This window comes from Hydrogenophaga sp. GW101-3F08, assembly GCF_059424585.1.
Window position 1 is genome coordinate 1 of sequence record NZ_JBWKZP010000009.1, and the last position, 55,034, is coordinate 55,034.

The window sequence follows — 55,034 nt, forward strand, 5'->3', positions numbered from 1 at the left end:
TCGACCAGATGACGCAGCAGAACGCCGCCTTGGTTGAGCAGAGCGCGGCAGCCGCCGAGAGCCTGAAGGACCAGGCCTCGCGCCTGTCCCAGGTGGTGCAGGTGTTCCGGCTGGCGTAGTGCGGCCCGCAGACGGGGTCCGGTGGCACCTCCGGGTGGCACGGGCCGCCGAACAGTCTCGCCAGGCGGACGACCGGTGACGGTGGTCCGCCTGGGTGTTTGAGGGCTGTGTGCAAGGTGGTCGACGCCGATGGCCGGGCCTGCCTATACTTCCTGAACAGGGTCCCGACCCGCGTCGGCATCCCCCCGCCATTCCTGCTGTGCCGCCGCTGCGCTGGCGGTGGCCAGGCAGCCCGCACCTGGAGACCGATGACATGAACGCCCGTCTGCCCCATCCCCTGCCCTTGCTGGACCCGGCCGCCTTGCAGGCGCATGTGGATGCGGCCTGGTCGCGCAGCATCGTGCCCGAGCTGGTGCGCTACATCGAGGTGCCGGCCAAGTCGCCCGCCTTCGATGCCGACTGGGCCGCGCACGGCCTGCTCGACCGCGTGCTGCAGAACGCCGCCGACTGGGTGCGCGCGCAGCAGGTCGAAGGCCTCACGCTGGAGATCGTGCGGCTGAACGACGCCCACGGCCTGCCGCGCACGCCGGTGCTGTTCTTTGAAGTGCCGGCCAGCGAAGGCGTGGGCACATCCGATTCGCCGCCGGGCCGCCCCAAGGCGAATCAGCCCCCTCAGGGGGCAGCGACCCGCGAAGCGGTGGAGCGTGGGGGCGTCGGTTCTTCGGGCCAGACCGTGCTGATGTACGGCCACCTCGACAAGCAGCCCGAGTTCACCGGCTGGCGCAGCGACCTCGGCCCCTGGACGCCCAAGATCGTGGAGGGCAAGCTGTACGGTCGCGGCGGCGCCGACGACGGCTACGCGGTCTACGCCAGCATCGCCGCCATCCAGGCGCTCAAGGCCCAGGGCGCGGCGCACCCGCGCATCGTGGGCCTGATCGAGACCGGCGAAGAAAGCGGCTCGCCCGACCTGCTGCCCTATGTGGACGCCTTGCGCGCGCGCCTGGGCGACGTGGGCCTGGTGATCTGCCTGGACAGCGGCGCCGGCAACTACGACCAGCTCTGGCTCACCACCAGCCTGCGCGGCATGGCCAGCGGCGTGCTCAAGGTCGAGATCCTCACCGAGGGCATCCATTCGGGCGACGCCTCGGGCCTGGTGCCGTCGAGCTTTCGCATCATGCGCCACGTGCTGGACCGGCTGGAAGACAGCGCCACCGGCCGCCTGCTGCCGGCCAGTTTCCATTGCGAGGTGCCGGCCGAACGCATCGCGCAGGCCCGGGCCACCGCGGCCATCCTGGGCGACGAGATCCACCAGCGCTTCCCCTGGGCCCACCACGACTGCGGCGGCTCCACCGTGTTCGCCCTGCCCACCACCACCGACCCGGTGGAGGCCCTGCTCAACCGCACCTGGCGCCCCACGCTCTCGGTCACCGGCGCCGAAGGCTTCCCCACGCTGCAGAACGCGGGCAACGTGCTGCGGCCCTACACCGCCTTCAAGCTCAGCCTGCGCCTGCCGCCGCTGGTGGACGCCGCCGCGGCGACACAGCAGCTCAAGGCCCTGCTCGAAGACAATGCGCCCTACCAGGCCCGGGTCACGTTCGAGGGCGAAGGCTCGGCCAGCGGCTGGAACGCCCCCAGCACCACGCCGTGGTTCGAGCAGGCGCTGCAGGACGCGTCGCAGGCGCACTTCGGGGCCGGCTGCGGCACCATCGGCCAGGGCGGCACCATTCCGCTCATGAACCTGCTCAGCCAGGGCTTCCCCAGCGCGCAGATGATGGTCTGCGGCGTGCTCGGGCCCAAGAGCAACGCCCACGGCCCCAACGAGTTCCTGCACCTGGACTACGCGCGCCGGCTCACCGCCAGCGTGGCCCAGGTGATCGCGCGCATGCCCTGACCCCCTCTCGACCCCGGCGCCCCGACCATGTCCGACACCACCCAGGCTCCCTTCACCCTGCGCGACGGCCTGAACGTGGCCATCTACGACTGGCCGCTGCCCAGGCGCTCGCGGCCACGCGGCGTGGTGCTCATCGTGCACGGCCTGGGCGAACACGCCTGGCGCCACGACCCGCTGGCCCAGCGCCTGAACGGATGGGGCTTCTGCGTGCGCGCCTACGACCAGCGGGGCCACGGCGAGTCCGGCGGGGCCCGGGGCGTGCTGCCCGATGACGACGCCCTGCTGGAGGACCTGGCCGAGGTGCTGGACGACACGCGGCGCCACATCGCCGAACCCTGGTCCTGCCCGCTGATCCTGCTGGGCCACAGCATGGGTGGGCTGGTGGCCTCGACCTTTGTGCGGCGGACCATGGCGCCGGTTGACGCGCTGGTGCTGTCCTCGCCCGCGCTCGACACCGGCATCGGCGCGCTCATGAGGACGCTCATGGGCCTGCTCTACCGCTTCGCGCCCAACCTGGCCCTGGGCAACCGGCTGGACGCCACCCGGATCTCGCACAGCGCGGCCACGGTGGCGGCCTACCAGAAAGACCGGCTGGTGCACGACCGGATCACCGCCCGGCTCGCGCACTTCATCGACAGCAACGGGCCCCGCGTGGTGTCGGCGGCGCCGCGCTGGACGGTGCCCACGCTGCTGATGTTCGCCGGCGAAGACAAGCTCGTGAGCCCCGCCGGCAGCCGGGCGTTCGCCGCCGCGGCACCGCGCGAGCTGGTGAGCAGCCAGTGTTTCGAGGGCCTGTACCACGAGATCTTCAACGAGGAAGACCCCGCCCCCGTGTACGGCGCGCTCAAGGCCTGGCTGGACCGGCGCTTTCCCGCCGCCGGTTGATCCCCCGGCCCCGGATCAGGCCGGACGGGGGACTTCGCGCCGGGCCCACGCCAGCCAGACCAGTGCCAGCCCCGTGAGCGCCACGGGCACCAGCGAACCCACGTTCAGCCACTGCCAGCCCTGGGTCGTGACCAGGGCGCCGGAGGCGAACGAGGTGAACGCCATGGTGGCGAAAACAAAGAAGTTGATGGCCGCCTGCGCGCGGTCCTTTTCCTCGGGCCTGTAGGCCTGCAGCGACAGCGTGGTGCTGCCGGTGAAGAGGAAGTTCCAGCCCACGCCGAGCAGGAACAGTGCGATCAGGAACTGGTGCAACTCCACGCCCGAGAGCGCCACCAGGATGCAGGCGAAGTTGAGCACCACGCCCACGCCCATGATGGTGAGCGTGCCAAAGCGCTTGATCAGGTGGCCGGTGAAAAACCCGGGCGCGAACATGCCGATCACGTGCCATTCGAGCACCAGGGCGGCGTCGTCGAACGGAAAGCCGCAGACCTGCATGGCCAGCGGCGTGGCCGCCATCAGCAGGTTCATCACGCCATAGCCCAGCGCCGCGCCGGCCGCCGCCACGATGAACACCGGCTGGCGCATGATCACCGACAGCGGGCGGCCCCGATCGGCGTTCGCGGCCCGGGGCGGCACTGGCGGGAAGCGCATGAACGCCATCACCACCATGGAGAGCAGGGCCACCACCGCCAGCGCCAGGTAGGCGCCGGCAAACGGCACGGCCAGCCAGTCCTTGGTGCGCACCGCCAGGTTGGGCCCCAGCACCGCGCCGGCCAGCCCCCCGGCCAGGACCAGCGACACCGCTTTCTCGCGGAACGCCGGCGCGCTGAGCTCGGCCGCGGCAAAACGGTAGAGCTGGCCGTTGGCGCTGTAGTAACCCGCGATCACGGTGGCCGCCACCAGCAGCCAGAAGTTCTGGTCCGCCGCCGCCCAGTAGCACAGCAGGGCCGAGCCCAGCGCCACCAGCAGCCCGATCTGGAACGAGGCCTGGCGGCCGAAGGCGCTTTGCGTGCGCGCCACCAGCGGCGTGGACAGCGCGCCACCCACCACATAGCCCATCACCGGCAGCGTGGCCATCCAACCCAAGGGCGCCAGCGACAGACCGACCAGCCCGTTGATCGCGATGAAAACCACGTTGTTGGTCAGGAACAGGCCTTGCGCGGCGGCCAGCAGCCAGAGGTTTTTATTCATAAGGCGTCGTTTATACAGTGGCGCCATGGCCCTTGCCGCCTGGGGTTTCTGCTGCGCACGGCGCTGGCCGCCGGGCGATTCCTGCGGCAAGATCGCGCCACCACCGTTCGTCGGGAGCGCGCATGACATCCACAAAAACCTGGGCACTGGCCCTTTCGCTGCTGATCCTGGGGGCCGGGCTGGTGCCACCGCCGGCCAGCGCGCAGGAGCGCCCCGAGCGAACGACGCCCCTGCGCGACTGGCTGCAGCAGCGCCAGGACCGGGCGCCGCAGCCGGCCGCGCCGGTGCCGATCACCCGGCCCGGTGAACACCGCTTCAGCCTGCGCCACGGTGGCCTGACGCGCGAGTACCGCGTGCACGTGCCGGTGCGCTACGACCCGGCCACGCCGATACCGATGGTGCTGTCCTTCCATGGGGGCGGCGGCAATATGGACATCCAGGCCGACGACCGCTACTACGGGCTGGTCTCGCACGCCGAGCAGGCCGGTTACGTGGTGGTGTTTCCCAACGGCACCAGCCGCCTGCGCTCGGGCAAGCTCGCCACCTGGAACGCCGGCCTGTGCTGCGGCCAGGCGCGCGACCGGCAGATCGATGACGTGGGTTTCGTGCGCGCCGTGGTGGCCGATCTGCGCCAGCGCCTGAACATCGACCCGGGGCGCATCTTTGCCCAGGGCATGTCCAACGGCGGCATGCTCTCGTACCGGCTGGCCTGCGAGATGGCCGGCACCTTCAAGGCCATCGCCTCCGTGGCCGGCACCGATGGCACGCCGGCCTGTGCGCCCTCGGTGCCCGTGTCGGTGTTGCACATCCACGCGCTGGACGACGACCGCGTGCTCTTCAACGGCGGTTCGGGCAGCGCCTCGGACACCCACGCGGACTTCGTGTCGGTGCCCGACACGGTGGCGAAATGGGCCCGGCTCAACGGCTGCGAGGCCGCGCCACGGCGTGTGCTGGAGGTGCCGGGCGCGTGGTGCGAAACCCGCTCGCCCTGCCGGGGCGGCGCCGAGGTGAAGCTGTGCGTGACCGAGACCGGCGGCCATGCCTGGCCCGGCGGGCGCAAGGTGCGCGGCGAGCAGCCGGGCACCAGCGCGATTTCGGCCAATGCGCTGATCTGGGACTTCTTCAGCCGGCGTTGAGCGCCAGCACCAGCGCCGCCAGCGCCGCGGTTTCGGCGCGCAGCACACGCGGCCCGAGGGTGACCGGCACGAAACCGGCCGCGCGCGCCTGCGCGTCTTCGCTGGCCGACAGGCCGCCTTCGGGGCCGCTGAGGAACAACACCCCGGCGCCGGCGGGGGCATCGCCCAGCACCTCGGTCAAGGGGCGGGTGCCGGGCGCGAGCGAGAGCACGCAGCGCAGCGCGGCCCCGCCGGCCGAGGCCGGCAGCCAGGTCGACAGATCGGCCACCGGCAGCACGGCGGGCACGCGGTTGCCGCCGCACTGCTCGCAGGCCGCGACCGCCACCGACTGCCAGTGCGCCTGTTTTTTGGTGGCGCGCTCGCCGGCCAGGCGTAGCACGCTGTGCGCGGTGTGCAGGGGCTGCACGCTGTGCACGCCCAGCTCGGCGGCTTTTTCCACCAGCCAGTCCATGCGGTCGTTGGCGGGCATGCCCAGTGCCAGCCGCACCGGCCGCGCGGGCTCGCGTTCGGTGGCCTGCTGGCTGTCGATGCGCACGGCCACGTCACTGCGGCCCATGCGGGTGATGGTCGCGGTGTACTCACCGCCCTCGCCGTTGAACAGGGTGATCTCGCCGCCCGGCTGCAGGCGCAGCACCTGCACATGGCGCGCGGCGGTGGCGGGCAGCTCCAGCTCGGCGCCGGGGCGCAGCGGCAGGGGGCAGTGAAAGCGCGGCATCGGGGCGGTGCTCAGACCCGCCCGAAAGCGTAGCCCGAGGCGGCTTGCAGGCCTTCGACCTCGTCGATCAGTCTCAGGAACGGCCCCAGCTCGCGGTAGCGGTGTGCGGTGGCACGGATGTAGCCGATGAAGCGCGGCGCGTCGGCCAGGTATTTGGGCTTGCCGTCGCGCAGCGTGAGGCGCGCGAAGATGCCGGCGACTTTCAGGTGGCGCTGCAGGCCCATCCACTCCACCGCCCGGTAGAAGGCGCCGAAGTCGCTGTGCCAGTCTTCGAAGTCGAGCAGGCCGGCCTTGCGCGCTTTTTCCCAGTAACGCACGGTGATGTCGATCACGAAGTCTTCCTCCCAGCTCAGGAAGGCGTCGCGCATCAGGCTGGCGATGTCGTAGGTGACGGGACCGTACACCGCGTCCTGGAAGTCGAGCACGCCCAGTTGCTGCGCGGCAGACCGGTTCGCCGCCGGGCCGCCCACCCCGGGGATCATCAGGTTGCGCGGCATGAAGTCGCGGTGCACATAGACCTGGGGGGCGGCCAGGTTGTGCGCCACGATGCTGTCGAAGGTCTTCTGCAGCGTTTGCGCCATCGCGCCTTCGGGCGTGATGCCTTTGTGCTGCTGGAGGTACCAGTCGGGGAACAGCTGCAGTTCGCGCCTGAGCAGGGCTTCGTCGTAGGGGGGCAGCACGCCGGGGCGCGAGGCGAGCTGCCAGGCCAGCAAGGTGTCGAGCGCCTGCAGGTAGCGCGCGTGGTTGGCGGCGGGGTTCTGCGGCTCGATCTGCTCCATCATGGTCTGTTGCCCCAGATCGGACAGCAGCATGAAGCCCTGGGGCTCGTCCCAGGCCAGGATGTCGGGCACCAGCAGGCCGGCCTCGTGCATGAGCTGGGCCACCTGCACGAAGGGGCGGCAGTTCTCGCGCTCGGGCGGCGCGTCCATGACGATGCGGCTGTCGCCGGCCACGGTGTCGATGCGCAGGTAGCGGCGAAAGCTCGCATCGGCCGAGGCCGGGCGCAGGGTGTCGGGCCGAAGCCCTTGTGCGGTCACCAGGGTTTGCAGCCAGTGGCTGAAAGCGGTCTCGCGCTGGGGATCGGCCCACAGGACGGCGTCGGGTTTCGGGGGCATGGAGATGGGCCGGTTCGGGGCGCTGGCGCCGGGTTTACCCAGGGGGTGGGCATAGGATAATCGCCGTTGATTCTACAAATCCACCGCCGGTGGGCACCAGCGCTGCGTGCAGCCGGTGTCGCCTGATACCATGCGCAGGGCCATGCGCACGCATGGTCTTCAGAGTCGGCCGCCTTTGCCTGAAACCGCCTTGAAACCAGACACTCCACACCCTCAGTCTCGCCCCCGGACGATTCGACCTTCGATCGGTGCGGGCCCTGTTCCCACTCCGCTGGCGCAGGCCGTGCACGGGGTGCTGGCCGTGCTGGCGCTGGGTGCCGGGTATCTGCCTGCGCAGGCGCTGGCGCAGGTCGACGCCGGAACTCCCACGGAAAACACCGAGTTGCGTCTGAAACAGGGCACCCGGCTGCGCGAAGTCCTGCCCGAGGACGCGCGCCGCCAGCTGCCCACTTTCGTCTCGGGCGACCAGATCGAGAGCCAGACCGACGCCGTGACCGTGATCGAAGGCTCGGCCGTGCTGCGGCGGCACGACACGGTGATCAAGGCCGACCGGCTGGAGTACGACCAGCGCAGCGGCGACGCGCGCGGGACCGGCAATGTGCTCATCAACCGGCACGGCGACCGTTTCGTCGGGCCCGACGTGCAGCTCAACGTGAACACCGACAAGGGCTATTTCACCGAGCCCGAGTTCACCCTGTTGCGCAACGAGGGGCTGGGCGACGCGAACCGGATCGACTTCGTGTCCAAGGACACCACGGTGGCGCACAACGCGCGCTATTCCACCTGCCCGCGGACGCCGGGCGAGCGCTGGATGCCCGACTGGCTGGTCCGCGCCACGCGCATCGAACTCGACAACGTGGAAGAGGTGGGCTATGCCAGCGGTGGCGTGCTCGAATTCAAGGGCGTGCCCATCATGGCCGCGCCCTACTTCAGTTTTCCGCTGTCGGACAAGCGCAAGACCGGCGTGTTGCCACCGTCGATCAATTTCGACAGCCAGAGCGGCATCGAGCTCATGGTGCCGTACTACCTGAACCTGGCACCGAACTACGACGTCACGCTGTACCCCTCGGTCATGAGCAAGCGGGGCGTCGATCTGGCGGGCGAGGCCCGCTATCTCGCCCCGACCTTCAACAGCCGGCTGCGCGCTGCCTACATGCCCTCGGACAAGCTGCGCGACCAGGACCGGTGGGCCTACTCGCTGGCGCACTCCCAGCGCCTGGGCGATTCCCTGGGCGCCTGGGGTCCGATCGGCCTGCGCCTGAACCTCAACCGGGTCAGCGACGACAACTACTGGAGCGATTTCCCGCGTTCGAGCACGATCCGGTTGACCACCAGCCGTTTGCTGCACAGCGACGCCGTGCTGGGATGGGGACACGGTCCGTGGTCGGCGAGTGTGGGCGCCTACAAATGGCAGACCCTGCAGAATGCCGGTTCGCCCATCACACCGCCTTACGACCGCTTGCCGGCGGTGGGGGTGAATTACAGCAAGATCAACCAGAGCCTGCTCGGTTCCGATGGCTGGGATTTCACCGTGCAAACCAACTTCACCCGCTTCCAGCGCTCGGTGGCCGTGGCCAGTGGCACGGTGAAGGCGGGTGGCGATCGTGCGCTGGCCATCACCGAACTCACGCACCGTTGGGAAGCACCCGGCTGGTTCGTGCAGCCGCGGGCCCGCCTGAACACGGCCCAGTACCAGTTTGACGGCTCGAACGGCGTCAGCAACACCCTGTCGCGGGCTGTGCCCACGGCCAGCCTGGACAGCGGCCTGGTGTTCGAGAAGCCCTCCAGTTTCTGGGGGCGGGAGTACGTCCAGACCCTGGAGCCCCGCGCGTTCTTCACCTGGACACCCTTTCGCGACCAGAGCGGTCTGCCCAACTTCGATTCGGCCAGCCGCGACTTCAGTCTGGCGTCCATGTACACCGAGAACGTGTTCAGCGGCAACGACCGCATCAGCGACACCCGTGCGGTCACGCTGGGGGTCAGCTCGCGCCTGATCAACCCCGACAACGGTGCCGAGGTGGTGCGCCTGGGCGTGGCCCAGCGTTATCTGCTGGAAGACCAGAACGTGACCCTGCCGGGCGGGAAACCCGTCACCGAGCGCCTGAGCAACATCCTGCTGTCGGGCCGGGTGCAGTGGGACCCCCTGTGGTCCTTCGACTCGACCCTGCAGTACAACCCCAAGAGCCGGGAGTCGGTTCGCACCACCGTGGGCGGGCGCTACACGCCGGGCCCCTACCGGGTGCTGAGCGCGGCCTACCGCATCCAGCGCGGCGTCAGCGAGCAGATCGACCTCGGATGGCAATGGCCGCTTTCCGCGCTCTGGGGTGACGCGCCCGCGCGGGTGCCCGGCCATGCCCTTGGGCCGGGTCAGTGGTACAGCGTGGGCCGCATGAACTACAGCATGCCCGACCGCAAGATCGTCGATCTGATCGCGGGGTTCGAATACGACGCGGGCTGCTGGCTGGGGCGCATCGTGCTCACGCGCCTGCAGCAGACCACGACCAAGGCCAACCAGAGTATCCTGTTCCAGCTGGAGTTCTCCGGCTTCTCGAAGGTTGGGGCCAGTTCCCTGCAGACCCTGCAGGCGAACGTGCCGAAGTACCAATACCTGCGCGAAGAGATCAGTCCTCCCAGCCGTTTCCAGAACTATGACTGATCTATGACCGATCGCGACACCTTGTATCCGGCTCCCGTGGTGGCTTTGCGCGCGCTGGCGGGGGTTTCTCTGGGCCTGGCGCTGCTGTTGCCGCCGTCGCTCCAGGCCCAGTCGCTGCGCCTGTCCAACCAGGTCAAACCATCGCTGGGGGTTGTTCAGTCGGGTGTGACCTTGACGGCCGACTTCATCGTCGCCCTGGTCAATTCCGAGCCGGTGACCAACAACGAGGTGCGCCAGCGTCTGCTGCGTGTGGAGCAGCAGTACGCCCAGCGGGGGGGTGCCTTGCCGCCGCGCGAAACGCTCGCACGCCAGGTGCTGGAGCAGCTCGTGACCGAGCGCGCTCAGCTGCAGCGGGCCGCCGAACTCGGCATCCGTGTGGACGAGGCCGCCCTGGCGCAGGCCGAGATGACCATCGCGGCGCAGAACCAGCTGGAGCTGGAGGAGTTCCGCCGCCGCGTTGCTGCCGATGGCATGGACATCAACCGCTTTCGCAACGAGCTGCGCAGCCAGCTTCTGCTGCAGCGGCTGCAGGAGCGCGAAGTCGAAGCCCGCGTGACGGTGACCGAGGCCGACATCGACGACTTCCTGCGCGAACAGAACAGCGGCGACCTCGGCAAGCTGGAGTTGAACCTCGCCCATGTGTTGATCCTGGTCCCTGAGGGCACCAGCCCCGCCCGGGTGAACGAGCTGCAGGCGCGCGCACAGATGGTGGCCGACCGCGCCCGCGCCGGCGGCGATTTCGCGGCCCTGGCGCGGGAGTTTTCCGGCGCGGCCGAACGCGTCAACGGTGGGGAATTCGGTTGGCGCACGGCCGATCGCCTGCCCTCGCTGTTTGTCGATGCCACGCGGGCCCTGCCCGCGGGCGGTATCGCGGGCCCCTTGCGCAGTGCCGCCGGTTTCCACGTGCTCAAGGTGCTTGAAAAGCGCCAGGCCGGACCGTCCGATGTGAGCCTGATCCAGACCCGCTCGCGCCACATTCTGCTGCGCCCCAGCGCCCAGCTCAGCCAGGCCGATGCCGTGGCGCGGCTCAACCAGTACCGCGAGCAGATTGCCAGCGGCAAGGCCACGTTCGAGGACCTGGCGAAGGAGCACAGCCAGGATGGCTCGGCGCGGTCGGGGGGTGACCTGGGCTGGGTGAGCCCGGGCCAGTTCGTGCCGGAATTCGAACAGGCCATGAACGGCCTGCGCCCGGGAGAGATGTCGCAGCCGCTGGTGTCGCGGTTCGGCGTGCACCTGATCCGTGTGGAAGAACGCCGCGAAGCCGCCTTGAGCCAACGCGACCAGCGCGAGATGGCGCGCGGCCTCGTGCGCGAGAAAAAGGCCCGCGAGGCCTTGCAAAGCTGGATCCAGGACGTGCGCGGACAGGCCTTCGTCGAATACCGCGAAGCGCCCCGGCTTTGAGCCGGTCTGCCGCGACGGCTGGGCCAAGGGCATGAAACACATCGCTCGCAAGCGGTTCGGTCAGCATTTCCTGACCGACCGCGCCATCATCGAAGCCATCGTCGAGGCGATCGCGCCCCAGCGGGGCGATGCCATGGTCGAGATCGGACCGGGGCTGGCGGCGTTGACGCAACCGCTGGTGGAGCGCCTGGGCCACCTGACTGTGATCGAACTCGACCGTGATCTGGCCGCGCGCCTGCGTGGCCACGGCCAACTCGAGGTGATCGAGTCGGACGTGTTGAAGGTGGATTTCACGGCGCTGGCGCATGCACCCGCCGAGGCCCCGGGCATGGCGCGTCGGCTCCGGGTGGTCGGCAACCTGCCCTACAACATCTCCACGCCCATCCTGTTCCACCTGCTGGACCATGTCGGTGTGGTGCAGGACCAGCATTTCATGTTGCAGAAGGAAGTCATCGACCGCATGGTGGCGCGACCGGCCACGTCCGACTACAGCCGCCTGTCGGTCATGCTGCAGTGGCGGTACACCATGGACAACGTGCTGTTCGTGCCCCCCGAGAGCTTCGATCCGCCCCCGCGCGTGGACAGCGCCATCGTGCGCATGGTTCCGCTGGCCGAGCCGCCCGCCATCGACCTCAAGCTCTACGGCGACCTGGTGCAGACGGCGTTCAGCCAGCGCCGCAAGATCCTGCGCAACACGCTCGGCAAGTGGCTGGAAGCCCGCAACTTCGCCGGCCAATTCGACTTGCAGCGCCGCGCCGAAGAAGTGCCGGTGGCCGAATACGTCGCACTGGCCCAAGCCGTGCAGTAGAAAACACACACGCATGAAAAAGCCGCTGCGGATGCAGCGGCTTTTTTCATTCAAGGGCACCGCGGAACCGGCTTTGCCGGGCCGCAGGTGCCGCCCCCTTAGGCGCGGCGCGGGGGGCGTCCAGTCAAGCTGCGGCCAACCAGTACCCGGCGTTGAACGGGCTGCTCATGCGCAGCGCCATCGGGCTCACGTCCAGCAGCTTGTCGGTGGGCATGGGCTCATCGGTCTCCACTTCGATCGGCTCTTCACCTTTGGGGGTGCGGGCCACCGAGAAGGAGTAGAAGCAGCGGAACGGGATCTTGCGATCGCTCCAGTAGTCGGCCGCGTCACGGAAGATGTCGAGCAGTTGCTCGCGCGCTTCCTTGTCGAACTTCGCGTGCGCCGGGATGTGTTCCAGCACCACGATGAAACCCGTCTGCGGTCCGGACTTGTGGACCATGTCGGTCATGCAGTCGTAGAGCGCGTCGAAGTTCTTGCCGAAATGCGAGGGCAAGGTGTATTGCGCCGCGATCAATTCCAGCACATCCTGCTTGCTCTGGGCTTTGGCCAGGTTGGCGTACAGGAAGTGGTGCCCCAAATGCTCGGCCGCGGCCTGCAGATCTTTCACGCCGTAGGCGCGAATCGACTGAACGATATTGGGTCGTACGTTACGAAGTGGCGTGTCCATCTCCGCGTCTCTTTCTATGGTCAAAGTTGATAATCCAAACTCTTCATCGCCGGGTCACTGCACGATCAGCCTGAAGCTGCTGTAGTGATCCTCGGTGTAATAACACGCATCGGGCGCCCTGGGCCGCTGTCCACCACACACGATTCGCCGGGCGCCTCTGTGGCTCAGACCGGGGGTGGGCACGGTGTACTCTCGGTAATAGCCACGCTGCTGCGCTGGTAACAACCGTTCGCGGTTGCCAAACACGGTGCCGTCTTTCTCGTAACGGAAAGGGCCGCCCCGTTGAATCTGCGCCATCAGCTCCCGGCCTTGTACCGGCAGGCCGCTGTAGGCCACAGAAGCGACCACCGAACCCGGCAGGTCCTGGGGTGTTCGCGCTTGCACCACAAAGGTGCTTGCCGCTGCCACCAAAACCCCTGCCAGCACCACCGAACCCAGGCGGCCGGCGCCCCATCGACCCGTCCGGATCTGTTTCAGATCCATGAATTTCCCTGCTCCTGATGCAATCAACCCGCCTCCGGCACCGGGCAAACAGGCTGCTTTGCCAAGTGCTGTGGGGCGGGTTAACCCTGTGAATCAAGGACGTTAGTGTGCCTCAGGCGGCCTGGAAATGCAAGCGATTGCTGAATAAACAGGCAAGGGCTCGGGTCAAAAATGTGTTGAAAAGTTAGTGCTTGCTTTTCTCTGAAGCATCAGTGCGAAACGTTGGCCTCGGCAACGGTGAGTGCCGTCATGTTCACGATGCGGCGCACCGTGGCGCTGGCCGTGAGCACGTGCACGGGTTTGGCCGCGCCCAGCAGCACCGGGCCGATGGCGATGTTGCCGCCGGCCGCGGTCTTCAGCAGGTTGTAGGCGATGTTGGCGGCGTCGATGTTGGGCAGCACCAACAGGTTGGCGTCGCCCCTCAGGGTGGAGTCCGGCATCATGGTCAGCCGGGCGGTGGCGTCCAGTGCCACATCACCGTGCATTTCGCCGTCCGCCTCCAGCCAGGGTGCCTGCTCGCGCAGCAGCTCCAGGGTGCGGCGCATCTTGATCGCGGTGGGCCGGTTGCTGGAGCCGAAGTTGGAGTGCGACAGCAGGGCGGCCTTGGGTTGCAGGCCGAAGCGCAGCATTTCCTCGGCCGCCATCACGGTGATTTCGCACAGCTCTTCGGGGGTCGGGTCGTAGTTGACGTGGGTGTCCACCAGGAACACCTGGCGGCCGGGCAGCATCAGGCCGTTCATGCAGGCGTAGATGCGCACGTCCTGGGCGGTACTGGGGCTGCCGCCCGCGCGCTTGCCGATCACCTGGTCGATGTATTCCAGGTGGTTGTGGGTGGAGCCCCAGGTGCCGCAGATCATGCCGTCGACCTCGCCCTTGTGCAGCAGCATGGAGCCGATCAGCGTGAGGCGGCGGCGCATCTCGATCTTGGCGAGCTGGGCGGTGACGCCCTTGCGCTCGGTCATGCGGTGGTAGGTTTGCCAGAAGTCGCGGTAGCGGCTGTCCTGTTCGACGTTGACGACGTCGTAGTCCAGGTCTTCCTTCAGGCGCAGGCCGAACTTCTCGATGCGCTGCGCGATGATGGCCGGGCGGCCGATCAGCGTGGGCCGGGCCAGGCCTTCGTCCACCACGATCTGGCAGGCGCGCAGCACGCGCTCTTCTTCGCCCTCGGCGTAGGCCACGCGCTTTTTCAGCGCCGTCTTGGCCGCGGCATAGATCGGTTTCATGATCGTGCCCGAGGCCAGCACGAAGCTCTGCAGGCGCTGGCGGTAGGCGTCCATGTCGGTGACCGGGCGCAGGGCCACGCCGCTGTCGGCGGCGGCCTGGGCCACGGCCGGCGCGATCTTCATCATCAGGCGCGGGTCGAACGGCTTGGGGATCAGGTACTCGGGGCCGAACGCCAGCTTTTCGCCCGCGTAGGCGGCGGCCACCACCTCGCTCTGCTCGGCCTGGGCCAGCTCGGCGATCGCGTGCACCGCGGCGATCTCCATCTCATCGGTGATGGTGGAGGCGCCGGCGTCGAGGGCGCCGCGGAAGATGTAGGGGAAACACAGGACGTTGTTGACCTGGTTCGGATAGTCGGAACGACCGGTGGCCATGATGGCGTCGTCGCGCACCGCTTTCACGTCTTCGGGCTGGATCTCGGGGTTGGGGTTGGCCAGGGCGAAGATCAGCGGGTTGGCCGCCATCTTGGCGACCATGTCTTTCTTCAGCACACCGCCGGCCGACAGGCCGAGGAACACGTCGGCGCCTTCGATGGCTTCGGAGAGCGTGCGCTGGCTGGTCTTCTGCGCGAACTGGATCTTGTCCGCGTCCATCAGCTCGGTGCGGCCTTCGTAGACCACGCCGGCCAGGTCGGTGACCCAGATGTTTTCACGCGGAATGCCCAGCTTGACCAGCAGGCCCAGGCAGGCCAGGGCCGCGGCACCCGCGCCGGAGGTCACGAGCTTGATCTTTTTCGGGTCCTTGCCGACGACCTTCAGGCCGTTCAACATGGCCGCGCCGACCACGATGGCGGTGCCGTGCTGGTCGTCGTGGAAAACCGGGATCTTCATGCGCTCGCGCAGCTTGCGCTCCACATAGAAGCAGTCCGGCGCCTTGATGTCTTCCAGGTTGATGCCGCCAAACGTCGGTTCCAGCGAGGCGATGATCTCGACCAGCTTGTCCGGGTCTTTCTCGTTGATCTCGATGTCGAACACGTCGATGCCCGAGAACTTCTTGAACAACACGCCCTTGCCTTCCATCACCGGCTTGGCCGCCAGCGGGCCGATGTCGCCCAGGCCCAGCACCGCCGTGCCGTTGGTGATGACGGCCACCAGGTTGCCGCGGCTGGTGTACTTGAAGGCGTTGACCGGGTCGGCCACGATTTCTTCGCAGGGCGCGGCCACGCCAGGGGAGTAGGCCAGGGCCAGGTCGCGCTGGTTGGTGAGCTGCTTGGTGGCGGCGATCGCGATCTTGCCGGGTGTCGGGAACTCGTGGTACTCGAGAGCGGCGCGGCGCAGCTCGGCGCGTTTGTTGTCCTGGGAGTTGTCGGTGCTCATGGATTTGTCTCCTGGCGGGTTGTTATCTTGCAATGTGGAAGCGAATTGCGCATTCTAAATCCGAGTGCGGGAAAACCCCAGTCCGTAATTGTGCGTAAGGGTCGCGGCTGCCGTGACATTTTCGGCCGGAATCGGCGGCACGGCGGGATTTGTTGCGCGCGCGAGCGCCGTTGGCCGGGGTCTTGCCCGGCGGGGGGTGTGTCTGGGAGAGGAGGGGGGGCGACGGTGTTGGAACCGCGCTGATCAGCACCTGGGCGCTGGTGAGCCCGCCGAGCGGGCCTGCGCGAACGGTGCTCAGGCCGGCAAGAGCTGCACCGCCACGGCGCTGGCCTGTTGGCGGGACTCGTTCATTTGCAGGTGGGCCGCCGGGTGGCCCGGGCGGCACTGAGACCAGACCGAGCGCGCGCAGCTTTCACATTTGCCGCACTGCGTGGCCACACCCAGTTCGAGCTGGATGTCGTCAAAGGCCATGCCGGACCGCGCCGCGTGGGCGATGGTCTGGTCACTGACGCGGTGGCAAACGCAAACGATCATGGCAGGTGGTTTCCAGGTTGAAACTTGCCTGCAAATGATAATTGATCGTATTCATTAAAACAAGTACCACTGATCGGCGCAGGGGTATGGTCCGCAGAGGGCCGGGACGGGCCCACCCCGGCGCCGCCGGGGTTCCAGCAAGCCGACTCAGTCGGCCTCGCCCATCTGGCTCTGCAGGTAGTTGGGCAGCCCCACCTTGTCGATGAGGTCGAGCTGGGTTTCGAGGAAGTCGATGTGCTCCTCGGTGTCGTCCAGGATCTTCTGCAACAGGTCGCGCGAGACGTAGTCGCGCACGCTTTCGCAGTAAGCCATGCCGTCCTTGATGGTGGTCTGGGCGCCGCGCTCCAGCGCCAAGTCGCTCGCCAGCATCTCGGGCACGTTCTCCGCGATGTTGAGCTTGCCCAGGTCCTGCAGGTTGGGCAGGCCGTCGAGCATGAAGATGCGGTCCATCAGCCAGTCGGCGTGCTTCATCTCGCCGATGGACTCCGAATACTCCTTCTTCGCCAGTTTGTCGAAGCCCCAGTGCTTGAGCATGCGGTAGTGCACGAAGTACTGGTTGATGGCGGTCAGCTCGTTCTTGAGCTGGGCCTGCAGATGGCCAATGGCCTGGGGATCACCTTTCATGGCGGGGTCCTTTCTTGTGGTTGGTGGGGTGATGGACAGACGATTGTCTGCGTTCCAGCGCGCATGTGTGGGGGTGTTGAACGTCGCTTGTCAAATGCGAATCATTCTCATATAATGGCCTGAACTTCCCGCCCATCCGCCAACGATTCCGTACCCACTGTCCCGCGACGCAAGAAGCGGTGCAGACCCAGAGACACCCAGGAACCGGCTTCGCAGGGCCCAGGTGTCGCCTCCCTTCAGGGGGTGGCGCCGAAGGCGACGCGGGGGGTGTTTCGTTTCCTCAGCCAGCCAGCATCCGGCGCCACAGCGCCCCGGTCCATGCCCCGCCAGCGTTGTCCTCAACCCATTGGCCCAGGCATTTTCGTGACCGAACCCTCCCGCTTCCCCGCCGCCCGCTGGCGGCTCTCTTCCCCGCTTCACCCTGGCTCGGGGCGTGCGTCCCCAGGCCCCGCGTCGGTGCGCTCGGCCCGGGCGTTCACGCCGGTGTTCCTGGCCTGCTGCGCATTGCTGGCGGGGCCGACGGCCTGGGCCCAGGGCGCGGCCGCGGCCAGCGCCGATGCCCCGCCGCAGGCGCAGCCCGCGGCGCTGTTGCCCGAGGTGGTGGTCAGCGGTTCGCGCAGCGAGCGGGCGATCGAAGAAGTGCCCGCCACCATCGATGTGCTCAGTGGCGGGGCGCTGGACCCGGCCCGGGTGCAGGACATCCGCGACCTGGCGCGCGAGCTGCCCAACGTCAGCGTCCAGCGCTCGGCGCAGCGTTTTGGCGCGGTGGCGCCGGGCGGCACCGGGCGCGAGGGCAACGCGGGCTTCAACATCCGCGGGCTCGAGGGCAACCGCGTGCTGCTCACGGTCGATGGCATCCGGGTGCCGCGCGAGCTCAACAGCGGCGTGTTCGGCTCGGCCGCGTTCGGCCGCGATCATTACGACCTGGGCTTGATCTCGCGCGTGGAGATCCTGCGCGGTGCGAGCTCGGCGCTGTACGGCTCGGACGGCCTGGCCGGCATGGTGGCCATGTTCACCACCGAGCCGAAGGACCTGCTCAAGGACGGCCAGAAGCTCGCCGGTCGCGCCGGTGTCCAGCTCGACAGCGCCGACCACCGCCGGGGCCTGGGGCTGACGCTGGCGGGCCGGGCCAGCGAGACCGTGCAGTGGCTCGGCAGTGTGCAGGCCGGGCGCAGCGGGGCGCTGGACAACCAGGGCGAGAACCAGGCCCTCAACAGCAGCCGCACCGCGCCCAACCCGCAGGACGACCGGAACCACGCCTTGCTCGGCAAGCTGGTGGTCACGCCGGGCGGTGGGCAGCGGCACACCCTGGCGCTGGAGCAGGTGGACAAATCCAGCGCGCTGGAGGGCTACAGCGCGCGCACCACCAGCGACACCGGCACGCTGGACCTGGACGCGCGCACCGACATGCGGCGCACCCGCCTGAGCTGGGACGGGCGTTATCGCGTCGACGGCGCCTGGGCCGACGAACTGCGCGCCACCGTGGGCCACCAGCGGTCCGAGTCGCAGGAGGTCGCGACCGAGCTCAGAACCGCGACCCCCAACACCCGCTCGCGCGACGTCAGCTACACCGAGCGGCTCTGGCAAGGCGTGCTGCAGGCGGAAAAGACGCACCCGCTGGGCCCCGACTGGAGCCACAAGCTGGTCTACGGCGCCGACGTGTCGGTGGCCACGCTCGGCAACCTCGTCACCGGCACCGCGCCCCCGGTCTATGAAAGCTACCCGCTGCAGCGCTTCCCCATCACACGCGAAACCACCGCCGCGCTGTTCGTGCAGGACGAGTTCGCCAGCGAGCGCTGGAGCCTGATCCCCGCGCTGCGCTACGACCACTTCGCGCTCGACCCCCAGAGCAGCCCACTCTACCCCCTGCCCGCGGCCTCGCTGTCCGGTTCGGCGCTGTCGCCCAAGCTGGGCGCGATCCTGCGCCCGGCCCCGGGCTGGAGCGTGTTCGCCAACCTGGCCGCCGGCTTCAAGGCGCCCAGCCCGCTGCAGCTCAACAACTATTTCGAGAACCCGCTGGGCAACTACAAGACCCTGCCCAACCCCGAGCTGAAGCCCGAAACCAGCCGCACCCTGGAGCTGGGCACCCGCGCCACCACCGGCGCGCTGGACTGGGAGGCCGCCGTCTTCACCGGGCGCTACAAGGACTTCATCGAAGACCTGGTGCTGGTGGCGGGCAGCGGCGCGCCGGGCGACCCGCTGCAGTTCCAGGCGGTCAACCGCGGCCAGGTCCGCCTGAGCGGCTTCGAGCTCAAGGGCACGCTGGCGCTGGGCCCCGCCACCGATCTGCGGCTCGCCTACGGCCAGACCCGCGGCAAAGACACCGCGCTGGACCGGCCGCTGAACTCGGTCAACCCGGCCAAGCTGGTGCTCGGCCTGCAGCAGCGCCTGGGCGACTGGAAGCTCGGCGCCACGCTGATCCACGTGGCGAAGAAATCGGCCGGCGACATCGCCCAGACGCTCAGCGGCGGGCAGCAGCAATTCGCCACGCCGTCCTACACCACGCTGGACCTGAGCGCGAGCTGGCAGCTGCGCCCGGGCACCCGGCTGAGTGCCGCCCTGCACAACCTGACCAACCGCAAGTACTGGGAGTGGACGAACGTGCGCGGCATCGCCGCCAACTCCCCCGTGCTCGACGCCTACACCGCGCCGGGCCGCGCCCTCTCCGTGGCGATGGTGACGGACTTCTGAAACCAACCGCGGCCCGGCACGGCGCACCGGCGGGGCCCCTACCTACCAACGATGGGAATGAGTGATGGATACCTGCACCTGTGAATCCTGCGACGAGGAATACACCCTGCCTTCGGTCGAAGCCCTGATGGCCGGCACGCTGGCGCTGCTCACCGGCTACGCGCAGAGCGCGCCGGACTGCCCGCACCGCTCGCTGATGGCGCGCAAGCTGGTGTCCAACCTGTTCTTCCTCTCGGAACACCCCCAGCTCTCGCCCGCCATGCGCACCATGCTGGCCAACCTGCGCACCCGCTGGCAGCTCGACATCGAACAGGTGCCCACACCCCAGCCCGGCGCCCTGTGGCACCCGGCCGCGGCGAACGTGCAGTGATGCCGCGGCCCGCCCTCGCCACCCCCGTCCAGGAGCCGCACATGAACGCCGAAGACATCCGCACCCGCTTCGAGCAGGCGCGTGCGCGCGGGCTGCGCGCCCGCGAGGCCGCCGAGTCGCTGGGCCTGAGCGAAGGCGCGGCGCTGGCCGCCCACGTGGGCGGCCGCCACCCGCTGCAGGTGGTGCCCCTGCGCCCCGACTGGTTGGCCCTGCTGCAGTCGCTGGAGCCCTGCGGGCCGCTCATGGCGCTGACCCGCAACGAGAGCGTGGTGCACGAAAAAACCGGTGTCTACCAGAAGCTCTCGGCCTCCGGCCCGGTGGGCCTGGCGCTGGGCGAACAGATCGACCTGCGGCTCTTCTTCCACCAGTGGCACGCCGGCTTCGTGGTCACCGAAGCGGCCACCGGCAGCGGGCCCGACAGCAGCAGCCTGCAGTTCTACGACCGCCACGGCACGGCGGTGCACAAGATCTTCGTGCGCGAACAGACCGACCGCGAGGCCTGGGCGCAGGCCATCCACCGCGCCATCGAGCCCGGCCAGAGCCCCCGCTTCGAAGCCCCGGCGCCGCTGCGCGCCCGGCCCATGCAGCCGGCCGTGGACGCGCAGGCCTTCGCCAGCGCCTGGGGCGCCATGACCGACACCCACCAGTTCTTCCCCCTGCTGCGCCAGTTCGGCCTGGAGCGCCTGCACGGCCTGCGGCTGGTGGAGGGGCGCTACACGCACCGGGTGGAAACACCGGCCGTGCGCGAGATGCTGATGGAGGCCGCGTTCGAGGCCACGCCCATCATGGTGTTCGTCTCCAGCCCGGGCTGCATCCAGATCCACACCGGGCCGGTGCGCCGCGTCGAGCCCCTGGAGGTGCACGGCAAGACCTGGCTCAACGTGCTCGACCCCGGCTTCAACCTGCACCTGCGCGAAGACCTGATCGACAGCGCCTGGGTGGTGGAGAAGCCCACCGACGATGGCGCAGTGACCTCGCTCGAAGTGTTCGACGCGCAGGGCGAGCTGATGGCCATGTTCTTTGGCGCGCGCAAGCCCGGCCAGCCCGAGCTGGCGGCCTGGCGCCAGATCCTCTCGCACCTGCAGTGGGTCGAGCCGCCGCACGAGACCGTTACCGCATGAACCCCACCACACCCCATGAAATCCCCGCTGTCCACACCGCCCTTCGGCAACACCTCGCGCAGAAGCGCGCTGCAAAAGCTCTCGGGCGCCGCACTGGCTGGCTCGGCAGTGGCAACCGCTGGGTGGCCCTGGCCGCTGAGGGCTGCGCCTGCGGCTGCACCCCAGCCGCAGACCCCCGGCCCGGGCAGCGCCAGCCCCGGCGCTGAGCCGGCGCGCGCGCCGGGCGTGCGGCTCGTCACCGTGGGTGGCGGCATCACCGAGGTGGTGTACGCGCTGGGCGCGCAGGACCTGCTGGTGGGCACCGACTCGACCAGCCTGTACCCGCCCGCAGCGCAGACCACGCCCAAGGTGGGCTACATGCGCCAGCTCTCGGCCGAAGGCCTGCTCGCGCTGCGGCCCGACGCCCTGATCGCCGGCACCGACGCTGGCCCGCCGGTGGTGCTGGAGCAACTGCGCGGCGCCGGCGTGACGGTGGAACTGATCGCCGCCGACCACAGCTGGGGCGAGGTCGGCCGCAAGGTCGCCGCCGTGGGCCGCGCCACCGGGCGCGAAGCCGATGCGCGCGCGCTGCAGCAGCGGCTCGACGCGCGCTGGGCCGCCGCCACCGCCCGCGTGCGCCAGACCGCCCGCACCCCGCAACCCAAAGTGCTGTTCGTGCTCTCGCACACCGGCAGCCCCATGGTCTCGGGCGAACAGACTGCCGCCGACGCGCTGATCCGCTTCATGGGCGCGCGCAACGCGCTCGGCGGCTTCAAGGGCTACCGGCCCATGACGGCCGAGGCCATGGCCCAGGCCGCGCCCGACGTGATCCTGATGACCACGCAGGGCATCGAAGCCATCGGCGGCGAGGCCGCGTTCTGGCAGCGGCCCGAGCTGGCGCTCACCCCCGCCCACCGGCGCCGCGCGCTGCTCCACCTGGACGCGCTGGAACTGCTCGGCTTCGGTCCGCGCCTGCCCGATGTGGTGGAGCGCCTGCACCAGCAGGTGGTGCTTGCATGAACGCCCCACCCCACGCCCCACCCACCCGCGTGCGCACGCCCGACCTGGCGCGCGCCGTGGCCGACTACACGCAGGTGCTGGGCTTTGCCTGCCCGCAGCAGATCCCGGGCGTGTGGGCCCTGCTGGAGCTGGGGCCGCTGCGGTTGCAGCTGTGGGCCTGTGGCGCGCGGCCCGGCCGCTGGGAGCGGGCCACGCCCGGCGAGCGCGGTTTCCTGCCCGCGCGCCACCGGATCACGGTGGAGCACATCCACGCCCTGCACGCCCACCTGCGCCGCGCGGTGCAGCGACCCTGCCGCAGCGGCATCGCCGGCTGTGAAGCGCCGCACGCGGGGCGGCTCCCCGCCGCCGGACCGCAGCTGCAGCCCTGGGGCGCCTGGGAATTCGAGCTGACCGACGTCGACGGCAACGTGCTGCACCTGATCGACTGGTCGGTCTGGCGGCCGGGCGCCGCGGCCCCGGCTGCGACCACGACCCCCAAAGCCGCGGAGGGCGGCACGTGAACCCGGCCGTGGCGCAGCGGCCCGGCGCGCCGCCAGCGCCGGCCTGGCGGGCCTGGCGAGCGCCCGCGCGCCTGCCCGGCCCGGTGCTGCTGGCCGCGCTGGCCCTGTTGCTGCTGGCCACCCTGCTGTTCGCCGCTGGCCAGGGCGCCTACAGCCTGCCGCTGCAAGAGCTGCCGGCGCTGCTGGCCGGCGCGTGGTCGGCCCCGGCCGACGGGCCCAGCGGCGCCCAGATGGTGTTCTTCCACATCCGCCTGCCGCGCCTGGTGCTGGGGCTTGCCGCCGGCGCCGGGCTGGGCCTGGCCGGCGCCCTCATGCAGGGCCTGTTTCGCAACCCCCTGGCCGACCCCGGCCTGATCGGCGTGAGCAGCGGCGCCGCGCTGGCCGCGGGCGTCAGCATCGTGCTCGGCAGCGTGTGGTTGCCCGAGTTGCCGCGTGCGCTGGGCAGCTGGACGCTGGTGCTCATGGCCTTCGGCGGCGGCCTGGGCGTCACGGGGCTGATCTACCTGCTCGCGCGCGGCGAGGGCGGCACGCGTGTGGGCCTGATGCTGCTGGCCGGCATCGCCGTCAACGCGCTGGCCGGCGCCGGCCTGGGCCTGCTGAGCTTCCTGGCCACCGACGAGCAACTGCGCAGCCTGCAGTTCTGGCTGCTGGGCAGCCTGGGCGGCGCGCGCTGGAGCGCGGTGGCGCTGGTGGCGGGGCTCACGCTGGTGGCCGGCGCGGTGGGCCTGCGGCTGGCGCGCCCGCTCAACGCGCTGGCGCTGGGCGAGGCGCAGGCGGTGCTGCTGGGCGTGTCGGTGCAGCGGGTCCAGCGGACCGCGATCGCCGTGGCCGCGCTGGCGGTGGGCGCCGTCACGGCCACCACCGGCATCATCGGATTCATCGGCCTGGTGGCGCCCCACATGGTGCGCCTGCTGGCCGGGCCCGACCACCGCTGGGTGCTGCCCGGCTCGGCCCTGCTGGGCGCCGTGCTGGTGCTGCTGGCCGACGCCGTGGCGCGCACCGTGGTCGCGCCGGCCGAGCTGCCGCTGGGCGTGCTCACGGCGCTGGTGGGGGTGCCGTTTTTCCTGCTGTTGCTGCGCGGCGCCGCCGGGAGGCGCCTGTGAACGCCCGGCTGTGCGACCCCGAATGGCGTGGCGCCTGGGGCGGCCTGCCCGGCGGCGAACAGCCCCACTGGCTGGACGACGACGAACTGGAGACCACCACCACCGCCCGCCGCCCCGAGGCGCGGGCGCCGCACGGGCCGGGCCTGAACGCGCGCGGCCTGAGCGTGCGCGCGGGCGCCAGCCTGCTGCTCGACGGGGTGGACCTGCACCTCGCGGCCGGCGAAGTGGGCGCCATCCTCGGGCCCAACGGGGCCGGCAAATCGACCCTGCTGTCGGTGCTGGCCGGGCTGCGCGCGCCCGACGCGGGCGAGGTCTGGCTCAACGGCAGCGCGCTCACGCCCGCCCGGGTGGCCGGCCTGGCCCGGCAGCGCGCGGTGCTGCCGCAGGAGACCGCGGTGGCCTTCGACTTTCGCGTGCGCGAGGTGGTGGCGCTCGGGCGCTACCCGCACCGCTTCGCGCCCTCGCGCCACGAAGCCGACATCGTGCAGGCGGCCCTGCGCAGCACCGGCGTGGAGGCCCTGGCCGAGCGCTGCATCGGCAGCCTGAGCGGCGGCGAGCGCGCCCGCGTGCAGCTCGCGCGCGTGATGGCGCAGATCTGGGAACCCAGCCCCGACGGTCTCGCGCGCTGGCTTCTGCTCGACGAACCCACCGCCGCGCTGGACCTGCGCCACCAGCACGACACCCTGGGCACCGTGCGGCGCTGGGCGCGGGAGCAAGGCGTGGGCGTGCTCGCCGTGCTGCACGACCTGAACCTCGCCTTGCGCTACGCCGACCAGGCCTGGGTGCTGGACGCGGGCCGCCTGCGCGCGGCCGGCCCACCGGCCCGGGTGCTCTCGCCCGAACGGGTGCAGCGCGTCTGGCGGGTGCGGGCGGACACCGTGCAGGGCCGCGACGGCGTGGACCAACTGCTCATCGCCGCGGCCAGCGGCCCGCCACCAGAAGAACATGCCCGCCAACCCAGGAAGGAGCCTCCATGACCCATTTCACCCCCGTGGCCGAGCACCCGGCCCGGCTCGACAGCGCCGCCGCGCGCGAGCTGGTGAGCGAACACGGCGCCCTCACCCGGCTGCTCGGCGGCCTGCAGCGCCGCATGGGCGATCTGCTGCGCTCACACGCCTTGCAGGTGCGCGCGCTCGAAGGCGAGATCCTGCGGCTGCGTGGGCAACTGGTGGTGGCGCGCACCGGCCTGCTGTGGGGGCTGCCGCGTGGGCGGCGCCTGGCCGGCACGCTCACCCTGCGGCCCGCCGCCACCACGCGGCCGCCCGCCGGCGCCGCCGCGCCCGCGCTGGCGCCAGACCCCGCGCTGCGCGAAGCCAGCGCCGTGATCTGCCAGACCGGCTGCGTGGGCCACGCCCACCCCTGGCTGGAGCTGGACGGCCAGTGCCGCCGCACCGGCCAGGCCTGCGAACTGCGCAGCGAATCGCCCGAAGAACCAGGCGGCTGAGGGCATCTGCGCGGGCGGGCCAGCGCGGTCGACAACAGCAACGGCGACCTACAGGCCCCAGGCGAAACGACCGGCGATGGACTTCCCGTCGATGTGCAGAACCCCGGCATCGTTTCTGACGGCGAGAGAGAAGTCCTTGGGCAGCTTTGGATCCCCAGGATTCGTGAAGCGGAGCAACAGGACCTTTTGCCCGGTGTCGAAGGTCTCGATCCGGAGATGGCGCATGGGGATCTCCACGGCCCGAACACCGCCGGGCGCGGCAAAGCTCAGACCGGCCACGGTTGGCTGGCTGTCGTCCCCAACGGTGAAATCCAGCAGGTAGCCTTGCGCTTCGAACGAAACGGCGCTGGTGGCGAACGCGCTGCCGAACGCCCCCACGACAAAAGCGGCTGCAATGAGGCTGGATCGCATGGCGCTGGGCACCTTGATCACAGATGCCGCGTTTCCGCCGGCGCGTTCCACCAACTGTTGTTGCGCCCGTCGGCGTATTTCACCGGGGCCGCGCCACAGTGGCAGCTGCCTGTGTAGGTCTTGAGCATGGGTGGGGACTCCTGGGTGAACAACGGCACGCCATCTTGCCGTGGAGTTGCTGACAATGCGGCGTCAGCAACGAGGTGTTACTTGAGAAACCTCGTGCGACCCCTGCGCGCCCACCGGTTTGTGCATGTAGCGCACCCACCCGATGCGGCCCTGCTCCCGTTGGCCCGCGTCGGCAAACCCCGCTCGGGTGTACGCCTTGATGCCACGCGCGTTTTCTTCGTCAACCGCCAGCGCAAGCGTGTGGCACGCGGGCCAGTGCTGCCACAACCATGGCGACAAGGCAACGAGCGCCTGGCTCCCCACGCCGCCGCCTTGCTGGCGCCGGTCCACCCGCATGGCGCTCACCACGGCCCACCCGGGCGCCGCCCACGCGGGCGCCTTGTCCCCGCGCTTGAGAACGACGAAGCCGACCCCTTCGCCGGACCGCAATATCGCCAGACCGGCCATGTTTTCGTCCTCGGTCTCGCCGAGGCTCGAAATGGCCCGCTCAATGGTGCCCGCGTACTCGATCTGGACGGGATCGATCTGCAGGCCAAGCACCTGACGCCGCAGCGCGTCGCTCAGTGACCACCAGGAGTGCAGTTGGACGTTTGATGACATGTGAGGAGCTTGTTTTCGGGTCAGATCCACGAGGCCTCGCGCATCGTTTGCGAGGCGGTGATCGAATGTAATTCCACTGTCGTGATCCCTCTCATAGAAGGCGAACCCCGCGAATACCAGGGGCGGTTCTTCTGCCCCCGCTGCGGCTCGTACTCGAACGTCATCGTGAAATTTTCGCCTTCCCGGAATAGATGCCCGAGAACGTTGTCAGTGGCTGGCCCCCGGTTCGGAAACGCAAAATCCGCCCAACCCTCTCCAGAGACGGCAAGCCTTCTGTGCGTTTCGTCCAAGGCCATCCCCGTGAATGGCGTTGAAAGGTTCGGTTCTGACAGGAGCCGGTTGAGCGTGCGCCGCGCATCGGCTCGGAATTGCGGAGCGAACGCAATATTGTCGTCACAGGTCAGCCACCGATCTCCGGCCCAAAGGTCAACTCGCCTAAGCTGCGGGCAACCAACGGCCGGCGGCGAACAAAACAGGAATGAGTGCCACCATGAGCAGCGCGGTCACAGGCGCCACCCACACCATGGTGCCCCAGGTGACGAAGTCTTGAGCCAGGGCTTGCTGAAGAAACAGGCCACCGAGCGGAAGATTGAAAAGAAGTGCGGTTCCGGTCCCGGGTACATAGCGCCTCAGCGCGACGGTGCCAAGCGCATGGGGAACAAAGACGTTTGCGACCATGGCGAAGACATAACCCGTGAATAGATAGGCCCAGATGCTTTGTGACCCAGCCGATAGCGCCGCGGCTGCGAGTGCGACCAGCACCAGAGACAGCACGGTAACGGCGAAGACGAACTCGCGGGTGCTGACGGGTGCGTGCCAGCGGCCTGCCGATGCTGACCAAGCCGGCAGGTACAAGGCTTCCTCGGTGTTGTGTGCAATGACACCCAGGGTGAAGAGCCAAGCCAGTACGTCGAGCGACATGTCATCGGGCCACTTACGAGCGGGCCCGCATGACGAGCGCGACGACCAGCCACCACAGCAGCGACCATAGGGCCACGAAGCAGAGCCAGCCCAGCAGGCTTGGACTGGCCCAGCCGCCCGACTCAGCGGGGGAGAAAACGGGGATGCCCAGAGCGGAGAGCGGCCAGAGCGGCAGGTAGAGCGTGCCGGCGATGGCCGGAGCCAGCGCCGCGGGCAGTGCGTCGCCGGCCGCAATCAGTGCCACATGGACCAGGACGAGAACGAAAACCGCGATCCACCGCATGGGTTGTGCTTGGTCTAATGAGCCGGTGAAAAACGTGTTTGTTTAGCGGCGGCTGAAGTTGATCTGGCTCGGCCTTGATGAGCTTGGCAGCACAATTTTCATGACACGATATCCATTGCCAAGCGCACCATCCCATAGAGCGCCAGAAACAGCGCCGCGATGATGATTCCTGCAAGCCAGATGATTGGTCTCCAACTCCATTTCTTTTCTTTATTCTGGGGTGGCGTGTCGGTGACTTCCACATGGCTGAAAGGCAAATAATAATCTCTGTCCATGTCTTCTATTTTCAATTCGTGCCGCCCGGGTCCTGCATTGGAGACTCTTTGCAGTTCTGCAAGCAAAGAGGATAAGCCATGTCTTGATGTGTACAAGACCGTGGGTCCAGAACAAGTTTCGTTCTCTCCGTTTGCTTCGTATTCCAACTCGTACCAATTATCTTTCATCGAGTATTGTGCGTGATATTTGAGTTAATGGAAACAGCCCAGTTTACCGGAGCATGTACGGCAATGGGTCGTTAGGTGGACTCACCCCAGATATGAAGCGCATTGAGTAGCTCGTCGTCATATCCGTACTGAGAAACTGCTTCGGAACGAGTCTCCAGAATATGACGAAGCAATTTCGTTACAGCCTCTCTCTGGGCTGGCGAGCACCAGATCAAAAACTTGTTCTCGGCTCCATGGTACGAAAGATGGGAAAGCAGTTGAGCTCCATACCAACCGTAGTCTCGCCATACACTAGGAAGCAATGAAAACCGCGCCAGAGCGGGAAAGAAATAACCAATTCCTTCGTCGCTGCAAAAGCTTATGGGGTCCCATCCTGCGTTTCCAATGTCTTGGCGTTGTAGCGTCTCGCGCGTCCTTGCTCTTAGCGTGTCGTCATGTTCCTTGCATTCATCACAATGAGTGAAGTTGGTGAAGTGCTCCGGCTTCTTGACTTCAGAGAATGCTTCAGAAATCTTGAACAGGACTTCTTCATCCTCTTCGTTTGTTGGCCATGCGGCAGCACATGACAAAAGATGAGAGACCCATGAGCTGGCTTCCTCCTCCGAACAAGAGGCCGAATGTTTGAGTTCCAAGGTAGCTATCCCTGGCGAGCCGCCCGAAAGCGCATTAACGATGACATCAAATGCCTCGGTGCTGACGGAGAGTTGAGGGATGAGAGTCTTGCAAATCGAGCAAGGGCGGACAGCAGACGTCATAGGCTACCTAACCGGACGTAGGCCGACCGCAAAGCGTGGCCTTTGTGGATTGCAACCACCGAAAGGAATAGAGGGCAAATGCAAGGTCTCCGAGGGTGATGAGAAATGTCCTGAGCTGGATGTCTCCACCTACCAGGCATGCGAGGGCAACAAGGAATACACCGCTTTTGCCGATGGCCGCCAGCGCAACGACGGGCCGGGAGATGATGGGTTGCAGGGCCAGCCACACATACGTGCCGCTAAATAGAACAACGAAGAATATGAGCATCCAGAGATAGAAGACCGAGCCCACAGGGGGCAGCGCCGCAAATGCGCCCAGCGTCGATGGGAACAACAGCATCAGGGCTATGAGCAGGTTGAATGCGGCTCCCATCCACAAGACCTTGCGTATCGTTTGTGAGTCGGTCATCGAATGCAACTCCCCCGGTTGTGGTCTCTTGCATGAGGTCTAACATCCGGCCTTCCCGGCCCCGGGGAGGCCGACTGCGCAAGCCCGGTTGCCATGATGCACCACGCGTTCGACGCCATTCCTCCACAGCGCATCTTCAAGGAGACCAGCATGGACCGATTCACCGGTGGTTGCCTCTGTGGCGACGTGAGGTTTGTGGCGTCGGGGCGCCCGTACCGCGTTGGCCTGTGCCACTGCCTCGACTGCCGCAAGCACCACGGGGCCCTGTTCCACGGCTCTGCGGTATTCCCTCAGGAGGCGGTGACGATGGAAGGCGAACCCCGCGAATACCAGGGGCGGTTCTTCTGCCCCCGCTGCGGCTCGTCCGTCTTCGGGCGCAGCGCGGACGAAGTCGAAGTGAACCTGGGCTCCCTGGACGCCCCGGACCAGTTCACGCCGACCTACGAACTCTGGACCGTCCGCCGCGAATCCTGGCTGCCGCCTTTTCCGCTTGCGAAGCGGTACGAACACGATCGGGAAAACGCGGGTCGCTCGGAGGAGTAGGCCGCGCGGTTGGCCGCATTCCTCTTCTCAGCGAAGCTCTTTGCGAACCACGAGCTTGAGCCCCGACCAGACTTCCGTGACGGCGCAGACCTTGATGTCCACAAACCCCAAGGGAAGCGCCAACTCGCGAATGGTGTCTTCCGTGATGGTGGTGGGGACCTTCGCGGCCTTCTTGGGCCAAGAAACCCATAGTGCTGCTTCGGGTTTCAGCTTCTTGCGCAGGGCGCTCAGGATCTTTGCCAGGTCTTCTCTCTGAGTGACAAAGACGTGAGCGATATCTACCGTCGAATCGGGTTGGCTCACGAACTGCACGGCGGGCGGAAGTGAAACCAACAGACTCTCGTAGTTCTTCGGCGCTTCAATCAGCAGCACGCGATGAGCTTCTTTGATGCCGAGCTTCTTGGAGAGCGGCGTTCCAGAGTAACCAACGGGGTCTGGGGCTTTCATGCGGCTTCACGTTTGACATGAGCGGCGGCTGGAAGACGTCCGCTCGATGGAAGGGTTGGCCGTCCGGTGGAAGACGCTCATGTTCCCCCACTGACGAACTGCAGCGCCTCGCGGGCCAGAGATAGGCACTCACCCGATGTAGTGCGACGAAGCGCCAGCCACTCTTTCATGAGGCGACCGTGCCCGGGATCGAACCGCTCGCCAACGCCGCGAGTTTCGAGCTCTTCGACACGTTGCCGCGGCAACTTCAACACGAGCGCACCCCCGGAGGAAACCATGGCGAAGATCTTGCCGTTCACCTGCAAGGCGGACGAGCCGAAGCCCTTCCTTCCGCGCTGCCCGACTGAGACCCCTGGTTCTCCTGATAGCGCGGCAACGATGGCAGCGAAGTGCTGTTCTACTTCGGACTTGGTGATGGACATGATCGCTCCTGCGGCTCAAGACGCCCAACTGTGAGGTCCAACGTTTGAGATGAGAGGACTTGACCCGGCTTGCCGGGGCAAGTCCTCTCGATTGAAGAGTCAGGCATCGATACCGAGGATGGCACGGAATTCGGCCTCTAACTTTGCCTTGACCTCGGCGAATTGCTGCTGATGCGCCAATCTGGCTTTCTCCCAGAACTCGTGCCGCTCGCGCAGGACGTCGCGATTGAATTTGTACTCTTCGTGAGTTGGTTCGACTTCGTACGTAGTGATGTCAAAGAAAATGTCTTTGGCAATCTCAAGAGTCGAATCAATGAGTTTACACAGGTTCTCATCAAAGAAGATCCGTCGCGGCAGGAAGTAGGCGCGCAGCTCATTAAACTGCTCGCCTAGCTTCGCCACCTTTTCCTTGAGTGGTAACTCGGCTACATGTTGGAACGAGCGAAGTGTGGAGTAAAGACTGTCATCTAGCTGGGCGAACTTGGCATAGAAATCTTTGATGACCTCCGCGCGTTCTGAATGCAGTCGCTGAAAGCGTACTGAGTGTTCTGTCGTGATCCGCTGCAGCTCTGACTTGTAGGCCTCAACGCGACCGGATACGAACGCTTCAATTCCGATCTTTCCTAGGAAGGCAATGACCGCTCCAAAAACGGCTGTTCCGCCAAGAACTTCGATGATTTCTTGCGACTGCATGATGTTCGATGCCTAACGTTTGAACTGGCCATGCCGGTGGAGGTCCGATCGAGCGAAGGGTTGGCGAAATAATCAGCCCGCCTGCGCCGCAAATTGTTCCGAAGTTTCTTGAGAAATTCGTACAAATCAATCACCTAAGATGAGTGACTTGAGAGGTCTCAGTGTGCTATCGCTGTACTCGTTGCCTTGCGTTGAATGGAGTAGGTGACCTCACAGGATAGTTGCTCTCGCATCCGGTGCATTTGTATGTACCAGTCATGACTTTGTTGTCTTGAAGGATGTGAATTTCGTGCTTGTTGAAGCAACTTGGACAAGCGAAATGCACGGGCTCACTTTTGAACTTGTAGACGACGGCACTTCCCGGTGTTGTGCTCAACTCGTATTGGCTCGACTGCGCTTTCCATGCCTGAGCACTTGCAAGCTCATTCTTCAGCTCATCACGCTCCTGTTGGAGCTCGGATAAGCGTTCTCTCAACACGAAGAGCGCGTCTTGAACATCACCAATCTTTGCTTGTGCCTCAAGTATTTTTGGTCTTGCGTCGGCATCGACTTTGGCATCAAAGACCGTGGTGAGAATGTCTTTGGCTGCCTTCAAACCTTGATACACGCCAGCAAGGGAAATTGCGTCCATGAGTTCCTTTCTGAGGCCTAATGTTTGAGATGATAGGCGTGCCCCGATTTTCCGGGTCACGTCCTCTCATTTGAAGGATTAGCTTTCAAACTTGTGCGCATCGCGGAGGTCATGCAAGATATCTTCAGGCTTGATGCTTCCCAGAAGGTCAACAAACCCCTTCATCAACGAGCGTATAGGAAACTTCTTGTCGCCCACTTGGAACAAGAAATCTTTTGCTTCCATATCTACGCTGTAGATCGACGCCTCATCGTTGATCGGTTTGTCGCTCCCCTTGAATTGAAGCTTTGCGAATGGCATGCGAAGGACAGATATCTGTGCCTTGAACTCTGCTACTTTGCCGTTCAAATTGCTTGAGAAGCAAACTTTGTATTCGCTCATTGTTCTGGTTACTTCGTAGGCGCCGAGAACCCACATCCAGAAGCGGCCGTAGATCAGCTGAAGCTTGCTTCCATCGACGACCTGACGATCCTTGATTGAGGCTTCTATGAGCTCGGTGATCTCGTTAGATAGATCTCGGAGAGTTTGAGCTTGGATCTGTGAGTACACAGAGAAGCGGACGAGTGGGTCTCGTGCCAAGAACGCAGCGAGAGTGTCTTCGGTCGTCATTTTGAAAGCTTGTTGGACCAAGTACGAGAACGTATCCGCGATTTGCACTATATAGCTTGCGGACGGAAAGGCCTACATCTACTCGGTGCACGTCTTTCTGATTTGGTCGGGCAGTCAAGGCGGTATGCGGCATCCGCGCGACTTGGGCCGAGCGGCGTTTACCTGCTGAATGCGCGGAAGCGCAAATACTTTTGGGCGGGCCCTGCCGCGCGGCTCAACCCGGCCAGTCCTGCCAATGGTTGTCAAACCGCACCGGTTCGCGCACCGATGCCGCCGCGCTGGCCACCACCGGGCCGGGCGGGTCGCCCATCTGCAGCACGCCTTCGCTCCCGCTGGCCCACCAGTGGCCGGCGCGTTCGGCCAGGGCGTAGGCTTCCTGGTGGGGCTGGTCGTGGTGCCAGCGGGCGTCTGCGTCGAACAGGGCCAGGCGGTGGGCGCGGGGGCAGCTCACCACGAAACCGCCGCCGGGGCGGGCGCAGATGGAGCCGCCGTAGCCCATGAGCGTGGGTTGCTCCGCCGCGGCGCGCAGGCCGCTGCCGTCGCACACCGCGAGCACGGGCGCGCGCTGGCGCGCGGGCAGGTCGGGGTGTTCGGCCTGCAGCGCCACGCCCACGCGGCGCGAGACCGGGTCCCAGGCCAGGTGGCGGATGCTGAGCATGGGGTCGGCCAGGCGCCACTGGGCCAGCAGCGCGCCGCTGCGCGGGTCCAGCGCCACGAGCGAGGCGTCCATGCGGTCCAGCGCGCGTTTGGCGCGGCCGGTTTCGGGCAGGGTGGGGATGCCGCCGTTGGCCACGATCAGGCTGCCGGCGGGCAGTTCGCCCAGGCGTTCGGGCAGGGCCAGCAGTTCGTGCGGGTCCATGCCGTGGGTGGGCCATTCGGCCTGTTTGTCCAGGCTCTTCGCGTGGCGCACGCCGAGCCGCCCTTGCGCGGTGTCCAGGTCGGTTTCGGTGGTCCAGAGCGTGGCGCCGTCGGCGCTGGCGATGACGTGGCCGTTGAAGCGGCGGTCGTCCCCGATCCAGTGCCATTGCGTCTGGCCGCTCTCGGGTCGCCAGCGCAGCAGCCAGTCGCCGGGGCGGCGCGCCACGGCCAGCACGCTGCCGCCCGCCTCGGCCCACAGGCCGTGCGCCCGCGTCGGCACCACGAACGAGCGCTGCACAGACCAGGACGTGTCACCGACCGACAGCAGGCCGATGTGCTGCTCCGCGTTGCTCTGCCAGGTGGCCAGAAGGGTGGCGCGATCCGCACGCGCGGCCCACGCAGACGGCAGACAGCACGCACCAGCGCCCGCCAGCAACAGGCTTCGGCGCGAAATGCGGCCCTCCAGCGGCCACGCCACTGGCGGCGCAGGGGGGCGTCCTCTAGTCACCGTCGGCATCGGAAAACCCGAGCGGAATGTCGAGCGCGGCGGCCACTTCGTTCTGGAACAGCACCGTCACCGCCTGCAGCGTCGCCGTGAACGCCTGCAGCTCGCGCGGCCCGCTCTGGGGCTGCAGCTGGGCCAGGCCCGCGTCCGCCCGGTCCAGCGCCTGGGCCCAGCGCTGCGCCAGCGCCAGCTGCCCTTTGCCGATGAGCAGGGCCTCCAGCGGCACCAGGGCCTGCCCGGGCTCGGGCGGGGTCTGGCGCTGCGCCGGGCTGAGCCGGGCCTGGGCGCGCAGGCTCTGCCACTGCGCGCGCCAGTCGGCCAGGTTGTGTTCGGGCGTCTGGCGCGGGAATCCGATGGTGCCCCCCTTGCCCGAGGTCTGGTGGGACTGGATGGGTTTGCCGATGTGCGCCCAGCGCAGCCGCTCCAGGCCGGCGAGCCACTGGTTGACCCACTCGGCCATGGCGGTTCCGGTGGCCTCGGGCGATGCGGTCCAGTCCTGCGCGGCCAGGGTGTCGAGCGCGGTTTTGAGCGCCTGCGCCTCGACCGCGATGGCCTGGGCCGACAGGCGCACGTAGCTGCAGGTCGCGGCGTCGAGGCGGGTCGTCGCAGGGGCCGCAGAGCTTGTAAAAAGCAGCCGCTCCAGGGCCGGGAAGCCCTTGGCGGGCGTGCCCACGCGGTCCATGTCGGCCAGGGTCTGTGGCGCTTTCTCCAGCGCCTTGCGCAGCAGCTCGGGGCGGGTGGGCCAGAAGTCGATCTGGCGCTGCGAGCGGCGCTCCACCACCGGGCCCACGGCGGGCGTGGACAAGCTCTGCCAGGCCAGCAGGGTCTGGCGCCATTGCGCGCGCAGCTCGGCCAGCGGGGCCTGGCCCTGGCAATGGCGCGCGGCGCTGCTCGCCAGGGCCTGGGCCTGGGCCTCGAAGGCCGCCGCCAGCGGCGGCAGGTGGTGGCCGTACAGGCCTTGCATGGCCTGCTCCGCCGAGTAGTAGGGGAAGGCGTTCGCGGGCGCGTTGACCGGGGCCGCCGTGCCGGGCGCGGCTTCGGCGGCGGGGGCCGACTGCGCCAGCGCCATGGCCGGGGCCACGCCCAGCACGCACAACAGCAGCGCCAGCGTGCTCAGCGGTGGCCGGCGCTTCACAGCGACTCCACGAACTTCACCAGCGCTTCGCGGTCGCGGCGGTTCATCTTCAGCACCTGTTCCTTGGCGGCCTGGGCTTCGCCACCGTGCCAGAGCACGGCTTCGAGCACGCCGTTGGCGCGCCCGTCGTGCAGCAGGCGCTGGTGGCCGTTGACGTCCTGGATCAGGCCCACGCCCCAGAGCGGCGGCGTTTTCCACTGCGTGCCGCTGGCCTGGAAGTCGGGCCGGCCATCGGCCAGCGCGGCGCCCATGTCGTGCAGCAGCAGGTCGGTGTAGGGCCAGATGCGCTGGCCCGCCACGCGCGCGCTGGTGAGCGCGGGGAACGGGCCTTCGGCGGTGACGTAGCTGGGCCGGTGGCAGGCCGCGCACTGCGCCTGGGCAAACAGCGCCTGGCCGCGCAGCACCTGCGGGTCGTCGGCCTTGCGGCGCGCGGCCGGCGCCAGCGTGGCCTGGTAGAAGATCACGTGGCCCAGGGTCTCGTCGTCGATCTCGGGCACCGCCGCGCTGGCCTGGGCCGCGGGCATCAGGCCGTCGCGGCCGCTGCGTTTGCCGCCGCCGTGCGGCGCGCCCAGGCAGTCTTTCTGCGCCGGAGTGCAACCTTCCTGCGCGAAGACGCTGCTGGTGATGCCGATGTCGCCGTTGAAGGCGCCGGCCGTCTGGTGCGCGATGGTCGCCACGTTGGCCTTCCAGCCGAAGCGGCCGACGCGCTCGGCGCGGGCGAAGGCGTCCCAGACGCGGTTGGGCTGGCCCTTGATGGGGCCGGCCGCGGCCGCCTGATCGCGCGCGTTGCGCAGGATTTCGGCCTCGGGAATGGCTTCGAGCAGGCCGATGCCGGCGATCTGCGGCGCGATGCGCGGGCTCACCAGCACGTCTTTGGCCATCGGGCCGTAGCCCAGGCCGGCCAGGGTGTAGAGCGGCTGGCGCAGCGTGTAGCGCGTGCCGTCGGCAAAGCGGCCGTGGACGGGCCGGCTGCGGATCTCCACCCGGCCTTCGGGCCGCACGCCCTGGATGGCGGCGTTGTTGAACTGATCGCCGTAGGTCGGATCGGGCACCACGCCGGCGTGCGGCGCGGGCGTGCCCGGCACCGACAGGCGCATGAGCAGCGCCACGGTGTTGTCGGGCGCCGGACCGAGGGTCTTTTTCCAGTCGGGCGGCGCGCCGCGGCCGTCCATCACGTGGCAGCCGGCGCAGGAGCGCGCGATGAAATGCGGCCCCAGGCCGTCGCGCGCCGTGGTGGAGGCGGGGGCCTCGACCCAGTTGCGCTTGAAGAAGGAGTTGCCGATGGCGAAACGCGTCTGTTCGGCGTCGCCGAGGTTGGCAAAGGGAAACGAAAACGCCTGGCGGCCGGTGGCGTGCACCGTGGCCGCGCCACCGGTCAACACGCCCAGCGGATCGGGGTCGGTGTCAGCGGTGGCCCGCCCATGCAGGGCCAGCATCGCCAACCCGGCGGCGACGGCCCCCATGGCTAGCGCGATCCGCGTGGCTTTGGGAAAAGAAAACATGATGAATCAAGGCGCGGGAAATGCAGCAACGCTGCGAAAGAGGGGAAGCTTGACCAGAGCGCGGTGGAACCGGCTTTGCCGGGCCACTCGCGCTGCCCCCTTGAGGGGGTGCCGCGCCCTTAGGCGCGGCGCGGGGGTGGGCCTATCTCACGGCTCCACGAGCGTGAGCTTGGCAATGCCCACCGCCGATGCCGACTCCACCAGCAGCTTGGACTGCGCGACCAGGCTCTCGATGGTCTTCTCGATGGCGGGCCGGCCGGCCGCGCCCTTGGCGATGGCGCGGTCGAACGGCGCCGGGATGGCTTCGGCCGAACTCACGGACAAGGCCAGCTGCGCGCTGGTCTTCTCGGCCAGGGCCGGGTTCTTGGCGGCCACCAGATCGCGCACGCCCGGGCCTTCCAGTTTGGAGCCGTCGCGCCGGGTGTACTGGCCCAGCCACACGTTCTGGATGCCCTTGGCGTTGTTCACCACGTCGCGGTGCGTGTTGTCGGAGAAGCAGGAGTGTTCGTCTTCCTGGTCCTGCGAGTTCAGCGCCACTTCCATGCGCTCGCCCGCGAGTTCACCGCGCGAGAGCGAGCCCAGGCCGACGATGATCTTGCGCACCGACTCCTTGCCGCCTTTTTCAAACTTGGCGCGGTAGTTCTTCGCGCCGGGGGCCCAGGCCGCGGCCATGGCCGAGAGGTCGTCCACCAGCAGCTCGGTGGCCACGGTCAGGTACTGCGCGCGGCGCTCGGCGTTTTCAGCCTTGCCCTTCACAAAGTCTTCAAACGAGCGGTTGCCCGGGCCGGTTTCGCTCTGGTCCTGGCCCCAGAGCAGGAACTCGACGGCGTGCCAGCCAGCGCTGATGTTCTCTTCGCCGCCGCGTTCGTTGGCCTTGGCCAGCGCGGCCTTGGTGATCTTGAACTTCGGCGTGTTCACCAGGCCGGCCTTGGGCTTGCCGCTCACGTAGTCCACATAGGCCTCGTCCAGTGGCCAGGCGTTGATCTGGCCCTCGGGGCCCTTGTCGTCGTCGATCGGGCCGCTGTAGAAGCGGAAGGCTTCGGTCTGGCCGTAGAACTCGCGGCCCGCCAGCCAGGCCTTGCGCGCCTTGTCCAGGCCTTCGGCCGAGGGGGCGGCGACGAAGGCGGCGATGGCGGCCTGCATGTCCTTGGCGGCGGCCAGGGTGTCGCTGTAGCTGGCGTGCACCAGGGTGGCGTAGTGCGCGGCCACGGCCTTGGCGTCCACCGCGCTCGCGGTGGCGGCAGCGGCGGCGGGCGTGGCGGCGTGGGCCGGCAGGCCAGTGAGGGTGGCGCTGGCGGCGAGGGTGGCGATGGCCAGGGTCAAAGCGCGCAGTTGCATGAAGGCTCCTTGGTTAAAGTAAATGAGAACGATTCTATTTTAGATTGTTTTGGGCGCTCTGTTCCAGCCAGGCGTCCAGGATCGCGGCGCTGGGCCGGTAGGCCGGGTGGCGCCCGTGCCGCCCGGCGGGGTGCAGCAGGCCCGTGTAACACAGGGTCTGCACCATGCGGTACACCGTGCTGTAGGCCATGGAGACGCCGCGCCGGGTCAGCGCGGCGTACACCTCGACACCGGAGCGGGGCGCGCCCGCGGCCAGGCAGAACTCGGTCAACACCTCCAGCCGGCTGAAGGTCAGGCGCAGGCCCGCGGCCCGAAGGGGCGCGGCCAGGGGGTGGTGCATGGGTGGGGTCCGTGACGCGGTTTCAATAGCCCACCACGCCAGACAGGGCGCGCAACCAGTGGGGCCGCCAGCTCAGCGTGAAGGCGACGCTCGCGGCCGAGGCCGACAACAACAGCACCCAGACCAGCGCCGCCATGGAGGGGTGGTCGGCCAGCAGGCACAGGCCGAGCGACGCCGCCAGGCCCAGCGCGCCGGCGGTGCGCAAGGCGCGGCGGCGCGCGGGCGGCAGCGGGTGCGCACGGCCCAGGGCCTGGTGCCAGTGCGCGTCCATGGCCAGCGCCAGCCAGGCCATGGCCAGGGTGCAGACGGCCCAGGCCGCCATCAGCAGCAGGGCTTCACGCATGGGCGGCGTCTCCGGCGCCGGGCGCGGCGCGGTGGGCCGGCGCGGGCGTGGCTTCCAGGCGTTCGCGCGCGCGCAGGCGGCGCGCCGCGAAGCTCGCCACCGCCGCGCTCAGGAGCAGGCTCAGGTCCAGCCCGGCCACCGGCCAGTAGCCTTCGCCGAGCGTCTTGATCAGGTGGTCGCCGGTGGTGATGCCGTTGAGCAGCACGGCGGCCAGCGCCAGCGCCGCCAGCGCCCGGCACTGCTCGCGCCAGGCCGGGTTGGTGCGGGCCTGGGCCACCGCGGCGCTGCGCCAGAAGGCGTGCGCCATGGCCAGCAGCCAGCTGCCCCAGAAGGCCAGTTGCTCCCAGTCCCCCTTGCCGGCCAGATCGGCGGGCAGCAGCCGGTTGGCCACCAGCATCGACAGGGTGGCGATGAGCATGCCGGTGACGGTGGTCACGGCCAGCGCGTCCACCACGCGGCTGCCCGCGCTGCCGGCCCGGGCGTGCTGCTTCTTGCGCTTTTCCACGAAGAAGACGAAGCCGGTGGCGATGCACACGCAGCCCATGAGGCCGCCCAGCACGTAGAGCCAGCGCAGCAGCCAGTGTTCAAAGTGCTGCAGGTGCAGGCCGGTCAGGAACTCGTTGACGCTGCCCACGACCGAGCGTGGGGGGTCTTCGCGCAGCAGCTCGCCGGTGCTGGCCTTGAAGTGCACGCCCTGCCCCACCAGGGCCACCTGGTCGCTGCCGGCGCGGTAGACGCTGACGTAGCTGTTGGCGTCGCCCACGTGGCTCACCACCAGGAAGCCCACCTCGCCGGCCATGTCGCGCGCGGCCCAGCGGCGCTTGGCCTCTTGCACCATGGCGTCCACCGAGGCCAGGCCCGCGGGCACGCCCGCGGCCTCGTGCGGCAGGCCGGTGGCGGCGGCCTCCATCACCTCGTGGCGGTCGTGCAGTGGCTTGAGCTGGGTGTGGGCCACGGGCAGGAAATAGAACGAGACGAAGATCGCCAGCCCGGTGAAGGCGAAGAAGAAGTGGAACGGCAGGGCCAGCACGCCGGTGAGGTTGTGCAGGTCCAGCGCGCTGCGCTGCGTGTGCTTCTTCGGCCGGAAGGTGAAGAACTCGCGGAAGAACTTGCGGTGCATCACCACGCCGCTGACCAGCGCGGCGAGCATCACCAGCGCGGCGAAGCCGACGATGTAGATGCCGATGCTGTTCCAGTTCAGGTGCAGGCTGTAGTGCAGCGGGTAGAAGAACTCGCTGCCGATCTTGAGCTGGTCGGCGCGCAGGGGCGTGCCGCTGCGCGGGTCGATGGTGACCTCGCCGTGGATGTGGTTGTGCGCGCTCGGGTCCTTGGGGTTGGGCACCTTGAAGCCCACGCCCATGCGCAGCACCGGGTCGCGGTGGGTGGTGTAGGCCCAGTATTCGTCGGCCTCCAGGCTTTCGCGCGCGGGCAGCGGCGCTTGGCGGGTGTCGATCAGGCGCGGCGCTTCGCGCGCGAACTCGTCGGGGTCGGGTTGCACCTGGCGCAGGCCGGGCAGCAGCAGGGTGTCGAACGAGGGCATGGGCTGCGGCTCGAAGCGGGTCTGCGGGACGGCCCAGCGGTCGATCTCGCGGTCGAACACCGAGAGCGAGCCGAAGAAGAAGACGACCATCAGCACGAAGCCCAGCACGAGGCCGAACCAGGTGTGCAGCCAGGTCATGGAGAGTCGGAAGTTCTGGAGCATGGGGTTTCTCCGGTCAGACGATGAGGCGCTGCAGCGCCCAGGCCGCGGCGGTCATGAGCGCGCCGCCGCCGGCCAGCACGAGCCAGACGAGCGCGATCCGGCGCGCGGCGAAGGCCCAGAGGAACACGCCCAGGAACACCAGCAGCGCCAGCAGCAGCGTGCCGGCCTCGGCGTCCTCGAAGTCCGCTCCGAGGGCGATCAGGGCGGCGATGCCCAGGGCGCTGAAGCCCCAGGTGAAGGCGTAGCCGCCCAGCACGGCGGCGGCCATGCGCAGAGGAACCTGGGTGGGGTGGTGGCGGTGCATGCGGGTCTTTCCTGCGGCGGCTTCAGTAGCGGTAGGTGGCCGAGAGCACCACGCGGCGGCCCTGGCCGAACCAGCAGTCGCCGCGCTCGAGGCAGGACGCGACGTAGCGCTTGTCGGCCAGGTTGTTGATGTTGAGGGCGTAGCGCCAGTCCTGCGTGTCGTAGGACAGCATGGCGTCGACCACGTTCACGGCGGGCACGTTGAGATGGCCCACGCCGTCGGACGAGCGGCCGACGTGGCGCAGCCCCGCGCCGATGCGCAGACCGCTCAGGCCGGTCAGACCGGCAAAGCGGTAGACCGCCCAGACGCCCGCGCTGTGCTTGGGGATGGCTTCGAGCTGCTGGCCGAGGTAGCGCACTTCGTCGGCGGTGGTGCTGGTGACCTGCGCGTCCGTGTAGGTGTATTGCCCGGTCAGGTCCCAGTTGGCGATCTGGCCGGTCAGCTCGAACTCCAGCCCCTTGACCGTGACCTCGCCGCGCTGCACCGAGAAACCGGGGTTCAGCGGGTCGGAGGCGGTGCGGTTCTTTTCCCGCAGCTGGTAGACCGATGCCGTGGCGTTCAGGCGCGACCCCGGCGGCTGCCATTTCACGCCGGCCTCCACCTGTTGGCCGCGTTTGGGCTTGAACAGCTGGCCGGCGGCGTCGGTGCCGGCGATCGGCTCGAACGATTCCGAATAGCTGGTGTAGGGCGACCAGCCACCGTCGGCGAGCCACACCGCACCGAGGTTCTTGCTGGTGGCCTCGTCGGTCTGCGTGGCGCCGCCATCCACCGAGCTGCGCGAGCGGTCGCGGCGCAGGCCGGCCACCAGCACCCAGCGGTCGTTGAACTTGATCTGGTCCTGCAGCAGCAGGCCGAGCATGCGGGTGCGGGTGACCGTCTCGGGCACATCGGGCAGCGCCGGCAGGCTGTAGCCGCCGTAGACCGGGTGGTACACGTCCAGCGGCGTGGCCAGGATGTCGCCGTAGTTGCGCTGCGAGGCGCGGGACTGGAAGCCGTCGACGCCGGCGAGCACGGTGTGCGCGACCGAACCGCTCTTCAACTTGCCTTCGAACAGCAGGTCGGCGTTGGTGGTGCGGTCCTGGTCGTCGGCGGCGTAGAAATAGCGGTTCAGGTAGGTGCCGTTGGCGTCCGGGCTGCCGTTGGCATCCACGAAGCCGTCCCACCAGGCGGCGTACATGCTGCGCATGGTGCCGTCGGTGGTGTCGTGGCGCAGGTTCTGGCGCAGCGTCCATTGTTCGTTCAGGCGCTGTTCGAAGGCCCAGCCCACGCGCGAGCGTGTGCCGCCGTAGGTGTCGAACGCGGGTTCGCTGATGAAGGTGTCGGTGGGAATCGGGCCGTGGGGCGCGGGCAGCAGCGTGCCGTCGGCCGGGAAGAAGGCGTTGAGGTTGCCGCTTTCGTCGCGCTGGTGCTGGGCGTAGAGATGGAGCGAGGTGGCCGCGCTGGGGCGCCAGGTGATCGAAGGCGCCAGCAGTTCGCGGTCGTCGAAGGCGTGCTCCACCTGGGTGTCGCTGCGCTTGCCCAGGCCGACCAGCCGGTACAGCAGCGTGCCGTCGGCATTGAGCGGGCCGGTCAGGTCGAACTGCACCTGCTGGTGGCCATGGTTGCCGAGCTGCACGCCGATCTCGCCGCTGCGCTCGGCCTGCGGGCGCTTGGACACCAGGTTGACCACGCCGCCGGGGCCGTTCTGGCCCGCCATCACCGACGACGGGCCGCGCAGCACCTCGATGCGCTCGAAGGCGTAGGGGTCGTTGCGGATGATGCCCCACCAGCCCGTGAGCGGGCGGCGCAGGCCGTCGATCACGGTGCCGCCGCTGCCGCCGCGCAGCGCCAGCCAGTCGCCGCGGTTGTCCACCCCGTACTGCTCGGTGCGCATGCCGGCGGTGTAGCGCAGCGCCTCCTGCAGGTTGGGCGAGCCCTGGTCGCGCACCTGGTCGGCGGTGATCACCGAGATCGACTGCGGCACCTCGTTGAACGGCGTGTCGGTCTTGGTGGCGGTGGCGCTGCGTTGGGCGGCGTAACCGCGCACCGGGCCGTCGGCGCGCTCGGCCTCGGCCTCGGCGTTGACGGTCACCGTGGGCAGCGTGGTCGCGGCGCCGTCCGGGCTGGACTGGGCCTGGGCCGTGGGCAGGCAGGCGGCCGCGGCCCAGCCCGCCAGCACGGCGGCGCGGATCCGTGTCGGACGCGGCAGGGACAGCCGGCGGGCCGGGCCGTGGTCGGGGGTGGGCGCGAGGTGGCGGTGTGTCATGGCGGTTGGCGGTGAGAGGGGTGTGGCGGGCGGGACGGGCGGTGTGTGGCGCAGGCTCAGAGCTTCCAGTTCAGGCTCACGCTCACGCCGCGGGGCGCGGCGTAGTAGCCCTGCGACCACTGCAGGCTGCCGAGGTACTTCTCGTCGGTCAGGTTGTTCACGTTGGCGCTCAGCGACAGCTGCCGGGACAGCGCGTAGCGCGCCATCAGGTCCACCAGGGCGTAGGCGTCCTGGCGGGTCACGCCGCTGGCGCCTTCGTCGCGCGAGATCGCGCTTTGCCACTTCAGGCTCGCGCCCAGTTCCAGGCCGGGCACGGCCGCCACCTCGACCGTGCTGGACAGGCGCAGCGTCTGGCGCGGCACATAGGTGCGCACGTCCTGCCCGTCGGGGTTCTGGATGCGCAGCCGGGTGTAGCCCGCGCTCACCTGCCAGCCGGGCCGCAGGCGGCCGCTCACGTCGAGCTCGAAGCCGGTGGAGGTGGCGTCGATGCCGCGGTAGTAGGAGTGGCCGTTGGCGAAGCCGGCGTATTCGGCGGTGTTCTTCTGCTGGGTGCGAAACAGCGCGAAGGCGCCGTTGAGGCGGCGATCGGCCGACTCGCCCTTGATGCCCAGTTCGGTGTTGAGCCCTTCGATCGGCGCGAGCACGGCGTTGTTCACGTCGAGCTGGTGCTGCGGGTTGAAGATGCTGGCCGCGCTGGCGTAGGCCGAGAAGCGCGGGTGGAAGTCGACGATGGCGCCGACGAAGGGCTTGGTCTTGGTGGTCGCGTAGTTGTGGTCCAGCCCGTACTGCACGCCGGTGCTGGTGGCGCGCGTCACGTTGAGCCCGGTGATCAGCCGCAGCGAGTCGCTCAGGCTCAGGCGCGTGGCGCCGTAGAGGCTGTGGCGGCGGTCGGCGAGGTCGGCGTAGCCCGTGAGGCCGTTGTTGAAGTCCGGGCGCGCAAAGTTGCCGGCCAGCACGTCGGCTTCGGAGATCGGCAGGTACAGGTCGTCGTCGCTGGAGTGCAGGACGCTGTCGCTGCGCGAGCTGTTCAGGCCCAGCACTGCCTCGTGGCGCCGGCCACCGAGCTCGAACGGACCGCTGGCGTGCAGGTCGCCGATCCACTGTTCTTCGGTGTGGTCGTACTTGGAGGGCCAGCCGAACAGGCCGGCGCCGGTTGCGCGGTCGGGCGCGCCGTACACGTAGAGCAGCTCGGCGTCGGAGCTCAGTTCGCGGCGCGTGAGCACGCCCTTGACGGCCCAGCCGCTGTCGAGCTGGTGGCTCAGTTCGGCAAAGGTCTGCGCGTCCTGGGTGTTCCAGTGGCTCCAGCGGGCCGAGGTGCTGGCCGACACCGGGTAGTCGGTCTGCGTGCCGTCGGCGTAGCGCATGGGCAGGGCGCCCCAGAGCACGCCCTTGGGGCGGTTGTTCTGCTGCGAGTGGCCCACGCTCAGCAGGGTGGAGGGTGTGAGGTCGGCTTCGACGATGCCGGAGAACACGCGCTTGTCCAGCGAGTAACGGTCCAGGTAGGAGTCCTTGTTTTCCGCGGCCACGATCAGCCGGCCGCGCACGCTGCCGCTGGCGTTCATGGCGCCGGCCAGGTCGGCGTCCACGCGGCGCTGGTTCCAGGAGCCCAGCGTCAGCCCGCCCGAGGCCTGCAGCTGGGCGGTGGGGCGCTTGCGCACGAAGTTGATCGTGGCCGAGGGGTTGCCGGTGGACGACATCAGGCCGTTGGCGCCGCGCAGCACCTCCACCCGGTCGTAGATCGCGGTGTCGATGTCGCCCTGCTGGTCGCCGGTGGCGAAGGGCAGGCCGATGCCGTCGATCTGGAAGTTGGAGACCTCGAAGCCGCGCACCGAGTAGTAGGAGCGGTCGGTCTCGACCAGCTCCACGTTCACGCCCGTGACGCTGGAGAGCAGGGTGCGCGCGTCGCGCAGACCGAAGGCCTGCATCTGCGCGTTCGTCACCACGCTCAGCGACTGCGGTGTCTCACGCGGCGTCAGGTCGAGCCGGGTCGCGGTGCTGGCGCTGCGCGCCGCGAAATCGGGGTTGCCCTCGGTGGGCGCGGCCGACGGGCCGGCTTTCACGGTGACGGTGCCCAGGGTGACTTCCTGCGCGGTGGCGCTCGCGGGGGCGTCGGTGGACGGGGCAGCGGTGGCCTGGGCCTGGGCCCCGGACCAGGGAGCCAGCAGCAAGGTGGTGGACAGGCCCAGGGAGATGGCCCGGGCCAGTGGCGACAGAGACAGGGCGGCGGGGCGGCGGTGAACGAGGGTGCGCATGACAAAAGGACAGCAACGTGTCTTCAAGACGGGTGAAGGAGTTGGCTGGCTTTTGACGGCGGACAAACAGCAGCGCGCCCCGGCAAGGCGGGGCGCGCGGGTTGCGGTCAATGGCGGGCTGCTGATGAATGATAACCATTATCAACAAATTTGGGGAACTTTTTTCCCGGCCGCATCCCGGTCCAGCGGCCGCGCCGGGGCGGGTTGGTATTCGCCGGGATGTGGGGTGACGCTTGACCTGGGTCAACGGATCGGGCCGTGATCGCCGCCCATGGCTTGAGTTTTAAATAAGAATCGTTATCATTAACGCATTGGCGATCCGCCAGTGTGCGATCCACAGGGAGCTGTTCTCATGTCACTGTCAAACGTCGATACCGGCCAGGGCGGCCATTTCATTCCGCTGAGCGCATGGCCCAGTTGGACCGACGCCATGCACCAGGCTTCGCGGGCACACCGCATGGGCCAGGTGCTGCAGGCGCTGGCGTTCTACCGCCTGGCGCTGGGCATGGCGCGCGAGGGCCTGGCCGCGGGTGGGGCGTTGGACGCGGACGCCTGCGTGTCGGCGCTGGTGCGCAGCAGCCGCTGCCTGTCGGCGCTGCAGGCCGACGAGGGCAGCAGCGCGCTGGCGGCCTGGGTGCTGGCCGATGCGCACCTGGCCTTGCTGGGGCTGATCCACCGCGAACCGGGCGGCAGCGCCTGGCGCAAGGCGGCGGTCTGGCACAGCCACGAGACCCACGCGGCCCTGCTCGAACACTGGCAGGAGCACGGCGCGGACCCGGCCATCGAGCACGCGCTGCGTGCCGGTTGCCTGGTGATGAGCGCCCCCAGCGGCGCGGTGCACTGAGCATGTGTGTGTTCAAGAAACCCGGCCAGGCCGATGCCCTGGGTGATCTGGCCGCGCGCTATGCGGCGGCGCCCGTCGACGGCCCAGCCGCCACCGAGCCGGGGGCGGATCGTGTGCGCGGTTCGGCGCGCCGCAAGCTCTGGTCGCTGGGCAACCACGCGGCCTGCCCGGTCACCGGCGTCTGCCTGCGCCTGCCCGAGCTGCAGAAGCTGGCCCGCAAGGCCGAGCTGGCGCTGGACGGCTGCTCGGAATACGAGATGCACATCGCCCTGGTGAGCGAATGCCGCCGGCGCAGCCCGCTGGCCGAGATGGTGCAGCGCGAGCTGGACAGCCGCTACGAGCTGTTCATCAGCCAGTCGCTGAAACTGAAGACCACCGAAGCGCTGGCCAAGTGGTGGGACCGGTCCTGCATGGGCATGGACTGGGCGGGGGTGTTCTGGGCCGTGCTGACGCATTCCCGTTGCACGCCCGAACTCGAGTTCGCGGTGCTGGGCCAGGTGCACATGCTGCAGCACCAGGTGGGCATGGCCGCCCGGGTGGACCAGACCCGCCTGCAGACGCTCGTGCAGGAGAACCACAAGCTGGGCGACGAGCTGATCCACGCGCAGCAACGGCTGCAAACGGTGGCGCAGGAACAGGTGCAGCGCCATGAGCTGCACCAGGCCGAGCTGATGCGCCTGCGCGCCGATCTGATCCGCGCACAGACCGACCGGGCGCAGGCGTTGGCCGAGCTGGAGGCGCTCAAGCGCCAGACCCCCGAGCTGCCCCAGCGCCAGCGCCTGCTGGACGACAACCGCCAGCTCGCCGAGCACAACCAGCAATTGCGCCGCGCCCTGAACCTCGCCACCCAGGCCACCCTGCAGGCTTGGCCCGCACCGGGTGCCACCGGCCCGGTGGAGGCCCTCGACACCCGGCCGGTGCCGCGCGACGAGGGCCTGCACATCCACGACCGCGCCGTGCTGTGCGTGGGCGGACGCACCCGCGTGATCCCGATCTACCGCGAACTGATCGAGGACAAGGGCGCCCGCTTTCTACACCACGACGGCGGCGAGGAAGACAACGCCGGGCAACTGGGGCCGCTGCTGCAGTCGGCCGACGTGGTGATCTGCCAGGTGGGGTGCATCAGCCACAACGCCTACTGGCGCGTGAAGGAACACTGCAAACGCCACGGCAAGCCCTGCCTGTTCGTGGAAACGCCCAGCCGCTCCGCGCTGGAGCGCATTCTCGGCAGCGGTCGCGAGCCGGCGCCGGCCGCCTTACACGACGCGGGGGACGACGCGCGGGCGGAGAAGGCGCACTGAAAGCGCCGTCAGTTCACCGGGTGGATCCGCACCTGCGGCAGCAGGCGCTGCACGTCCTCGAGGCGGCACAGGCCGGTGCCGATCGACAGCAGCGTGGCCGAGCCGGCGGCCACGCCAAGCGCAAACGCCTCCCGCAGCGGCTGGCGCTGTTGCAGGGCGGCCACCATGCCGCCCACGAAACTGTCGCCCGCGCCCACCGCGCTGGACACGGGGATGTCCAGCGGATCGGCCCGCCAGCTCGATTCGCGGGTCACCAGCAGGGCGCCCAGGTGGCCCAGCGTCAGCGCCACCACCTCGGTCTGGCCACGCTCGATCAGCTGGCGGGCCGCCGCCAGCCACTGTTCGGGCGTGTCCAGTGCCTGCCCGCTGAGTGCCGCGAGTTCGCGCAGATTGGGCTTGAACAGGTACACCCCTTCGGCCAGGGCCGCTTCCAGCGCCGGCCCGGAGGTGTCCAGCACCATGCGCGCGCCGCGCGCGCGGCACAGACGCGCGAGCCGGGCGTAGAAGTCCGCCGGCACGCCCGGCGGCAGGCTGCCGCTGGCCACCAGCAGATCGGGGAATGGCGCGAGCGCCTGCAGATGGTCCAGGCAGGCCTGCCACTCGCCGCCGCTCAGGTGCGGGCCGGGCATGACGAAACGGAACTCGGCGCCGGTGCTGTGTTCGTGCACCGTGAAGCTCACGCGCGTCTCGTCGGCGATGGGCAGGAACACGCTGGAGATGCCCTCTTCGCGCATGCGCTTTTGCAGCCACTGGCCGGCCGAGCCGCCGGTGGGGCACAGCGCGGTGCATTCGCCCCCCAGGCGGGTCAGCACCCGCGCCACGTTGACGCCGCCGCCGCCGGCGTCGTGCAGGGTTTCGCTGCAGCGCAGCTTGTGCGTGGGCACCACGGATTCGGTTTCGGTCGCGAGATCGACCGAGGGGTTCATCGTGAGGCAGAGGACGCTGGGCAGAGGAGCGGACGTGTTCATGCGCCGGTTGTACCTCAAAGGGCGCGGGGCAACGCCACCGTTCTCGTCACCCGCCAAAGACCGGCACCGCCCAGCAGACCACAGACGGCCAGCGCCCCCCAGACCCCGGGCGCAGGCCCCATGCCGGACGCGCCCAGGCCGGCACCCACCGAGGCCTGCCCCACGAGCGCGGCGCACCCGCCGACGCTGGCCATGAAGCCATAGGCCGTGCCCAGCGGGCAGTCCCGCGCATAACGCGGCAGCACGGTGGGGAACAGCGGAAGACACAGCACCGAGCCCAGCGCCAACAGGGCCCCCAGGGCCAGCACCGCCGCCAGCGGCCAGGCTGCCAGCACCAGCGGCGAAAGGAACGCCACCCCCATCAGCGCCAGCCCGAGGCCCATCGCGGCGGCGTCGCCCAGGCGCGGCACGAGCCAGCGGCTGACGGGCCATTGCAGCGCGATGCCCACCACGGCGCTGAGCGTGAACACCGCACTGAGCGTGCCGTCCCCCAGGCGGTGCTGCTGGACGAAGGCGGGCACGGCCAGGTACAGCTGGTGAAACATCACCTGGTAGGTGGCGCACAAGCCGACGAAGCGCAGCAGGCCAGGCTGGCCCAACAGCGCGAGCCAGGGCCTGCCCGAGGCACGGGCTGTGCCGGCCGCCAACGGCTGCGGGGTCGCCCGCACCCCATGATCGGGGGGCAACAGCGACCATTGCAGACCCGCAAACACCACGAACAAGGCGCCGGCCACGCAGCCGGTGAGCGCGAAATCCACGCGCATCAGCGCCATCCCGAGCAGGGGGCCGGCCAGCATGCCGGCTTCGCTGGCCAGGTTGTGCAAGGCGAAGGCCTGGCGCCGCTGGGCCCCGTCGGGGCATTGGGCGGCCAGGCTCGCCTGGGCGCAGGGCGTGAACAGAGCGCCGGCGAAACCGGTGAGGACGGCGGCCAGCAGGAGCAGCGGCAGCGCCCCGGCCCAGCCGAGCAGGGCAAAGCCGACGCCGCGCAACAGGCAGCCCCAGACGATGGCCCTGCGGTAGCCCAGGCGGTCCCCCAGCCAGCCGCCGAGCAGGAACAACCCTTGCTGGCTGAACACGCGCAGTCCCATGACCAGCCCCGTGACCCAACCCGCCAGCCCCAGGCCGGCGCCCAGGTGCTGCGCCAGATAGGGCATGAGCATGTAAAACCCCAGGTTGAACGCCAGGCCGTTCGCCACCAGGACGCGGGCGGCGGGACTGAGCGAGCGCCAGCCGCTGGCCGCCGGGTTCAAGGCGATCTCAGCCACTCAGGGGCAGCCACCGGGCCGCCCCAAGGCTGGCCCAGCCCCTTCGGGGGGGCAGCGACCCGCGCAGCGGCGGAGCGTGGGGGCAACGATCCGGCGCCGGGCCGCCCCAAGCCGGATCAGCCCCCTCGGGGGGCAGCGACCCGCGCAGCGGCGGAGCGTGGGGGCTCGGTGGCGGTGAGGCCGCGATGCAGCGCAGGGCGATCATCGAATCCCTTCCAGCAAGGCGTCGACCCGCGCGCCGTGGCTGTAGATCCGCCCCTGCGTGGATTTCATGACCGCGGTGGCGGAAGACCGGTTGACCGCTGCGCCGACCTGGACCAGTCCGACCATGCCCATCATGAGGTGCGGTGGACAGTTGTAGAAATACAGGCCTTCACGCTCCAGCGCCACCACCCACGGCTGATCGAGCTCGCTCAGCCAGGGCGTGGCGCCCTCGGGAACGGCCAGGCTGCGCACGAAATGGCCCGTGTTCGTGGGCTCGAAGCGCAGCGTGTCGCCGACCCGGGCCTGCACGACCGCCGGCTCGAACACCATCGGTCCGTCCGTACCGGCGTTCCGCATGCGAACCACGTGCTCGGCGCTCCAGGCGGAGGGCGCCACGAGGCCGCAGAGCGCGGCCAGGCCAGCCGCCAGGAGCCGGTGCCGCCAGGAGGGATGAACGGTGTGTGCATGCATGTCGGTGGCCTCGGTCTTTCCGGCGGTCAGGCGGGGGTGAGGATGGGGCGCGCTGCGCGCAAGGTGCGCACATAGGGCAGGCCGTCCAGGTCCTGGTGAACGTCCACCGGGACGTGGTACAGGCGGTGGATGAGCTCGCGGGTCAGCACCTGGGTCGGCGGGCCAAAGGCCTGCAGGCGGCCTTCCCCGAGCACGATCAACTGGTCGGCGAACTGGGCCGCCAGGTTCAGGTCGTGCAGCACGGCCACACTGATCCAGCCCTGTCCGGTGGTCTGCGCCTTCAGGTGCTCCATGAGCTGCATCTGGTGTTTCAGATCGAGCGCACTGACGGGTTCGTCCAGCAGCATCAGCCGCGGCTGGCGCAGCAGCACCTGCGCGAACAGCACCATCTGGCGCTGCCCGCCGCTGAGGGTGTGCACCGGGCGGTCGGCCAGGTGGGCAATGTCGAGTGCCTGCAAGGCTTGCAGCGCGGCGCCCAGATCGTCGTCCGACAGCCGCATCGACAGGCGTTGCAGGCGCCCCAGCACCACCACTTCGAGCGCGCTCAGGTCCAGATCGAGTTGGGTGTTCTGCGGCATGTAGCCAATGCCCTGGCGCCAAGTCGGCAGGTTGCGCGGCGTCATCGGCGTTCCCCGCAGGCGCACGGCCCCACGCGCCAACGGCAGTTCGCCGAACAGGGCGCGCAGCAGGCTGGTCTTGCCGGTGCCGTTGGGGCCGATGATGACGTGCAGCTGCCCGGCGCGCAGTTGCAGGTTCAGCCCGTCGACCAGGGTCAGCTCGGCGATGCGCAGGTTCAGGTCGTGAAGCTCAAGCATGGCCGCGCTTTCGGTTGCCCAGGATGAGCCAGACCATGAACGGGACCCCGATCAGCGCCGTGACGATACCGATGGGAAACAGCGCGCCCGGCACGATGGACTTGGACAGCACCGAAGCGACCGAGAGCATCAGTGCGCCGCACAGCGCCGACTGCGGAATCAGGAAGCGCTGGTCTTCGCCGACCTGCATGCGCGCAATGTGGGGCGACACTAGGCCGATGAAGCCGATGATGCCCACGAAGCTGATGGCGGTGGCCGTCATCAGCGCCACCAGCACCAGCGTTTTCAGGCGCAGCCGCGTGACGTTCACGCCCAGGCTGCGCGCGCGCGCCTCGCCCAGGCGCAGGCAGGTCAGCTGCCAGGCATCGCGGTGCAGCAGCACTGCACACACCAGCGTCACGCCTGCGGTGATCCACAGCATGGGCCAGGTGGTGCGCATGAGGCTGCCGAACAGCCAGAAGATGATCTGCTGGTTCAGTTCGGGCGAAGAGAGGAACTGCAGCAGCGACAGCAGCGACTGGAACAAAAACAGCAGCGCGATGCCGGCCAGGATGATGGTCTGGCTGTTGACGTGGCGCATCAGCGCCAGCCCGAACAGAAAGCTCGCCGCCAGCATGCAGAAAACAAAGGCGCCGAGGGGAATAGCCACCAGGGACGGCAGGCCCAGGCCCCCGGTGACCAGGGCCAGCGCCGCGCCAAAGCCGGCGGCGGCCGCCAGCCCCAGCGTGTAGGGGCTGGCCAGGGGGTTGTCCAGCAGGGTCTGCATCTGCACCCCGCCCAGCCCCAGCGCCGCCCCCACCACCAGGGCCATGAGCGCGATCGGCAAGCGCATGTCCATCACGATAGCCCGGGTCATCGGGTCGGCCGCCGCGGGGGCCACCAGCGTGCGCACCACGTCCCCCAGCGCCAGCAGCGAGGGGCCGGTGGCCACATCCAGCATCAGGCTGCACAGGCTCAAGCCCACAAACAGGGCCAGCCAACGCCAGCGGCCGACCTCGCGCCGACGCTGACGCTGCAAGACCTGCGTGCCCATGTCGGGCGTGGCGGTGGTGTCGGTCATTTCCCGTTCAGCACGAAGGTGCCCTGGGGCTGGATGGGCAGGTAGCGGCGGTAGAAGTCGCGGTAGGTGGCGTCCGGATCGAGGTCGGCGAACAGCGACGGGTACAGCGCCTTGGCCAGGTATTGCAGCTGCGCCGCGTCCAGCAGGCTGCGCGTGGCGCCGTGGTAGACGCCGTGCAGGCGACCGTCCTGTATCGCCGGCAGGGCGCTCCAGCCCTTGCGCTGTGCGAAGCCATCCAGCCGGCGGCGCGCCTCGGCCGCGGGCACACCAAAGCCCATCTGCATGGCGTCGGGGCGGCTGACGCTTTCGTAGCCCGCGATGAGCACCACCTGCGGCTTGGCGACCAGCAATTGTTCGGGGTTGATCGGGCCCCAGTCCTTCACGAACGGCGCGGCCACGTTGTCGCCGCCGGCCAGATCGGCCATGGCGCCCCACATGTTTTTGCCGTAGGTGTAGCTGTGCTCGGCGGGGCCCTTGTCGCCCAGTTCGATGTACACGCGCGGCCGGGGCAGCTTCGCCTGGGCGATGCGCTGCTGGATCGTCTCCACGATCTGGCGGTATCCGTCGGCGATGCGTTGCGCGCGCGCCGTCTCACCGGTGAGCTGGCCCAGCACCTTGGTGCTGGCCAGGTGGCGCTCCAGCGTCTGCGCGTTGTAGTCCACCACCACCACGGGGATGCCGGCCGCTTCCAGGCGCGGGATCTCCGAGGCCAGGGCCTTGAACTGCCAGTCGGCCAGGATCACCACGTCGGGTTTGGTGGCCAGCACTTTTTCCAGCGAAAAGCTCTGGTCCTGCACGTTGCCCACGTCGAGCACGTCGCGCAGGGTGGGCCGTGCGGCGGCGTACTGTTCCCACACCGCGGGCCGCGACTTGACGAACCAGCCGCGCGACATCCCCACCAGGCGGTCGAAGGCCTTGTCGCCACCGACGGCGAAATAGTCCTCGATGTAGAAGCCCAGCAGCACCCGCTTGGCCGGCAACTCCAGGGTGATCTTGCGACCCAGCACATCTTCAACGGTGCCGGGCGCCGCCCAGGCGCTGAGCGCGCCCAGCGCGAGCGTGGCGGACAGCGCGATTTTTTTCCACAGATGGCGTGCCATTCACATCCCCAGCGCGAAGCTGCCCTTGGCCTGCACCGGCAGGTAGCGCTTGTAGAAGCCCAGGTAGTTGGCCTGCGGATCGACATCCTTGAACAACGTGGGGTACAGGGCCTTGGCCATGAACTGCACCATGGTGTAGTCCAGCACCGAGCGCGATGCACCCTGGTAGACCGCATACAGGCGCTGGTTCTTCACGGCTGGCAGTTCGCTCCAGCCGGCGCGCCGGGCAAAGCCCAGCAGCCGCTGTTGTGCCTGCGCGGACTCCACGCCCTGCCCCATCAGCATCGAGCTGGGGTTCTTGGTCGATTCCGTGCCGGCGATGAAAACCACCTCGGGCTGGGCGGCCAGCACCTTCTCCGGGTTCATCGGGCCGTACCATTCGACGAAGGGGGCGGCGATGTTCTCACCCCCGGCCAGCGCGCCCAGCGGACCCCACATGCCCTTGCCGTAGCTGAAGCTGTATTCGGCCGGCCCCTTGTTGCCGAACTCGACATAGAAGCGCGGTTTGGGTTGCCTGGCGGCCGCGATGCGCGACTGCACCTGATCGATGGCGGTCTTGTATTCGTCCGCGATCTTCTGCGCGCGCTTCTCGTCGCCCGCGATCTTGCCCAGCAACAGCGTGCTGGCGTGGTGGTTGGCCGGCAGCTCCATGTTGTAGTCCACCACCACCACGGGCACCCCGGCGTCTTCCATCCGTTTCACATCCGGGCCCAGGCCCTTGTACTGCCATTCGGCCAGCACCACCACATCGGGCCTGAGGGCCAGCACCTTCTCGACGGAGAAGGTCTGCGCCTCGACCTCGCCCACGTCGGGCAGTTCCTTGAGCGAAGGCCGGTGCGCAGCGAACAGCGACCAGTTGGCCGGACGCCAGCCTTCCCAGGCCTCGCGGGAGAAGCCGACCACCTGGTCGAAGGCCTTCTCGCCGCCGATGGCCATGTAGTCCTCGAAGTAGAAACCCAGCAACAGGCGCTTGGCGGGCAGGTCGACGCGGACCGATCGGCCGAGCACGTCTTTGATCATTTCGGGGGCCGCCTGGGCGGTCTGGATCAGACCGGCCGTCAGGCCCAGGGCGCACAGCCAGCGTACGGTGGTGGCAATTCGCATGAACACTCCTTCAGAAGGCCGGGGATCCCGGCGAAGGTCGGCATTCTATATGCGAATGATTATCAAGAAGATTTTTAAGAGTCGAAATTCCGGCAGGTCAGCGCATCAGGGCTTCGATCTCGTCGGCCCGCACCGGCACGCCGCGTGAGATGAGTTCGCAGCCGGTCTCGGTGACGAAGGCGTCGTCCTCGATGCGGATGCCGATGTTCCAGAACTCGCGCGGCACGCCGTCGCTGGGGCGCACGTACAGGCCGGGTTCGATGGTCAGCGCCATGCCGGGGCGCAGGATGCGGCTGGGGCGGTCCTTGATGGTCTCGCCGCTCAGCGGGTCCTGGCGCTCGCTCACGGTGCCCACCTCGGACGGCTCCACGTAGCTGCCGCAGTCGTGCACGTCCATGCCCAGCCAGTGGCCGGTGCGGTGCATGTAGTGGGCGAAGTAGTGGCGGTGCTGGATCGCGTCCTCCAGCGTGCCGACCTGGTTCTTGTCGAGCAGGCCGAGGTCGAGCATGCCCTGGGTGAGCACCTTCACCGCCGCTTCGTGCGGTGCCACGAAACGCGCGCCGGGGCGGGTGGCCTCGATCGCGGCCTCCTGGCTGGCCAGCACCAGCTCGTAGAGCGCGCGCTGCGGGCCGGTGAAACGGCCGTTGGCCGGGAAGGTGCGCGTGATGTCCGAGGCATAACCGTCGAGCTCGCAGCCGGCGTCGATCAGCACCAGCTCGCCATCGCGGATCGGCGCGTTGTCGGCCCGGTAGTGCAGCACGCAGGCGTTGGCGCCAGCGGCCACGATGCTGCCGTAGGCCGGGTATTGCGAGCCGTGCTGGCGGAATTCGTGCAGCAGTTCGGCGTCCAGGTGGTACTCGCGCACGTCCTGCCCGGCGCGCAGCATGGCGGCGCTGCGCTGCATGGCGCGGATGTGGGCGCCGGCGCTGATCTGCGCGGCGCGGCGCATGGTCTCGCGCTCGAACGGGTCCTTGAAGAGCCGCATCTCGTCGAGCACGCCGCACAGGTCGCGCTGCGACTCGGGGCACAGTGCGCCAAAACGCACCCGCGCGCGCACCGACTGCAGCCAGCCGTCGATCCGGCCTTCGAGGCCCTTGTGCGTGGCGAAGGGGTACCACACGGTGTGGCGGTTCTCCAGCAGCCGGGGCAGG

The 55,034-nt window shown here is 68.5% G+C and carries 55 protein-coding genes and 1 pseudogene (1 of these 56 running past the window's edge); 18 read left to right on the forward strand and 38 right to left on the reverse strand.

The annotated features are described in order from the left end of the window. Positions 1-373: 373 nt before the first annotated feature. A complete protein-coding gene (locus AC07YZ_RS19875; protein ID WP_494796020.1) occupies positions 374-1,951 on the forward strand; it encodes a M20/M25/M40 family metallo-hydrolase in 1,578 nt (525 codons plus the stop codon). Positions 1,952-1,978: 27 nt separating this feature from the next. Further along, entirely contained in the window at positions 1,979-2,836 is an 858-nt protein-coding gene (locus tag AC07YZ_RS19880) for an alpha/beta hydrolase (RefSeq protein ID WP_226490614.1), read from the forward strand. Between the two features lie 15 nt (positions 2,837-2,851). Here AC07YZ_RS19880 and AC07YZ_RS19885 read toward each other — a convergent pair whose 3' ends face one another. Continuing rightward, positions 2,852-4,027 (reverse strand): MFS transporter, encoded by a 1,176-nt coding sequence (locus AC07YZ_RS19885; protein ID WP_494796021.1) that lies wholly within the window; start codon positions 4,025-4,027, stop codon positions 2,852-2,854. 122 nt (positions 4,028-4,149) lie between these two features. On the opposite strand from AC07YZ_RS19885, the gene AC07YZ_RS19890 reads away from it, so the two are divergent. Continuing rightward, complete coding sequence (locus AC07YZ_RS19890; protein ID WP_226490612.1) at positions 4,150-5,163, forward strand: extracellular catalytic domain type 1 short-chain-length polyhydroxyalkanoate depolymerase; 1,014 nt, start codon at positions 4,150-4,152, stop codon at positions 5,161-5,163. Here the strand turns inward: AC07YZ_RS19890 and AC07YZ_RS19895 are convergent. Beyond that, the gene (locus AC07YZ_RS19895; RefSeq protein WP_494796022.1) at positions 5,150-5,878 is read right to left on the reverse strand and encodes a 16S rRNA (uracil(1498)-N(3))-methyltransferase; all 729 of its coding nucleotides are present in this window, start codon (positions 5,876-5,878) and stop codon (positions 5,150-5,152) included. The two genes, AC07YZ_RS19890 and AC07YZ_RS19895, sit on opposite strands and share 14 nt — an antisense overlap. An 11-nt stretch (positions 5,879-5,889) precedes the next feature. Beyond that, entirely contained in the window at positions 5,890-6,993 is a 1,104-nt protein-coding gene (locus AC07YZ_RS19900) for an aminoglycoside phosphotransferase family protein (RefSeq protein WP_494796023.1), read from the reverse strand. 283 nt (positions 6,994-7,276) lie between these two features. On the opposite strand from AC07YZ_RS19900, the gene AC07YZ_RS19905 reads away from it, so the two are divergent. Genes AC07YZ_RS19905 through rsmA form a run of 3 tightly spaced genes read left to right on the forward strand, consistent with a single transcriptional unit; the run spans position 7,277 to position 11,858 of the window. Further along, positions 7,277-9,649 (forward strand): LPS-assembly protein LptD, encoded by a 2,373-nt coding sequence (locus AC07YZ_RS19905; RefSeq protein WP_494796024.1) that lies wholly within the window; start codon positions 7,277-7,279, stop codon positions 9,647-9,649. Between the two features lie 3 nt (positions 9,650-9,652). Beyond that, positions 9,653-11,050, forward strand: a complete 1,398-nt coding sequence (locus AC07YZ_RS19910) for a peptidylprolyl isomerase (protein WP_494796025.1) — start codon at positions 9,653-9,655, stop codon at positions 11,048-11,050. 31 nt (positions 11,051-11,081) lie between these two features. After that, positions 11,082-11,858: a 16S rRNA (adenine(1518)-N(6)/adenine(1519)-N(6))-dimethyltransferase RsmA gene (rsmA, locus tag AC07YZ_RS19915; protein ID WP_494796026.1), complete on the forward strand. Its 777-nt coding sequence runs from the start codon at positions 11,082-11,084 to the stop codon at positions 11,856-11,858. Between the two features lie 271 nt (positions 11,859-12,129). Here rsmA and AC07YZ_RS19920 read toward each other — a convergent pair. The 5 genes and pseudogenes from AC07YZ_RS19920 to bfr all read right to left on the reverse strand — a co-directional run. Beyond that, a pseudogene (locus AC07YZ_RS19920) lies at positions 12,130-12,525 on the reverse strand (barstar family protein); the annotation flags it as partial. A 54-nt stretch (positions 12,526-12,579) separates the two neighbouring features. Further along, the gene (locus AC07YZ_RS19925) at positions 12,580-13,008 is read right to left on the reverse strand and encodes a guanyl-specific ribonuclease (RefSeq protein ID WP_226490606.1); all 429 of its coding nucleotides are present in this window, start codon (positions 13,006-13,008) and stop codon (positions 12,580-12,582) included. 209 nt (positions 13,009-13,217) lie between these two features. Continuing rightward, positions 13,218-15,545 carry an NADP-dependent malic enzyme gene (locus tag AC07YZ_RS19930; protein ID WP_494796027.1) on the reverse strand — a complete coding sequence of 776 codons (2,328 nt, stop codon included), beginning with the start codon at positions 15,543-15,545 and terminating at the stop codon, positions 13,218-13,220. A gap of 294 nt (positions 15,546-15,839) precedes the next feature. Beyond that, positions 15,840-16,079 (reverse strand): (2Fe-2S)-binding protein, encoded by a 240-nt coding sequence (locus AC07YZ_RS19935; protein ID WP_226490604.1) that lies wholly within the window; start codon positions 16,077-16,079, stop codon positions 15,840-15,842. A 147-nt stretch (positions 16,080-16,226) separates the two neighbouring features. Further along, positions 16,227-16,703: a bacterioferritin gene (gene bfr, locus AC07YZ_RS19940; RefSeq protein WP_494796028.1), complete on the reverse strand. Its 477-nt coding sequence runs from the start codon at positions 16,701-16,703 to the stop codon at positions 16,227-16,229. A 363-nt stretch (positions 16,704-17,066) separates the two neighbouring features. On the opposite strand from bfr, the gene AC07YZ_RS19945 reads away from it, so the two are divergent. From AC07YZ_RS19945 to AC07YZ_RS19980, 8 genes are all read left to right on the forward strand, one after another. Beyond that, complete coding sequence (locus AC07YZ_RS19945) at positions 17,067-19,394, forward strand: TonB-dependent hemoglobin/transferrin/lactoferrin family receptor (RefSeq protein ID WP_494796029.1); 2,328 nt, start codon at positions 17,067-17,069, stop codon at positions 19,392-19,394. Between the two features lie 64 nt (positions 19,395-19,458). Further along, positions 19,459-19,764 (forward strand): hypothetical protein, encoded by a 306-nt coding sequence (locus AC07YZ_RS19950; RefSeq protein WP_494796030.1) that lies wholly within the window; start codon positions 19,459-19,461, stop codon positions 19,762-19,764. 41 nt (positions 19,765-19,805) lie between these two features. Beyond that, entirely contained in the window at positions 19,806-20,885 is a 1,080-nt protein-coding gene (locus AC07YZ_RS19955; protein ID WP_494796031.1) for a hemin-degrading factor, read from the forward strand. 15 nt (positions 20,886-20,900) lie between these two features. Continuing rightward, positions 20,901-21,884 carry a heme/hemin ABC transporter substrate-binding protein gene (locus AC07YZ_RS19960; RefSeq protein ID WP_494796032.1) on the forward strand — a complete coding sequence of 328 codons (984 nt, stop codon included), beginning with the start codon at positions 20,901-20,903 and terminating at the stop codon, positions 21,882-21,884. Next, positions 21,881-22,384, forward strand: a complete 504-nt coding sequence (locus AC07YZ_RS19965) for a VOC family protein (protein WP_494796033.1) — start codon at positions 21,881-21,883, stop codon at positions 22,382-22,384. The genes AC07YZ_RS19960 and AC07YZ_RS19965 overlap by 4 nt, the downstream gene beginning before the upstream one ends. Beyond that, positions 22,381-23,487 (forward strand): FecCD family ABC transporter permease, encoded by a 1,107-nt coding sequence (locus AC07YZ_RS19970; protein WP_494796034.1) that lies wholly within the window; start codon positions 22,381-22,383, stop codon positions 23,485-23,487. The genes AC07YZ_RS19965 and AC07YZ_RS19970 overlap by 4 nt, the downstream gene beginning before the upstream one ends. Next, positions 23,484-24,464, forward strand: a complete 981-nt coding sequence (locus tag AC07YZ_RS19975) for a heme ABC transporter ATP-binding protein (RefSeq protein WP_494796035.1) — start codon at positions 23,484-23,486, stop codon at positions 24,462-24,464. Before AC07YZ_RS19970 ends, AC07YZ_RS19975 begins: the two co-directional genes overlap by 4 nt. Next, entirely contained in the window at positions 24,461-24,931 is a 471-nt protein-coding gene (locus tag AC07YZ_RS19980) for a hypothetical protein (RefSeq protein ID WP_494796036.1), read from the forward strand. The genes AC07YZ_RS19975 and AC07YZ_RS19980 overlap by 4 nt, the downstream gene beginning before the upstream one ends. Before the next feature lie 48 nt (positions 24,932-24,979). On the opposite strand, the gene AC07YZ_RS19985 is transcribed toward AC07YZ_RS19980, so the two are convergent. From AC07YZ_RS19985 to AC07YZ_RS20015, 7 genes are all read right to left on the reverse strand, one after another. Then, positions 24,980-25,363 carry a hypothetical protein gene (locus AC07YZ_RS19985; protein WP_494796037.1) on the reverse strand — a complete coding sequence of 128 codons (384 nt, stop codon included), beginning with the start codon at positions 25,361-25,363 and terminating at the stop codon, positions 24,980-24,982. Between the two features lie 171 nt (positions 25,364-25,534). Then, positions 25,535-26,101, reverse strand: a complete 567-nt coding sequence (locus tag AC07YZ_RS19990) for a GNAT family N-acetyltransferase (protein WP_494796038.1) — start codon at positions 26,099-26,101, stop codon at positions 25,535-25,537. A gap of 405 nt (positions 26,102-26,506) precedes the next feature. Next, positions 26,507-26,992, reverse strand: coding sequence for an HXXEE domain-containing protein (locus tag AC07YZ_RS19995; RefSeq protein ID WP_494796039.1), 486 nt, complete (start codon positions 26,990-26,992; stop codon positions 26,507-26,509). 13 nt (positions 26,993-27,005) lie between these two features. Further along, on the reverse strand, positions 27,006-27,275 hold the full coding sequence (locus AC07YZ_RS20000) for a hypothetical protein (RefSeq protein WP_494796040.1): 270 nt from the start codon (positions 27,273-27,275) through the stop codon (positions 27,006-27,008). 98 nt (positions 27,276-27,373) lie between these two features. Next, positions 27,374-27,718 (reverse strand): hypothetical protein, encoded by a 345-nt coding sequence (locus tag AC07YZ_RS20005; RefSeq protein ID WP_494796041.1) that lies wholly within the window; start codon positions 27,716-27,718, stop codon positions 27,374-27,376. A gap of 71 nt (positions 27,719-27,789) precedes the next feature. Next, positions 27,790-28,473, reverse strand: a complete 684-nt coding sequence (locus AC07YZ_RS20010; protein WP_494796042.1) for a hypothetical protein — start codon at positions 28,471-28,473, stop codon at positions 27,790-27,792. A gap of 7 nt (positions 28,474-28,480) precedes the next feature. Next, complete coding sequence (locus AC07YZ_RS20015; RefSeq protein WP_494796043.1) at positions 28,481-28,882, reverse strand: hypothetical protein; 402 nt, start codon at positions 28,880-28,882, stop codon at positions 28,481-28,483. Between the two features lie 150 nt (positions 28,883-29,032). Here AC07YZ_RS20015 and AC07YZ_RS20020 point away from each other — a divergent pair, with 150 nt between their 5' ends. Then, complete coding sequence (locus tag AC07YZ_RS20020) at positions 29,033-29,425, forward strand: GFA family protein (RefSeq protein ID WP_494796044.1); 393 nt, start codon at positions 29,033-29,035, stop codon at positions 29,423-29,425. Between the two features lie 27 nt (positions 29,426-29,452). Here AC07YZ_RS20020 and AC07YZ_RS20025 read toward each other — a convergent pair whose 3' ends face one another. The 15 genes from AC07YZ_RS20025 to AC07YZ_RS20095 all read right to left on the reverse strand — a co-directional run bounded on the left by AC07YZ_RS20025 (position 29,453) and on the right by AC07YZ_RS20095 (position 44,751). Next, positions 29,453-29,872, reverse strand: coding sequence for a DUF3052 domain-containing protein (locus tag AC07YZ_RS20025; protein ID WP_494796045.1), 420 nt, complete (start codon positions 29,870-29,872; stop codon positions 29,453-29,455). A gap of 77 nt (positions 29,873-29,949) precedes the next feature. Next, on the reverse strand, positions 29,950-30,294 hold the full coding sequence (locus AC07YZ_RS20030; protein WP_494796046.1) for a hypothetical protein: 345 nt from the start codon (positions 30,292-30,294) through the stop codon (positions 29,950-29,952). 99 nt (positions 30,295-30,393) lie between these two features. Beyond that, positions 30,394-30,987 carry a hypothetical protein gene (locus AC07YZ_RS20035; protein ID WP_494796047.1) on the reverse strand — a complete coding sequence of 198 codons (594 nt, stop codon included), beginning with the start codon at positions 30,985-30,987 and terminating at the stop codon, positions 30,394-30,396. Positions 30,988-31,153: 166 nt separating this feature from the next. Beyond that, positions 31,154-31,618 carry a hypothetical protein gene (locus AC07YZ_RS20040; protein WP_494796048.1) on the reverse strand — a complete coding sequence of 155 codons (465 nt, stop codon included), beginning with the start codon at positions 31,616-31,618 and terminating at the stop codon, positions 31,154-31,156. A gap of 78 nt (positions 31,619-31,696) precedes the next feature. Next, the gene (locus tag AC07YZ_RS20045) at positions 31,697-32,227 is read right to left on the reverse strand and encodes a hypothetical protein (protein WP_494796049.1); all 531 of its coding nucleotides are present in this window, start codon (positions 32,225-32,227) and stop codon (positions 31,697-31,699) included. A 214-nt stretch (positions 32,228-32,441) separates the two neighbouring features. Further along, positions 32,442-33,563 carry a DUF1513 domain-containing protein gene (locus AC07YZ_RS20050; RefSeq protein WP_494796050.1) on the reverse strand — a complete coding sequence of 374 codons (1,122 nt, stop codon included), beginning with the start codon at positions 33,561-33,563 and terminating at the stop codon, positions 32,442-32,444. Between the two features lie 22 nt (positions 33,564-33,585). Next, complete coding sequence (locus AC07YZ_RS20055) at positions 33,586-34,725, reverse strand: imelysin family protein (RefSeq protein WP_494796051.1); 1,140 nt, start codon at positions 34,723-34,725, stop codon at positions 33,586-33,588. Further along, positions 34,722-36,227, reverse strand: a complete 1,506-nt coding sequence (locus AC07YZ_RS20060; protein ID WP_494796052.1) for a di-heme oxidoreductase family protein — start codon at positions 36,225-36,227, stop codon at positions 34,722-34,724. Before AC07YZ_RS20060 ends, AC07YZ_RS20055 begins: the two co-directional genes overlap by 4 nt. A gap of 147 nt (positions 36,228-36,374) precedes the next feature. Beyond that, positions 36,375-37,565 carry an imelysin family protein gene (locus AC07YZ_RS20065; protein WP_494796053.1) on the reverse strand — a complete coding sequence of 397 codons (1,191 nt, stop codon included), beginning with the start codon at positions 37,563-37,565 and terminating at the stop codon, positions 36,375-36,377. 34 nt (positions 37,566-37,599) lie between these two features. Further along, the gene (locus tag AC07YZ_RS20070) at positions 37,600-37,905 is read right to left on the reverse strand and encodes a transcriptional repressor (RefSeq protein ID WP_494796054.1); all 306 of its coding nucleotides are present in this window, start codon (positions 37,903-37,905) and stop codon (positions 37,600-37,602) included. A 22-nt stretch (positions 37,906-37,927) separates the two neighbouring features. After that, entirely contained in the window at positions 37,928-38,248 is a 321-nt protein-coding gene (locus AC07YZ_RS20075; protein ID WP_226490517.1) for a DUF3325 domain-containing protein, read from the reverse strand. Then, positions 38,241-39,950 carry a PepSY-associated TM helix domain-containing protein gene (locus tag AC07YZ_RS20080; RefSeq protein ID WP_494796055.1) on the reverse strand — a complete coding sequence of 570 codons (1,710 nt, stop codon included), beginning with the start codon at positions 39,948-39,950 and terminating at the stop codon, positions 38,241-38,243. Before AC07YZ_RS20080 ends, AC07YZ_RS20075 begins: the two co-directional genes overlap by 8 nt. A 13-nt stretch (positions 39,951-39,963) precedes the next feature. Beyond that, positions 39,964-40,254, reverse strand: coding sequence for an iron uptake protein (locus tag AC07YZ_RS20085; protein ID WP_494796056.1), 291 nt, complete (start codon positions 40,252-40,254; stop codon positions 39,964-39,966). 22 nt (positions 40,255-40,276) lie between these two features. Then, positions 40,277-42,499: a TonB-dependent siderophore receptor gene (locus tag AC07YZ_RS20090; protein ID WP_494796057.1), complete on the reverse strand. Its 2,223-nt coding sequence runs from the start codon at positions 42,497-42,499 to the stop codon at positions 40,277-40,279. A gap of 56 nt (positions 42,500-42,555) precedes the next feature. Next, positions 42,556-44,751: a TonB-dependent siderophore receptor gene (locus tag AC07YZ_RS20095; protein ID WP_494796058.1), complete on the reverse strand. Its 2,196-nt coding sequence runs from the start codon at positions 44,749-44,751 to the stop codon at positions 42,556-42,558. Between AC07YZ_RS20095 and AC07YZ_RS20100 the strand changes: the two genes are divergently transcribed. The 3 genes from AC07YZ_RS20100 (at position 44,750) to AC07YZ_RS20110 (ending at position 46,896) form a co-directional block, all read left to right on the forward strand. After that, a complete protein-coding gene (locus AC07YZ_RS20100) occupies positions 44,750-45,013 on the forward strand; it encodes a hypothetical protein (RefSeq protein WP_226490512.1) in 264 nt (87 codons plus the stop codon). The genes AC07YZ_RS20095 and AC07YZ_RS20100 overlap by 2 nt on opposite strands. Positions 45,014-45,103: 90 nt before the next feature. Continuing rightward, positions 45,104-45,595 carry a DUF2753 family protein gene (locus AC07YZ_RS20105; RefSeq protein ID WP_226490511.1) on the forward strand — a complete coding sequence of 164 codons (492 nt, stop codon included), beginning with the start codon at positions 45,104-45,106 and terminating at the stop codon, positions 45,593-45,595. Between the two features lie 8 nt (positions 45,596-45,603). Continuing rightward, entirely contained in the window at positions 45,604-46,896 is a 1,293-nt protein-coding gene (locus tag AC07YZ_RS20110; RefSeq protein WP_494796059.1) for a DUF2325 domain-containing protein, read from the forward strand. Positions 46,897-46,904: 8 nt separating this feature from the next. Here the strand turns inward: AC07YZ_RS20110 and AC07YZ_RS20115 are convergent, their stop codons facing one another. The 8 genes from AC07YZ_RS20115 to AC07YZ_RS20150 all read right to left on the reverse strand — a co-directional run. After that, positions 46,905-47,864, reverse strand: coding sequence for a 1-phosphofructokinase family hexose kinase (locus AC07YZ_RS20115; RefSeq protein ID WP_494796060.1), 960 nt, complete (start codon positions 47,862-47,864; stop codon positions 46,905-46,907). Between the two features lie 14 nt (positions 47,865-47,878). Next, positions 47,879-49,129 carry an MFS transporter gene (locus tag AC07YZ_RS20120; RefSeq protein ID WP_494796061.1) on the reverse strand — a complete coding sequence of 417 codons (1,251 nt, stop codon included), beginning with the start codon at positions 49,127-49,129 and terminating at the stop codon, positions 47,879-47,881. A gap of 201 nt (positions 49,130-49,330) precedes the next feature. Next, a complete protein-coding gene (locus AC07YZ_RS20125) occupies positions 49,331-49,804 on the reverse strand; it encodes a plastocyanin/azurin family copper-binding protein (protein ID WP_494796062.1) in 474 nt (157 codons plus the stop codon). A gap of 26 nt (positions 49,805-49,830) precedes the next feature. Then, positions 49,831-50,619 carry an ABC transporter ATP-binding protein gene (locus AC07YZ_RS20130; protein ID WP_494796063.1) on the reverse strand — a complete coding sequence of 263 codons (789 nt, stop codon included), beginning with the start codon at positions 50,617-50,619 and terminating at the stop codon, positions 49,831-49,833. Further along, positions 50,612-51,679 (reverse strand): FecCD family ABC transporter permease, encoded by a 1,068-nt coding sequence (locus AC07YZ_RS20135; RefSeq protein WP_494796064.1) that lies wholly within the window; start codon positions 51,677-51,679, stop codon positions 50,612-50,614. Before AC07YZ_RS20135 ends, AC07YZ_RS20130 begins: the two co-directional genes overlap by 8 nt. Then, positions 51,676-52,779: an ABC transporter substrate-binding protein gene (locus AC07YZ_RS20140; RefSeq protein ID WP_494796065.1), complete on the reverse strand. Its 1,104-nt coding sequence runs from the start codon at positions 52,777-52,779 to the stop codon at positions 51,676-51,678. The genes AC07YZ_RS20135 and AC07YZ_RS20140 overlap by 4 nt, the downstream gene beginning before the upstream one ends. Then, entirely contained in the window at positions 52,780-53,883 is a 1,104-nt protein-coding gene (locus AC07YZ_RS20145) for an ABC transporter substrate-binding protein (protein ID WP_494796066.1), read from the reverse strand. It lies immediately after the preceding gene. Positions 53,884-53,980: 97 nt separating this feature from the next. Further along, positions 53,981-55,034 carry the 3' portion of an aminopeptidase P N-terminal domain-containing protein gene (locus tag AC07YZ_RS20150; protein WP_494796067.1) on the reverse strand. The gene runs 341 nt beyond the window's last position, so only the last 1,054 of its 1,395 coding nucleotides appear in the window; its start codon lies beyond the right edge, outside the window; it ends in the stop codon at positions 53,981-53,983.

Bases quoted from the DNA above. Each gene is read 5' to 3' on its own strand.
- AC07YZ_RS19875 (WP_494796020.1), top strand. From the start codon at position 374: ATGAACGCCCGTCTGCCCCATCCCCTGCCCTTGCTGGACCCGGCCGCC.
- AC07YZ_RS19880 (WP_226490614.1), top strand. From the start codon at position 1,979: ATGTCCGACACCACCCAGGCTCCCTTCACCCTGCGCGACGGCCTGAAC.
- AC07YZ_RS19885 (WP_494796021.1), bottom strand. From the start codon at position 4,027: ATGAATAAAAACCTCTGGCTGCTGGCCGCCGCGCAAGGCCTGTTCCTG.
- AC07YZ_RS19890 (WP_226490612.1), top strand. From the start codon at position 4,150: ATGACATCCACAAAAACCTGGGCACTGGCCCTTTCGCTGCTGATCCTG.
- AC07YZ_RS19895 (WP_494796022.1), bottom strand. From the start codon at position 5,878: ATGCCGCGCTTTCACTGCCCCCTGCCGCTGCGCCCCGGCGCCGAGCTG.
- AC07YZ_RS19900 (WP_494796023.1), bottom strand. From the start codon at position 6,993: ATGCCCCCGAAACCCGACGCCGTCCTGTGGGCCGATCCCCAGCGCGAG.
- AC07YZ_RS19910 (WP_494796025.1), top strand. From the start codon at position 9,653: ATGACCGATCGCGACACCTTGTATCCGGCTCCCGTGGTGGCTTTGCGC.
- rsmA (WP_494796026.1), top strand. From the start codon at position 11,082: ATGAAACACATCGCTCGCAAGCGGTTCGGTCAGCATTTCCTGACCGAC.
- AC07YZ_RS19925 (WP_226490606.1), bottom strand. From the start codon at position 13,008: ATGGATCTGAAACAGATCCGGACGGGTCGATGGGGCGCCGGCCGCCTG.
- AC07YZ_RS19930 (WP_494796027.1), bottom strand. From the start codon at position 15,545: ATGAGCACCGACAACTCCCAGGACAACAAACGCGCCGAGCTGCGCCGC.
- AC07YZ_RS19935 (WP_226490604.1), bottom strand. From the start codon at position 16,079: ATGATCGTTTGCGTTTGCCACCGCGTCAGTGACCAGACCATCGCCCAC.
- bfr (WP_494796028.1), bottom strand. From the start codon at position 16,703: ATGAAAGGTGATCCCCAGGCCATTGGCCATCTGCAGGCCCAGCTCAAG.
- AC07YZ_RS19950 (WP_494796030.1), top strand. From the start codon at position 19,459: ATGGATACCTGCACCTGTGAATCCTGCGACGAGGAATACACCCTGCCT.
- AC07YZ_RS19955 (WP_494796031.1), top strand. From the start codon at position 19,806: ATGAACGCCGAAGACATCCGCACCCGCTTCGAGCAGGCGCGTGCGCGC.
- AC07YZ_RS19960 (WP_494796032.1), top strand. From the start codon at position 20,901: ATGAAATCCCCGCTGTCCACACCGCCCTTCGGCAACACCTCGCGCAGA.
- AC07YZ_RS19965 (WP_494796033.1), top strand. From the start codon at position 21,881: ATGAACGCCCCACCCCACGCCCCACCCACCCGCGTGCGCACGCCCGAC.
- AC07YZ_RS19980 (WP_494796036.1), top strand. From the start codon at position 24,461: ATGACCCATTTCACCCCCGTGGCCGAGCACCCGGCCCGGCTCGACAGC.
- AC07YZ_RS19995 (WP_494796039.1), bottom strand. From the start codon at position 26,992: ATGTCGCTCGACGTACTGGCTTGGCTCTTCACCCTGGGTGTCATTGCA.
- AC07YZ_RS20000 (WP_494796040.1), bottom strand. From the start codon at position 27,275: ATGCGGTGGATCGCGGTTTTCGTTCTCGTCCTGGTCCATGTGGCACTG.
- AC07YZ_RS20005 (WP_494796041.1), bottom strand. From the start codon at position 27,718: ATGAAAGATAATTGGTACGAGTTGGAATACGAAGCAAACGGAGAGAAC.
- AC07YZ_RS20010 (WP_494796042.1), bottom strand. From the start codon at position 28,473: ATGACGTCTGCTGTCCGCCCTTGCTCGATTTGCAAGACTCTCATCCCT.
- AC07YZ_RS20015 (WP_494796043.1), bottom strand. From the start codon at position 28,882: ATGACCGACTCACAAACGATACGCAAGGTCTTGTGGATGGGAGCCGCA.
- AC07YZ_RS20020 (WP_494796044.1), top strand. From the start codon at position 29,033: ATGGACCGATTCACCGGTGGTTGCCTCTGTGGCGACGTGAGGTTTGTG.
- AC07YZ_RS20025 (WP_494796045.1), bottom strand. From the start codon at position 29,872: ATGAAAGCCCCAGACCCCGTTGGTTACTCTGGAACGCCGCTCTCCAAG.
- AC07YZ_RS20030 (WP_494796046.1), bottom strand. From the start codon at position 30,294: ATGTCCATCACCAAGTCCGAAGTAGAACAGCACTTCGCTGCCATCGTT.
- AC07YZ_RS20035 (WP_494796047.1), bottom strand. From the start codon at position 30,987: ATGCAGTCGCAAGAAATCATCGAAGTTCTTGGCGGAACAGCCGTTTTT.
- AC07YZ_RS20040 (WP_494796048.1), bottom strand. From the start codon at position 31,618: ATGGACGCAATTTCCCTTGCTGGCGTGTATCAAGGTTTGAAGGCAGCC.
- AC07YZ_RS20045 (WP_494796049.1), bottom strand. From the start codon at position 32,227: ATGACGACCGAAGACACTCTCGCTGCGTTCTTGGCACGAGACCCACTC.
- AC07YZ_RS20060 (WP_494796052.1), bottom strand. From the start codon at position 36,227: ATGTTTTCTTTTCCCAAAGCCACGCGGATCGCGCTAGCCATGGGGGCC.
- AC07YZ_RS20065 (WP_494796053.1), bottom strand. From the start codon at position 37,565: ATGCAACTGCGCGCTTTGACCCTGGCCATCGCCACCCTCGCCGCCAGC.
- AC07YZ_RS20070 (WP_494796054.1), bottom strand. From the start codon at position 37,905: ATGCACCACCCCCTGGCCGCGCCCCTTCGGGCCGCGGGCCTGCGCCTG.
- AC07YZ_RS20075 (WP_226490517.1), bottom strand. From the start codon at position 38,248: ATGCGTGAAGCCCTGCTGCTGATGGCGGCCTGGGCCGTCTGCACCCTG.
- AC07YZ_RS20080 (WP_494796055.1), bottom strand. From the start codon at position 39,950: ATGCTCCAGAACTTCCGACTCTCCATGACCTGGCTGCACACCTGGTTC.
- AC07YZ_RS20085 (WP_494796056.1), bottom strand. From the start codon at position 40,254: ATGCACCGCCACCACCCCACCCAGGTTCCTCTGCGCATGGCCGCCGCC.
- AC07YZ_RS20090 (WP_494796057.1), bottom strand. From the start codon at position 42,499: ATGACACACCGCCACCTCGCGCCCACCCCCGACCACGGCCCGGCCCGC.
- AC07YZ_RS20100 (WP_226490512.1), top strand. From the start codon at position 44,750: ATGACAAAAGGACAGCAACGTGTCTTCAAGACGGGTGAAGGAGTTGGC.
- AC07YZ_RS20095 (WP_494796058.1), bottom strand. From the start codon at position 44,751: ATGCGCACCCTCGTTCACCGCCGCCCCGCCGCCCTGTCTCTGTCGCCA.
- AC07YZ_RS20105 (WP_226490511.1), top strand. From the start codon at position 45,104: ATGTCACTGTCAAACGTCGATACCGGCCAGGGCGGCCATTTCATTCCG.
- AC07YZ_RS20115 (WP_494796060.1), bottom strand. From the start codon at position 47,864: ATGAACACGTCCGCTCCTCTGCCCAGCGTCCTCTGCCTCACGATGAAC.
- AC07YZ_RS20125 (WP_494796062.1), bottom strand. From the start codon at position 49,804: ATGCATGCACACACCGTTCATCCCTCCTGGCGGCACCGGCTCCTGGCG.
- AC07YZ_RS20130 (WP_494796063.1), bottom strand. From the start codon at position 50,619: ATGCTTGAGCTTCACGACCTGAACCTGCGCATCGCCGAGCTGACCCTG.
- AC07YZ_RS20135 (WP_494796064.1), bottom strand. From the start codon at position 51,679: ATGACCGACACCACCGCCACGCCCGACATGGGCACGCAGGTCTTGCAG.
- AC07YZ_RS20140 (WP_494796065.1), bottom strand. From the start codon at position 52,779: ATGGCACGCCATCTGTGGAAAAAAATCGCGCTGTCCGCCACGCTCGCG.
- AC07YZ_RS20145 (WP_494796066.1), bottom strand. From the start codon at position 53,883: ATGCGAATTGCCACCACCGTACGCTGGCTGTGCGCCCTGGGCCTGACG.